Below are 55,658 nucleotides of genomic sequence, written 5' to 3' on the forward strand. Positions count from 1 at the left end.
CGCGCGATCGTGCCGCCGTGAAAGCCTGTGAGATCCGTCAGCGCGCGGACCGCTTGGCCGCCCGGCTTGTCGTTGAGCATCGCGGGGCGGACGATGACCCAGTCGAGGCCGCTGTCGCGGATGATCGCCTCCTGCCGGTTCTTGTCAGCGTAGACGTTGCGTAACAGCAGCGGCAGGATCAGCTGGTCGTAGACCAGGCCGCCGTGTCCCTTGCTATCGCCAGCGCCGATTCCGGTGATCGCCACCAGGCGCGCTACGTTCTCGGCCTTCATCGCATTGACCAGCGCCCGCGTCGATGTCGAGAGCGTCCTGACCTCGCGGAACGGGCTGAGCGGCGTGCCCAGCGAACTGATGACGGCGTCCTGTCCCTTGAGCGCCTTGCGCAGCGTGGCTTCGTCGCGGGCGTCGCCGACGATCAGTTGCGCGCCGTGCAGATCCCCGGCCTTGTCGGGCGAGCGCACCAGCGCAGTGACGTGATGGCCGCGCGCCAGCGCGTCGCGCACGATCAGCCGTCCGGTGCCGCCGGTCGCGCCGAGCACGAGGATATTCTGGTTGGTGGTGATGGCGTCCTTATTAGTCTGACTGGTCATGATGACCTCCATGTTGTGGGCGGGGCGCATTCGCGGAAGCGCCCCGCGTATCGGTTCAGGGTGATGATGCGAGCGGCTCGGGTCAGGCCATGGCGATCTCGGCGACGAAGTCGCGATAGGACCGCAGAGGCCGGCCCAGCAGCGCAGTAAGGCGGGCGACGTCGCCTTTGTCGGGCACCATGCCGTCGCCCAGGAAGCGCTCGGCCATCAGCCGCATGTCAAACGCCATCCAGCTCGGCATCACCTGCCGCAGATTGGTCTCGAAGCCCACGGTGTCGTCGCCGCCATAGGCGATCGGGCGTCGGAGCACGTCCGACCAGACAGCGGCGGCATCCGTGCCGGTCAGCGTGTCCGGACCGACGAGGTTGAGACGCGTCAGCGGCAGCGGCTCGGGCGATTGCTCGCGGCGGATCAGCTCGATCGCTGCGATCTCGCCGATGTCACGGGCATCGATCATCGCGAGACCCTTCGCGCCAATCGGCATGGGGTACACGCCGTAGTTCAGCACGACGTCCTTGATCGTGAGCTCGTTGTTCATGAAGTACGCCGGCCGCAGGATGGTGGCGTGTAGCTCCATCTGCTCGATCATGCGTTCGACCGCGAACTTGCCAGCGAAGTGCGGCACGTTCACGTAGACGTCGCTGTGGATCACCGAGAGGTAGACGATGCGCTCGATGCCGGCCTCGCGAGCCACGTTGAGCGCGACCAGCGCCTGGGTGAATTCGTCCGGCGTGACGGCGTTGAGCAGGAAAAGCGTCGACACGCCTGACATGGCGGCGCGCAGCGAGTCGACATCGAGCAGGTCGCCCTTGGCGAGGGCGACGCCGGCCGGAAGGTTGGCCTTGGCAGGATCGCGGACGAGGGCGCGCACATCGGCTCCGCGCTTGGTGAGCTGGTCGACGACGTGACGGCCGACGGTGCCCGTGGCGCCGGTGACGAGGATGGTCATGGTGGGTTCTCCGGGTTGGATGAAGCGATGCCCGGAAGATAACGGTCCACATGTGAGCCAATAGATGGTATATTTGGACAGACCGTCTCACTGGTGGAACAGATGGATCTGCTGGCGCTCGCCGATTTCACGCTCGTCGCCCGTCACGGCGGCTTCGGCCGCGCGGCGCGGGCGAGCGGACGTCCAAAGGCGACACTGTCGCGCCGCGTCGCAGAGCTCGAGGCTGCCCTCGCCATCCGGCTGATCGAGCGTGGCGGGCGCGCGCTGAAGCTGACCGAGGAGGGACGGGCGCTGTTCGAGCGCACCGGCGCGCTGCTCACCGAGCTCGACGAGACCGTCGGCGCGATCTCGTCGGGCGGCCAGACGCCGCGCGGTCGCCTGCGCATCAGTGCGCCGCTGCTGTTCTCGCAGACCGCGATGGGCAAGCTCGCGGCGACCTTCGCGCTGAAATATCCGGACGTGCGGCTGGACGTGACGACCGACGACCGCACGGTCGACATGGTCGAGGAGGGCTATGACCTGGTGATCCGGGTCAATCCCGATCCCGATGACAGCCTGGTCGGGCGCATCTTCCTTCGTGACCAGATGGTGGTGGTCGCCCACCCGGCGCTTGCGCGGCCCGCGACGGAGGTCGCCATTCCCGCGATCGTCCGCAGCACTGACCAGATTACAGCGTGGAACGTTGCGTCTGCCGCGGGGCCATCGCGCATCGCGATCGAGCCGATCCTGCGCCTGTCGTCGGTGATCATGGTGCGCGATGCAGTCCGTGCCGGTGTCGGCGCGGCCTGCCTGCCGCTGTCGCTCGCTAGCCACGACCTCGCGGCCGGCCGGCTGCTGCAGTGGGCCGAACTCGATGCGCCGCCAGTTGAGCTCTGGACGTTGTATCCCTCTCGCCGCCTGCTCAGCGCGCGCGTGTCGGCGTTTCTCGATCACCTCAAGGAGGCATTTCCGACAGGAACGTCGGCGGAGCTCGCCACCTATGTCGAGGGGTAGGTCATTCCTGGCCGAGGCCGCAGCCCTCGAACCCGGATCTCAAAGTGAGCCACGCCGCGCGAGATTCGGCTCTGGTCCTTCGGACCATCCCGGAATGACCGCCTCAACAGACTAGATCATGATGCGTTTCGGCGGAAACGCATCATGATCTTATCTATTTGTTTGAGCATGATCTTTTCGGAAAACCGGTTTCCATTTTTCCGGATCATGCTCTAGCCTAGCTTTCGAGAAGCTCGCTGAACGTCGCCCGGAACGGGTGCGCCGGATAGACGCCGACGATGCGCAGCTCGCGCGAGAAGAACTTCAGCTCCTCCAGCGCGAACGCCAGTCCCTTGTCCTCAGGATGGCCATCGACGTCGGCATAGAACTGCGTGGCGAAAAAATTGCCGTCGACCATGTAGCTTTCGAGCTTGGTCATGTTGACGCCGTTGGTCGCGAAGCCGCCGAGCGCCTTGTACAGCGCCGCGGGGAGGTTGCGGACGCGGAACACGAAGCTCGTCACCAGCGGTCCCGAGTTCTGTTCGGCCCACTGCTCCTCGCGCGCCAGCACCACGAAGCGGGTGGTGTTGTGGGCCTCGTCCTCGATGTCCTCGGCAAGGATGTCGAGGCCGTAGATCTTCGCGGCCAGACGCGAGGCGATCGCCGCGACGGTCCTGTCGCCGCGCTCGGACACGTCGCGGGCGCTGCCCGCGGTGTCGCCGGCGACGATCGGGCGGATGCCGAGCTGGCGAATGTAGCGGCGGCACTGGCCGAGCGCCTGGACGTGGCTCTCGACCGTCTTGATATCGGCGAGCTTGGTGCCCTTCAGCGCCATCAACTGGTGGCGGATCGGCAAAAACCATTCGCCGATGATGTACAGGCCCGAGCCCGGCAGCAGATGGTGGATGTCGGCGACGCGGCCCGCCACCGAGTTCTCGATCGGGATCATGCCGAGATCGGCCTCGCCGGACGAGATCGCGCTGAGCGCGTCCTCGAAGGTCGGGCAGGGCATGGCCTCGGCGGTCGGATAGGCCTCGGAGATGGCGATATGGGAATTGGCTCCCGGCTCGCCCTGGAATGCGATTTTCAAGATCTTGCTCATGTCGGGCCTTCTATCAGCTCACGCTTTGGACAGCAGCCGGCGGGCGGTTTCGAGGTCGGCCGGCGTGTCGACGCCGCGGGGAACGGCATCGACGACCATCACGTCGATGCGCATGCCGGCCTCCAGCGCGCGGAGCTGCTCCAGCTTCTCCTGCTGTTCCAGCGGCGATGGCGGCAGGCGGACGAAGCGCTCCAGCGCCGCGCGGCGATAGGCGTAGAGGCCGATGTGGTGGTAGCGCGGTCCGTCGCCATGCGGCGCCGTGGCCCGGGTGAAATACAGCGCACGCATGCGCCGCCCTGACAGGGGCGAGCCAACCGCCTTGACGACGTTCGGGTTGAGGCTCTCCTCCTCGGTGTGGATCTGCGCCGCCAGCGTGGCAATGTCCACCGCAGGGTCTTCGAGCGGCGGCAGCACGTCGCTGATGCTCTGGGGATCGATGGTCGGAAAGTCGCCCTGCAGATTGACCACGATCTCCGCCTCGCCGGCCGGATCGAGCTTGCACATCGCCTCAAAGATGCGGTCGGAGCCCGAGGGATGGTCCGGCTTGGTCATCACCACCTCGCCGCCCGCCGCCGTGACCGCCGCCGCGATCTCGGGCGTGTCGGTGGCCACCGCGACACGGCCGATCGCCGCCGCCTCGGCGCGGCGCAGCACCTGTACGATCATCGGCACGCCCGCGATGTCGAGCAGCGGCTTGCCGGGCAGGCGCGTCGAGGCCATGCGGGCGGGAATCAGCACGAGGATGTTGGGTCGGGTCATCCGGGGAACGGCAGGTCGGAGCCGGTCGCAACAGCGCGCCCGGACGAGGTGGGGACAGCAAAAACCGCCCGCTTATACGGGTTGCCAGAGCACGGGCAAACCGATATCTCACTTCTGCCGCAGGGGGAGGCGCGACGGCTCGATTCCGCTCGATGCCTTCATGAAATCCTGGGGCGATTCACGGCCGCGGCCCCGCGGCCTCAAAGCAATGAAATCCGCCCTCGGAGCCTGATTCCAAAATGGACTCCTTCGAACTGAACAAAATCCTCGGCGCCGTGCTGGCCGCCTGTCTGGTCGTGCTGGTCACGAGCTTCTCCGCCAACGCGATCTTCGCGCCGAAGATGCCGGAAAAGCCGGGTTTCGAGATCGCCGTGAAGGAGGCCGAGGGCGCCGCCAAGTCGGGCGCCGCGCCGGCCGCCGCCGAGCCGATCGAGAAGCTGCTGCAGACCGCCTCGGTCGAGAAGGGCGCCGCCGCCGCCAAGAAGTGCGCCGCCTGTCACACCTTCGACAAGGGCGGCAAGAATGCCGTCGGGCCGAATCTCTACGGGATCGTCGGCGACCACATCGGCGAAGGCCGCGGCTTCAATTTCTCCGCGGCGATCAAGGCCAAGGGCGGCACCTGGACCATCGATGCGCTCAACCAGTTCATCGCCAACCCGAAGGGCTACATCCCCGGCACCGCGATGGGCTTCGCCGGCATCCAGAAGGACTCCGAGCGCGCCGACGTGCTCGCCTATCTGAACTCGCTGTCGGACAATCCGGCGCCGCTGCCGACCGCTGCCAAGTAGCGCGCACCTTATCTCGCATTGCAAACGGCCGGGCCTCGCCCGGCCGTTTTGCGTTCGGGAGCGAATTTCGCCGCATTTGGGACCTTTGGTCGCAGCCGACCCGTTCACAACCCGGTATCATGAGGAAAAAGCAAGGTTATTCGTCGAAACCTTGCCGTATATTGGTCCCCTGAATGGAACGGGTTCGCAGATCGAGCCATCAGGCTCCGGCCGGCGCAACCTGCCCTCGCGAAATGGGTTACGATCACACGTTGGATCCGGAAGCAGGACCGGCCGAGGCCGACCATCTGCTCCCGAGCGGTCTTATTCAGAGGAAGTCTCATTTGACGATTACCCGACGACAGCTCCTGCAGAGCAGCGTCCTCGCTGCGATGACCCCGGCGCTCGGCACCGCCGCCAGCTTCGCCCCGCTCGATGCCGCACAGGCGCAGGCCGGCGAGCAGCTGCTCTGGCGCCATGGCCTGTCGCTGTTCGGTGAGCTCAAGTACCCCGCGGACTTCAAGCGCTTCGACTACGTCAATCCCGATGCGCCGAAGGGCGGCACGGCGCGGATGATCTCGCTCGGCACCTTCGACAATTTCAACATCGTCGTGATGTATGTGAAGGGCAACATCGCCGCGGCCGCCATGACCGTCTACGAGACGCTGATGTCGCGGGCGCAGGACGAGGTCTCGACCGAATACGGCCTGCTTGCCGAGGCCGCCGCCTATCCGGACGATTACTCCTGGGTGATCTATCGCCTGCGCAAGGAAGCGCGCTGGCACGACGGCAAGCCGGTGACGCCCGACGACGTCATCTTCTCGCTCGACGTGCTGAAGAAGAACAGCCCGTTCTACGGCTCCTATTATCGGCACGTCGTCAAGGCCGAGAAGATCAGCGACCAGGAGGTCAAGTTCACCTTCGACGGCCCCGGCAATCGCGAGCTGCCGCACATCGTCGGCGAGTTGCTGGTGCTGCCCAAGCATTGGTGGGAAGGCACCGACGCGCAGGGCCGCAAGCGTGACGTCACCGCGACCTCGCTGGAGCCGCCGCTCGGATCGAGCCCGTACCGCATCAAGGAGTTCGTTCCCGGACGCTCGATCAAGGTCGAGCGCGTCAAGGATTATTGGGGTGCGAACCTGCCGGTCCGGATCGGCCAGAACAATTTCGACGAGCTGCAGTTCGAGTATTTCCGCGACAACCTCGTCGCGCTCGAAGCCTTCAAGGCCGACCAGGCCGACTGGATCAACGAGAACTCGGCCAAGCAGTGGGCGACCGCCTACGACTTCCCGGCGATCGCCGACAAGCGCGCGGTCAAGGAGGAGTTTCCGGTCCGCGATTCCGGCCGCATGCAGGGCTTCGTGTTCAACCTGCGCCGCCCGCAATTCCAGGACGCGAGGCTGCGTCGCGCCTTCAACTACGCGTTCGACTTCGAGGAGATGAACAAGCAGCTGTTCTTCGGCCAGTACAAGCGGATCAACAGCTATTTCGAAGGCACCGAGCTCGCCTCCTCCGGCCTGCCGCAGGGCCAGGAATTGCAGATCCTCGAGGGCCTACGCGACAAGGTGCCGCCGGAGGTGTTCACCACCGCCTATCAGAACCCGGTCGGCGGCAATCCGGAGAATGTCCGCGCCAATCTGCGCGAGGCTAACAGGCTGTTGAAGGAGGCCGGCTACGAGATCAAGGACCGCAAGCTGGTCGATCCTGCCGGCAAGCCGGTCGCAATCGAGCTGATGGTTCAGGACCCGTCGTCCGAGCGCATCGTGCTGTTCTACAAGCCGTCGCTGGAACGTCTCGGCGTCACCGTGACGGTGCGCCAGGTTGACAACGTCCAGTATGAGCAGCGGGTGCGCACCTTCGACTACGACATGATCACCGACGTCTGGGGCCAGTCGCTGTCGCCGGGCAATGAGCAGCGCGATTTCTGGGGCTCCAGGGCCGCCGACGAGCAGGGCTCGAAGAACACGGCGGGCATCAAGAACCCCGCCATCGACGAACTGATCGAGAAGATCATCTTCGCCAAGGACCGCGCCACCTTGGAGGCGGCGACGCATGCGCTCGACCGCGTGCTGCTGTGGAATTTCTACGTCGTCCCGCAGTTCACCTATCCCTTCCTGCGCAGCGCGCGCTGGGACCGCTTCAGCCATGCGACGTTCCCGAAATATGCCAGCACCGGCTGGCCGTCGCTGTGGTGGTTCGACGCCGACAAGGCTGGCAAGGTGAAGCGCTCTTGAGCACGCTGTCGCATCTGTCGCGCCGCGGCGTGCTCGGCCTCGGGCTCGGCGCGCTCACGGCTCCGTTGATCAAGCCGGCCGTCGCCGCGGAGTTCGGCCCGGACTCGCACGGCGCCTCGGCGTTCGGCGACCTGAAATATCCGGCCGACTTCCGCCAGTTCGACTACGTCAATCCGGACGCGCCGAAGGGCGGGATGTTTTCGCTGATCCCCTCGGTGCGCGCCTACAACCAGTCCTATCAGACGTTCAACTCGTTCAATGCCTATGTCCTCAAGGGCGAGGGCGCGCAGGGCATGGACATGACGTTCGCAACCCTGATGGTGCGCGCGGCCGACGAGCCGGACGCGGTCTATGGGCTGGTCGCGAAGTCGGTTGCGATCTCGCCGGACAAGCTGACCTATCGCTTCGCCCTGCGGCCCGAAGCGCGCTTCCATGACGGTTCGAAGATCACGGCGCACGACGTCGCCTGGTCGCTGAACACCTTGAAGGAGAAGGGCCACCCGCTGATCGTTGTGCAGCTGCGCGACTTCGTGAAGGCCGAGGCGCTCGATGATGCCACAGTCGTGGTGAGCTTCGTCGAGAAGCGCGCCCGCGACGTGCCGCTCTATGTCGTGACGCTGCCGATCTTCTCCAAAGCTTATTACGCCAACCGCGCCTTCGACGAGAATCCGCTCGACGTCCCGCTCGGCTCCGGGCCGTACAAGGTCGGCAAATACGAGATCAACCGCTACGTCGAGTTCGAGCGCGTCAAGGACTGGTGGGCGGCCGATTTGCCGGTCAGCCGCGGCCTATATAATTTCGACATCGTCCGCTACGAGTTCTATCGCGACCGCGACGTCGCCTTCGAAGGCTTCACCGCCAAGAGCTATCTGTTTCGCGAGGAGTTCACCTCGCGCATCTGGGCCACGCGCTACGATTTTCCGGCGATCAAGGACGGCCGCGTCAAGCGCGAGCTGCTGCCGGATGAGACGCCGTCGGGCGGGCAGGGCTGGTTCATCAACACCCGCCGCAACAAGTTCTCAGATCCGCGCGTCCGTCAGGCGCTGACCTACGCCTTCGACTTCGAGTGGACCAACAAGACCATCATGTACGGCGCCTATGCGCGCACCGTGTCGCCGTTCCAGAACTCCGACATGGTTGCGGTCGGCCCGCCGTCGCCGGAGGAGCTGAAGCTGCTGGAGCCGTTCCGCGGCCAGGTCCCTGACGACGTGTTCGGCGAGCCATTCGTGCCGCCGGCCTCCGACGGCTCGGGCCAGGACCGCGCGCTGCTGCGCAAGGCGACGCAATTGCTGCAGCAGGCCGGCCTGCCGGTGAAGGACGGCAAGCGGCTGCTGCCGTCCGGCGAGGTGTTCTCGATCGAGTTCCTGATCGACGAGGTCTCGTTCAAGCCGCACCACGGCACGCTGATCAAGAATTTGCAGACGCTCGGCATCGATGCGGATCTGCGCATCGTCGACGCCGTGCAGTACCGCGCCCGCGTTGAGGATTTCGATTTCGACATCACGGTGCAGCGGCTGTCGATGTCGCCGACCCCCGGCGACGGCCTGCGCTCTTATTTCACCTCGGACACGGCCAAGACCAAGGGCTCCTACAATCTGGCCGGGATCAGCAACCCCGCTGTCGATGCGCTGGTCGCCAAGGCGATCGCCGCGGAGACCCGTGGCGAGCTGACCTTTGCCTGCCGGGCGCTCGATCGCGTGTTCCGCGCCGGGCACTACTGGATCCCGCAATGGTATCGGCAGACCCATCCGATTGCCTATTGGGATCAGTTCAGCCACCCGCCGAAGCCACCGAAATATGCCTCCGGCGTGGGCGCCCCCGACATCTGGTGGTACGATGCCGCCAAGGCCGCAAAGCTGGAGCCCGCGAAGTAGTTCATGGCCGCCTATATCTTCCGCCGCACGCTTCTGATGCTCCCGACTTTGCTCGGGATCCTCTTCATCTCCTTCGTCGTGGTGCAATTCGCGCCGGGCGGGCCGGTCGAGCGCGTGATCGCGCAACTGACCGGCGCCGACACCGGCGGCACCTCGCGCATCTCCGGCGGCAGCGGCTCGGATTTCGGCGCGCGGCCGCCGGGCCAGGTCGGTTCGGGCGGTGATACCAACTCGAAATATCGCGGCGCGCAGGGGCTCGATCCCGCCTTCATCAAGCAGTTGGAGAAGCAGTTCGGCTTCGACAAGCCGGCACCGGAGCGCTTCGCGCTGATGGTCTGGAACTTCGCCCGCTTCGATTTCGGCAAGAGCTACTTCCGCGACACCTCCGTGCTGCAGCTGATCAAGGAGAAGCTGCCGGTCTCGATGTCGCTCGGCATCTGGATGACCCTGCTGACCTACCTTATTTCGATTCCGCTCGGCATTCGCAAGGCGGTGCAGGACGGCTCGCGCTTCGACGTCTGGACCTCAGCCGTCATCATCATCGGCTACGCGATTCCCGGCTTCCTGTTCGCGATCCTCCTGATCATCCTGTTCGCCGGCGGCTCGTTCCTCAACATCTTCCCGCTGCGGGGGCTGACGTCGGACGGCTGGGCTGACTTCCCCTGGTACTGGAAGATCATCGACTATTTCTGGCATCTCACGTTGCCGCTGGTGTCGATGGCGCTCGGTGCGTTCGCGACCATGACGCTTCTGACCAAGAACTCGTTCCTGGACGAGATCCGCAAGCAATACGTCATGACGGCGCGCGCCAAGGGCTGCAGCGAGACCCAGGTGCTGTACGGCCACGTCTTCCGCAATGCCATGCTGATCGTGATCGCTGGCTTCCCCGGCACCTTCATCCATGCCTTCTTCTCCGGCTCGCTGCTGATCGAGACCATCTTCTCGCTCGACGGCCTCGGCCTGCTCTCGTTCGAGAGCATCCTCAACCGCGACTACCCGGTCGTGTTCGGCAACCTCTACATTTTCTCGCTCTTGGGCCTCGTGATCAATCTGATCTCCGACCTCACTTATATGTGGATCGATCCGCGGATCGATTTCGAGGCGCGGGAGGTCTGACGATGCTGAAAACCGCACCGATCGAGACCACCACCCAGGCGCCGCTCGGCGAGGCCGTGCCGCCGACGCGGCATCGCTTCAAGCCGTCGCCGCTCAACCAGCGCCGCTGGCAGAACTTCAAAGCCAACCGCCGTGGCTACTGGTCGCTGTGGCTGTTCCTGGTCCTGTTCATCGTCTCGATGTTCGCCGAGCTGATCGCCAACGACCGGCCGTTCCTGATCAAGTTCGACGGCCATCTGTATTGGCCGGCCTTCGTCTCCTATCCGGAGACCGCATTCGGCGGCGACTTCGAAACCGCGGCCGACTATCGCGACCCTTATCTGCAGAAGCTGATCGCGGACAAGGGCGGCACCGTGATCTGGCCGCTGATCCGCTACTCCTACGCCACCCACAATCTCGACCTGCCGACGCCGGCGCCATCGCCGCCGACCTGGATGCTGAAGGAATCGCAGTGCAAGGCGGTGGTCGAGAAAAAGGGGCTGAAGAGCTGCAGGGATCTCGAATACAACTGGCTCGGCACTGACGACCAGGGTCGCGACGTCGTCGCGCGCCTGATCTACGGCTTCCGCATCTCCGTGCTATTCGGCCTGTCGCTCACGTTCTTCTCGTCGATCATCGGCATCGCCGCCGGCGGGGTGCAGGGCTATTTCGGCGGCTGGGTCGATCTCCTGTTCCAGCGTTTCATCGAGATCTGGAACGCGATTCCCTATCTCTATCTGCTGCTGATCCTCTCGGCCGTGCTGGTGCCCGGCTTCTTCACCTTGCTCGGCATCATGCTGCTGTTCTCCTGGGTGTCGCTGGTGGGACTCGTGCGCGCCGAATTCCTGCGCGGCCGCAATTTCGAATACATCCAGGCGGCGCGTGCGCTCGGCGTCTCCAACGTCGTCATCATGTGGCGGCATCTGCTGCCGAACGCGATGGTCGCCACCATGACCTTTCTGCCCTTCATCGTGTCGAGCTCCGTGATGACCTTGACCGCCCTCGACTTCCTCGGCTTCGGCCTGCCGCCGGGATCGCCGTCCCTCGGCGAGATGCTGTCGCAGGCGAAGGCCAACGTGCAGGCGCCGTGGCTCGGCCTCACCGGCTTCTTCTCGGTCGCGATCATGCTGTCGCTCCTCATCTTCATCGGCGAGGCCGTGCGCGACGCCTTCGATCCGCGCAAGACGTTCAGGTGAGCGCCAGGAATTCGATGACATGGATACGATGACATGGATGCGATGACCCAGCCGCTTCTTTCGGTCAGCGATCTCTCGGTGGCCTTCCATCAGGGTGGCCGCGCGTCGACCGCGGTCGACCACGTCTCCTTCGACATCAAGCGCGGCGAATGTGTTGCCCTCGTCGGCGAGTCCGGCTCCGGCAAATCCGTCAGCGCGCTCTCGGTGCTGAAGCTGTTGCCCTATCCGGTGGCCTCGCATCCCTCGGGCAGCATCCGCTTCAAGGGCCGCGATCTCCTGCCCCTGTCCGAAGGCGAGATGCGCGAGATCCGCGGCAGCGACATCTCGATCATCTTCCAGGAGCCGATGACCTCGCTCAATCCGCTGCACACGATAGAGCGGCAGATCAGCGAAATCCTGCAACTGCACCAGCCGATCTCGAACAGCGCTGCGCGCAAGCGCGTGCTCGAGCTGCTGACGCAGGTCGGCATTCCCGAGCCGGAGACGCGGCTCGGCAGCTATCCGCATCAGCTCTCGGGCGGCCAGCGCCAGCGCGTGATGATCGCGATGGCGCTCGCCAACGAGCCGGATTTGCTGATCGCCGACGAGCCGACCACCGCGCTCGACGTCACCGTGCAGGCGCAGATCCTGGCGCTGCTCGCCGACATCCGCGCGCGGCTCGGCATGAGCCTGCTGTTCATCACCCATGATCTCGGCATCGTCCGCCGCATCGCCGATCGCGTCTGCGTCATGAACGGCGGCAAGATCGTCGAGCAAGGGCCGGTGGAGCAGGTCTTCACCGCACCGTCGCATCCCTACACCAAGGCGTTGCTCGCCGCCGAGCCGAAGCCGGACCCGGCGCCGCCGCGGCCCGATCAGCCTGTGGTGATGCAGGCGAAGGACCTGAAGGTCTGGTTTCCGATCAAGCGCGGCCTGTTCCGCTCCACCGTCGGCCACATCAAGGCCGTCGACGGCGTCAGCGTCGCCGTGCGCAAGGGCGAGACGCTCGGCGTGGTCGGCGAATCCGGCTCCGGCAAGACGACGCTCGGCCTAGCGCTGCTGCGCCTGATCTCCTCGGACGGACCGATCGTGTTTCTCGGCAAGGAGATCCAGGGGCTGAGCTTCAAGGACGTCCGCCCGTTCCGCCGGGACATGCAGATCGTCTTCCAGGACCCATTCGGCGCGCTCAGCCCGCGCATGTCGGTCGGCGACATCATCGCCGAGGGCCTGATGGTGCATCAGCCGGATTTGTCCGAGGACGGGCGCGAGGCCAAGGTCGTGAAGGCTCTGAAAGACGTCGGCCTCGATCCCGCGACCCGCTTCCGCTACCCGCACGAATTCTCCGGCGGCCAGCGCCAGCGCATCTCGGTCGCCCGCGCCGTCGTGCTGGAGCCGTCCTTCGTCGTGCTGGACGAGCCGACCTCGGCGCTCGACATGCTGTTCCAGTCGCAGATGGTCGAGCTGCTGCGCGAGCTACAGCGCAAGCGCGAGCTGACCTACATGTTCATCTCCCACGACCTCCGCGTCGTGGCGGCGCTGGCGAGCCATCTGATCGTGATGCGTCACGGCAAGGTGGTCGAGGAGGGGCCGGCGGCGCAATTGTTCAAGGCGCCGAAGACGGACTACACGCGGGCGCTGTTCGCCGCGGCGTTCCGGAACGAGACGGCTGGGAATGGAACAGCCGCGACCTGACCGTTGGATGGCCTGAGGGAAGCTGTGGCAGTCGAACTCGACCTTTTCCTTCGTTGAAGGGCAGGGTGGTTCGGCGCGGCGGCGCGGCACGGAAGACAGCGAGTATCCGCTCTGCAGCAACCGCTCGCTCGAATTCGCCACATCGCGGTGCCCGCGGCGCGACGCCCAGGTCCGTGAGCCCGCCATCCGGACGACTATCCATTTCGTCCAAAGATAGATTGATTTATAAATTTCTAGTAACGGTTGTGTGGCATGGACTCGATCTGATCACCAGCGACGCTTGGGCGCGCGCCTAGAACGCTTCCATTACATGGAGCGTCCAGCGAGGCGGGGCATGAGCTCACGAGGCGCTAGAATAAAGCTGGCTCTGGAGGCGCGGGCGGTCCGTAAGCAACATGCGTTAGCAAGCGCGCTGGGGGTTCACGAGAGCGCCATTACACGATGGAAAGAGGATGGCGCCATGTCTCTGGACAATGCAGTCGCCCTATGCCGGGAGCTGGATCTGTCGGCCGATTGGTTGTTGCTTGGAATTGGTCATATGGATCAGCACAGAGAGCGCGACGAAATAGAACCTGTCTATACAGAGCTGTTCGATATCCTCTCTCCGGGCGCCGCCGCAGCCCTCATGAAATTCATCAAGCTAATCGCGTGATGGCAGAGCTGGCCTCCGGGCGCCTGCGTCGCTTCGCCGCTGGAATGCCGCCGAGCGGCTTCTTGCGCGGGGCACAAGGGCTTGCGGTCGGCAAAAGTGGAATCAGGTGCCTTCCGAGAAAATGCACGCTTAGATTGTGGTTGCCTGGCCGATGCCGGGAGCAGAGCGGCAATATTGCCGGATGCGATCGATGGAGATCAACATGCCCCTCTATAAGTTGTGGTTGCGGTCCGCGGTGAAGCCTTATGATTGGGAGGACAGAACGACATGCACTGGCGGAGACGACCTTCCAACCAAGGTCGGTGAACAGGCGGCGGTGCTCACATTTTCCAAGGGAGAAGCGCTGAGCAATTCGACCTATCGGATTACGAATAACGGCGGGAGCAAGGTCTTCGGGCTGTATTCCTGCGTTACCGGCGCGCAAGGCACGGGCAGTTTCAACTACGTCGGTCCATCGGACACGGCGGAGGTCGCGGAGGCCTCAACGGCCGCAACTCTCGTGACGAATACATCATATTTCATCGACTTGCAGAACAGCACGCCCGACACCTGGACCATGAGCGTCTATCAGACGCTGCCGTCGTCGCCGGGCCTGAAGAGCCTTTCTTGGAAGCAGACGACCGTCCCGAAGAACGGCGAATCCGGCGTCCAGTGGAATATCAATTATCTGGTCGGAGTCGCCAACTACAAGCAGAGCGGTGGAAAAGGCGTTTACAAGGCCTCTCAAAAGCTCGGTACCAGCCTGGGGCAGAAATGGGCCTGTCGCTTCGAGGACGGCGCCCAGCAATTGTTCGAGGATGGCGGCACCAGTGCCGGACAAGTCCTGATCCAAAATCAATCGGGTGACTTCGCGAACCTCGGGATCGGCATGGATGGGGATCTGGCGCTGGTGCAGTCCGACGTCTACTCCGGGAACAACGCGCAATTCGAGGTGACTCCGACATATTGGGTTGCGCTGTACAAGGACGTCGTACAAGGCGAGGTGATCTCCGGCAACCAGGTGCATGGCCCGATCAAGGTCGTCTTTCCGAGCGGTGTCACGCAGCTGACCTTCGAAGCCTACATCGATGGGAAGCAATTCGTGTTCAAGGAGCAGGGTGGGACGGCTCTGGTTGCTCCGGTCGAGCAGGTGGAGCGGCGGCTGCGCATGCTCAGCGCAGCCTGAACCGTCAATACGGCGGCGCAGACAAGCCCCGCTGGCTCAGCCAGCGGGGTGAAGCGCGTCGTCTGTGTGTTGCTTCTCTATTGATGCCTCAGTGCGACGGCTGACCGCCGGCCGTCGGTCACGCTGATAGCCGCCGGATCGTATGCACCTCGTGACAAGCCACAGTCAGGGCGGGACCGACAAGATTTTTGTCGAGTCCCAGAACGAACAAGCGACTGAAGTTTGCTGTCGGCCAAAGCTGTCATCAGCGGCCCTGACTGTACACGCCTAGCGATTGGTCAGTCTGAGAAATCACGGGTGCGCCTTGCCTGACCGAATCTCGGCGGCGACGCTGTCAAATATGTTCTCCAGGAGTTCGACGATGGGCCGAGGTGGCGTTCTGATGAGCGTGCGCCTGGACCGGGGTCGACTGTTGGGGTGATCTCCGGGTCGAAGGCAACTGTTTCGACAAACGTGGCAAGCCTCGTTCGGTCGTGCGCGGCGAGGTGATTTGCCCGACGGGCCGGATCTCCGGAAACCTGTCCAGCCCTCGCGCGAAAAATTTCCCTGTTTCTTATTTTCGGAATTCGTGCATACTGCGCCCGTCCTGCCTGCGAGAGGGGCGTACGCGTCGTCACGGACGTCGGTGCGGGATGCGGTGGCCGCGATGATGCTGCGTGTGCAGATGCGCACGGACGAACGGCATCAGGCGGGCGGCGAAGTCGTGTGGTCCTGGCGCCCCGATGCTGGCGTCAAGGTTGCGGGTCGATGAGTCCGCGGCCGACAGGGGCAAAACAGCCGGTCCCTGGGGAGAGCACGTATAAGACGCAGCCCATCGCGCAGGGAAGGCCGGATGTTCGGCCCGTACCTGTGGTGACTACCGCGTGCTTTCTTGCACGCAACCACGGGTGCGCTCGGCACCCGGCCTTCCCTGCGCCCTCTCATGTTAGAGGGCGGATGAATGTCGCAGAGCTCGGGCCGGTGAGGCCGCGAGAGTGCGGACGCTCGTGTTCATGCTGTTTGAGAGGTATATCGGACCTTTGCGCTGCTCTCTCTCTCCGCGTCATTGCGAGCGCAGCGAAGCAATCCAGGGTGGTGTGCGGGACTCTGGATTGCTTCGCTGCGCTCGCAATGACGAGAAATGAGCTGTGTCTCGTCCCGTTCAGAGGCGTAGGGTGGGCAAAGGCGCTCGCTCGGTGGTGGCTCCGGCCTCGCCTGTCGCGCGCCGTGCCCACCGCTGCAACAGCGCGCGCATCTGCGACGGTGGGCACGTCACGATCGCGTCGCGATCGCGCCTTTGCCCACCCTACGACCTCATGCTGTTTGATAGGTGTATCGGACTCTGCCCCGCTCTCTCCGCGTCATTGCGAGCGCAGCGAAGCAATCCAGGGTGGTGTGCGGGACTCTGGATTGCTTCGCTACGCTCGCAATGACGGAGGAGGGAGCTTGCGCCTCCCAATCTCATCGAGAGGACGCGTCAGCGCGATGAGGCGAGTCAGCTCAGCCGCTTGATCGCGAGCACCTCGCTGCCGCTCGCCTTGATACGTGCGATTGCCGCCTTGATCGGCTCGATCTGCGTGGCCATGTGAAACGCGTTGGCGTGCACGATCGTGGCGGCATCGCTGATGATGGCGACGTGGCCCTTCCAGAAGATGAGGTCGCCGCGACGCGGCTGCTCAGCCTCAGCAAGCACCCGTCCAAGCGACGCCAGCTGCATGTCGCTGTCGCGCGGGCATTCCACGCCCGTGGCATTCATCGATACCTGCACCAGCCCGGAGCAGTCGATGCCGAGGCTGCTCTTGCCGCCCCACAGATAGGGCGTGCCGACGAAGCGCTCGGCAACCGCGACGTAGTCCGGCTCGACATGGTCGAGGCCTGCGACGTGCTGCTTCGGCACGAACCAGCCTTCGGCCGTCACGACGAAGCTCGGCTCCTCGCGGATCACCGCGATGGTCGATCCCATCAGCACTGTCTCAATCGGTGGCAGCTTGATCGACGGCCCGTGGAACGCGAAGCTGCGTAGCGCGCTGATCCTGTGCGTCGGCGCCGCAACAGGCGCGGCGAGCGCGGCGTCCGGCAGCCAGCCGACATAGCCGTCCCGTTCGAGCTGGCCCCAGGCCCAGCCCTCGCCGTTGCGATCATAGATCGTGACGCGTTCGCCCTTCAGCGCCTGTGTCGCCAGCTCCCCGCCGGACTGCGGCTGCTGGCGCAGTGGTGCAATCGGATCGACAACCACACGCGCCTCACCGTCGACGAAGCGCGCGGCCGTCACCTGCCCCTGGAGATGCTTCGCCGCGATATCGCCGCGGGCCGGCGTGAGCCGCGGATCAGCCATAGCGCTCGCTCAGGAGCTTGTAGAGCGCACGCGCCGCCTGGCACTCGCCGCCTTCGGGGCGGCCGGGCTTGGCCGACGGCGTCCAGGCGAAGATGTCGAGATGCAGCCATGTCGTCGTCGGCTCGACGAAGCGCTGCAGGAACAGCGCGCAGGTGATGGAGCCGGCGAAGCCGCCTGACGGAGCGTTGTTGATGGTCGCGACCTTGGAGTCGAGCCAGGCGTCATACGGCGCCCACAGCGGCATCCGCCACAGCGGATCGTTCTCGGCCGCGGCGCAGCGCGCGACATCGGCGGCGAGCGCCTCGTCATTGGTGTAGAACGGCGGCAGCTCGGGCCCGAGCGCGACGCGCGCCGCGCCGGTCAGCGTGCCCATGTCGATCAAGAGATCCGGCTTGTCCTCGCAGGCCAGCGCCAGCGCATCGGCCAGGATCAGACGGCCCTCGGCATCGGTGTTGCCGATCTCGACCGTGAGGCCCTTGCGTGAGGGAAACACGTCCATCGGCCGGAAGGCGTTGCCGGCGACGGCGTTCTCGACCGCGGGGATCAGCACGCGCAGCTGCAGCTTGAGCTTCGCATCCATGATCATCTGCGCCAGCGCCAGCACATTGGCGGCGCCGCCCATGTCCTTTTTCATCAGTAGCATGCTGCTGGACGGCTTGAGGTCGAGCCCGCCGGTGTCGAAGCAGACGCCCTTGCCGACCAGCGTGACCTTGGGATGCGAGGCATCGCCCCAATTGAGCTCGATCAGGCGCGGCGCCCGCGTCGAGGCGCGGCCGACGGCGTGGACGAGCGGGTAGTTGTGTTGAAGAAGGTCGTCGCCGACGATGCTGCTGAAACGCGCGCCGAAACGCTCGGCGACCTGCTTCGCGGCGGCCTCGAGCTCCTCCGGCCCCATGTCGTTGGACGGCGTGTTGACGAGATCGCGCGCCAAGGTCACGGCCTCGGCGAGGCGGTCGAGCTCGGCAGCATCGACGCCCTCGGGCGGCACGAGGCGAACGTCAGGCGTCTCGGGCTTGCGGTAGCGGCCGAAGCGATAGCTGCCGAGCGCGAACGCAAGCGCGGCAAGGCGGGCGTCATGAGGGGAGTTGGCGAAGCGGTAAGTCCCGGCGGGCAGCAGGCCGGGCAGGGTGCCGGGGCGGAAGAGATCGCGGTGCTTGGCGTCGGCCTCCTCGATTCCGAACAGCACCTGCGCGATCCGCCCGTCCGCTCCGGGAAGGATCAGGCAACTGCCGGGCTTGGCCGCGTAGGCATTGGCCTCGGCGAAGGTGCGGGCCTCCGGAGACAGGCTCTCCTTGATGCCCGGCCAGCTCGACTTCGTCACGAAGCTGATGGGAACCGCGGAAGGTGCGGACGAGGTCTCGAAGATCGACGGCATGCCTAATCGTTCCCTAAAGAGGACGCGCTTGGCGAACAGACTTCGCAGAGTTCGGCGGCGGCTGCAATCTCGCCGGCCGCATCGCCCGCAAACCGACGCAGACCAGCCATCTCTGCCCGCATTCCCGCCATTAACCGGCTGTTAGCGTTAACAGTTTATTGCTGGCGCGTTCATTTCGCACGTCCTCGAGTCCAGTGACAATGCGTCAGCAGCCTGCCATCAGCCGCATCCTCGCGTCGGTCGCCTTCGCCGCGCTTCTCGCCGCCGGCCTCGGCGGTTGTCAGACCGTGTCAGACGTCACGGGCTCGCTGGGCAGCCGTGCCGAGCCGCCGCCCGCGACGCCGCAGCGCGCGGTCGAGGTCTATGGCGAGCGCTATCGCGCCAATCCGAAGGATGCGGCGATGGCGGTGGCTTACGGCCAGGCGCTGCGCAATAACGGCCAGCGCGAGCAGGCGGTGGCGGTGCTGGAGCAGGCCACGCTCGCCAGTCCCGGCAACAAGACCGTGCTCGCGGCCTATGGCCGGGCGCTCGCCGACAACGGCAATTTCAAGCTGGCCTTCGACGTGCTGTCGCGCGCGCACTCGCCCGACAATCCCGACTGGAAGCTGCTGTCGGTGCAGGGCACCGCGCTGGACCAGATGGGCCGCCACGACGAGGCGCGGCGCTATTACGAGAGCGCTCTGAAGATCGTCCCCGGCGAGCCGTCGGTGCTGTCCAATCTCGGCCTGTCCTACATGCTGACGCGCGATCTGCCAAACGCCGAGCAGGCGCTGCGTCAGGCCTACGGCTCGCAGCGGGCGGATGCTCGCGTGCGGCAGAACCTCGCGCTGGTGGTCGGCCTGCAGGGCCGCTTCGCCGAGGCCGAGCAGATCGCGCGCGCGGACCTGCCGCCGGATGAGGCCGCCGCGAACGTGGCCTATCTGAAGCAGATGATCCAGGGCCAGCGCGAAGGCCAGGGCAAGGGCAAGACGCGGAACGCCGCGCCGATGGCTTCGCTCAGCCAGCCGGACTGACGCTCCTCACGCGCCCGCGAGCAGTCGCCGGCAGGTCTCGACGAACACGTCGGCGCCGGTGACGATATCAGCGTCGGAGGTGTTCTCGGTCCAGTGATGGCTGACGCCGCCGATCGACGGCACGAACAGCATCCCCGCGGGCATGATCGTCGCGAGCACCTGTGCATCATGCCCGGCGCCGCTCGGCATCCGCAGCGATTTGCCGCCGGCCAGCGCGCTGCTCGCCGCCTCGATCGCATCCTGGAAGCGGCTGTCCATCATCGCCGGCGCACCGGTGCGGATGCGCTCGACCGCGACCTGACACGGACCGGCCGCGGTGGCCTGCGCGGCCATCTCGCGCAGCAGCGCTTCGAGACGGTCGATGACTGCGGCATTGTCATCGCGAATCTGGAACAGCATCTCGGCCTGACCGGGGATGATGCTGGGCGCGCCCGGATCGAGCGTGATGCGGCCGGTGGTCCACACTGTGCGCGGGCCGCATGCGGATGGGAAGCGCGCATCGATGTCGACGCAGAACCGGGCGAGCGCGAGACCGGCGTCCTTGCGCACAGCCATCCGCGTCGTGCCGGCGTGATTCTGCTCACCGGTGAAGATGATGCGGTACTGCCAGATGCCGACGATCGAGGTGACCACGCCGACCTTGAGCTCGCCCTTCTCCAGCGTGTCGCCCTGCTCGATATGGGCTTCGAGATAGCCGATGTGGCGGCCGCGCTCGGCGTGCAGGCGAGGGCGTCCCGCCAGGCCCATCTCGGCCAGCGCCTCGCGCATCGTGCGCGGGCTGCTGCGGTCACGGGCGGCATCGATGTCGGCCTCGCTGACGTCGCCGACATAGGAGCGGCTGCCGAGGAAGGCGCCGAAATGGCCCTCCTCATCGCACCAGGAGGCGACTTCGACCGCGCCCGCAATGGAGGGATCGGGGTTGAGCACGCGCGCTGCCTCGAGCGCGTAGATCACGCCGAGCGGGCCATCGAGCCAGCCGGCGTAGTTTTGACTCTCGAGATGCGATCCCGCCAGCAGCTTCGGCCCCGGTTTGGCGCTGATGCCGAGCACGTTGCCGATGCCGTCGATCTCAGGCGTGAGCTGCGCGTCGGGCAGGCGCGCGGCGAGCCAATCCAGCGACTGGCGGTGCGCTTCGGAAAAGGTCGGGCGGTGGACGCCGGTCTTGTAGGTGCCGAAGGCGCGCAGCGCGTTCAGATCGGCGAGGACGCGGGCGCCATCGGCGCGGCGGAGAGTGTCGGACATCAGGCGGAGACCTCGATCATGCTCCGCCTAGCTTTCAAAGTGGCGCCGCGACCGCAAGCGATATTTCGCTGGGCGGGGCATCAGTTACTGCATGGCCGCGACCTTGATGCCGGTCGGTCCCAGAATGACCACGAACAGCACAGGCAGGAAGAACAGGATCATCGGCACGGTCAGCTTCGGCGGCAGCGCCGCGGCCTTTTTCTCGGCCTCGTTCATGCGCATGTCGCGGTTTTCCTGTGCCATCACGCGCAGAGATTGCCCGAGCGGGGTGCCGTAGCGCTCCGATTGCTGGAGCGCGAGAGAGACCGACTTCACGCCTTCCAGGCCGGTGCGGCGGGCGAGGTTCTCATAGGCGATCTTGCGGTCCTGCAGATAGGAGAGTTCGGCGGTGGTCAGCGTGAACTCCTCCGACAGTGCGATGGACTGGCTGGCGATCTCGATCGACACCCTGCGGAAGGCGGCTTCGATCGACATGCCGGACTCGATGCAGATCAGCAGCAGGTCGAGGGCGTCCGGGAAGGCGCGCTTGATCGACAGCTGGCGCTTGGAGATGGCATTGCTGAGGAACAGCATCGGCGCCTGCAGGCCGAGATAGGCCATGCCGACGCAGATGCCGATCTTGACCGGCATCGATTTCTGCAGATTGGCGATGACGAAGACGTACAGCACGGTTCCGACGAACAGCACCACAGGCGTCACGAGGCGTGCGAACAGGAAGGTGATGTAGGGCGCCTGGCCGCGATAGCCTGCCATGATCAGCTTGTCGCGGGCGGCCTCCTGGGCCAGCCACTTGGTGAGGTTGAAATCTTCCACCACCCTCGAGACCAGCTGTTTCGGCGTCTGCCGCAGCGAGACCTTCTCGCCGGCATTCAGTCGCTCACGCTCGCGCTGCTTGATGCGCTCGCGCTCGCTGGCGACCGCCTTCATGCGCTTGTTCAGGTTCTCGCCTGCGAACAGAGGCATGATCAGCGTATAGACGGTGGCGCTCGCCGCGATCGCGGCGAACAACATCGTCATGAAGTGAGGATCGTGCAGCTTGGTGACCAGAAACTCGACCATGGTCCACCCCTCAGAAATCGAAGTTGATCATCTTCTTCATGACCAGGATGCCCATCGACATCCAGATCACGCAGCCGACCAGCATCAGCTGGCCGGTCGGATGGGTCCAGAGCAGCGAGATGTAGTCGGGCGTGCTCAGGTAGACCAGCAGCATCACGATCGGCGGCAGCGATCCGATGATGCCGGCCGAGGCCTTGGCTTCCATCGACATCGCCTGGATCTTCTCGGCCATCTTCTTGCGGTCGCGCAGAACCTTCGAAAGATTGCCCAGCGCCTCGGAGAGGTTGCCGCCGGACTTCTGCTGAATCGCGATGACGATGCCGAAGAAGTTGGCCTCGGGCAGCGGCATGCGCTCATACAGCCGCGCGCACGCTTCGCCGAGCGGCATGCCGATCGCCTGGGTCTCGATGATCGCGAGGAACTCGCTACGTAACGGATCCGGCGCATCGGCGGCGACGACCTTGATCGACTCGAACAGCGGCAGGCCCGCCTTGATGCCGCGGACGATGACGTCGACGGCGTCCGGCAGCGCTGCCAGGAATTTCTTCTCGCGCCGCTTTTTGAGGTAGCCGAGGACCCAGCGCGGCAGGCCCAGACCGGCCGCAAAGCCGAGGCCGAGCGCGCCGAGCGGGCCGCCGCCGGCTAAGAAGGTGATGGCGCAGACAGCGAAGCCGAGAACGCCGGAGATGATCCAGAACTTCTGCACGGTCCAGTCGAGGCCAGCCTGCGAGATGCGCACGTTCAGCGGCACCTTGCTCTGCTTCTGCGCCTTGGCCTCGAGATCCTTCAGAGAGGTTTCGACCTGCTCGCGGCGCGAGCGCTGAGTGCGTTCGGTTTGACGCACCACCGGCTCGGCCTTGGCAACGCTGCTACGCCGCTGCTCGGCCTTCCGCTCTCCGGACAGCAGAGGATACAGAAACACCCAGGCCACGCCGCCGATGGCGGTCGCAGCGAGGAAGGCGAGAGCGAGAGCCTGAAACTTCATGGGGTCTCCCTTTATTCCTTGCTCGCGACCTCGGCGGCGTCGAGCGCAGCCGCCAACCGTTTCTCTTCGCCGTAATAGCGCGCACGCTCCCAGAAGCGGGGCCGGCCGATGCCGGTCGAGCGATGCCGGCCGATGATCTTGCCGTTCGCGTCCTCGCCGATCATGTCGTAAAGGAAGACGTCCTGGGTGATGATGGTGTCGCCTTCCATGCCCATCACCTCGGTGATGTGCGTGATGCGGCGCGAGCCGTCGCGCAGGCGGGCGGCCTGGACGATGACGTCGATCGAGGCGCAGATCATCTCGCGGATGGTGCGCGAGGGCAGCGAGAAGCCGCCCATGGTGATCATGGATTCGCAGCGCGACAGTGCTTCGCGCGGGTTATTGGCGTGCAAGGTGCCCATAGAGCCGTCGTGACCGGTGTTCATGGCCTGGAGGAGGTCGAACGCCTCCGGGCCGCGGACCTCGCCGACGATGATGCGTTCTGGGCGCATACGCAGGCAGTTCCTGACCAGCTCGCGCATGGTCACCTGGCCTTCGCCCTCGATGTTGGGCGGCCGGGTTTCCAGGCGCACCACGTGCGGCTGCTGCAGCTGAAGTTCGGCCGCGTCCTCGCAGGTGATGACGCGCTCGTCATGATCGATGTAGTTGGTCAGGCAGTTCAACAGCGTGGTCTTGCCCGAGCCGGTACCGCCGGAGATCAGCACGTTGCAGCGGACCCGCCCGATGATCTGCAGGATTTCGGCGCCTTCCGGCGAGATGGCGCCGAACTTCACCAACTGATCGAGGGTGAGCTTGTCCTTCTTGAACTTTCGAATCGTGAGCGCAGGACCATCGATCGCCAGCGGCGGCACGATGGCGTTGACGCGGGAGCCGTCGGCGAGACGGGCGTCGCAGATCGGCGAGGATTCGTCGACGCGGCGGCCGACCTGGCTGACGATGCGCTGGCAGATGTTCAGCAATTGCTGATTGTCGCGGAAACGGATGCCGGTGCGTTGAATCTTGCCGTTGACTTCGATGAAGACCGTGCCGGCGCCGTTGACCATGATGTCGGCGATGTCGTCGCGCGACAGCAGCGGCTCAAGTGGGCCGTAGCCGAGCACGTCGTTGCAGATATCGTCGAGCAGCTCCTCCTGCTCGGCAATCGACATCACGATGTTCTTGATCGCGATGATCTCGTTGACGATGTCGCGGATTTCCTCGCGCGCGGATTCGCCGTCGAGCTTGGCGAGCTGGGCGAGGTCGATGGCCTCGATCAGCGCGCCGAAGATCGTCGCCTTGACCTGGTAGTAATTGTCCGAGCGTCGGGCTTCGACCACCGGCGGGGGCGGGGGAGGAGCCTGCCGGGTCGGGGCCAGAGGAGGCGACGACACGGCTGGAGACGCCGCACGGGGGGCCGCCGGCGCCAGCTCCGGCGCTGGCGCGGCCGGCCTGAGGGTCCTTGTATCGTTATCCGTTCCGCTACGCTTACCAAACACGACCTACAACTCCACGCGTGCTTACTTCGCCTTCAACTTGTCCAGCAGAGGCGACAGGAAGGAGCCCTTCGGCTTCTTGGTCTCGCCGCGGCCGGTGAGCCGCTGAGCGATCTGGAGAAACATCTCGGTCGTCCGATGATTGGGCGACATCTCCGCAATCATCTGGCCGTTGTTGGCGGCCGCACCGAAGATCTGCGGCTCGAACGGAATCGTAACGATCGGTGGGCTTTCGATCGCCTTGGCGAACTCGCTGGCATTGATCTCCGGCCGCTTGGGGACGCCGACCTGGTTCAGGCAGTAGAGCGGCATGCGGTCGTTGGGGCGAGCGGCCTTGAGGAGATCGAACATGTTCTTGGTGTTGCGCAGCGAAGCGAGATCGGGCGCTGCGACGATCAGGATGTCGTCGGCGCTGATCAGCGCCCGCTTGGTCCAGCCCGACCATTGGTGCGGCACGTCGAGCACGATGCACGGCATCGAGGCGCGCAGCGTGTCGAAGATCGCGTCGAAGGCCTCGGCGCCGAAATCATAGACGCGGTCGAGCGTCGCCGGCGCGGCCAGCAGGCTCAGATGATCGGTGCATTTCGACAGCAGCCGGTCCATGAAGGCGATGTCGATGCGATCGGGCGAGAACACGGCGTCCGCGATGCCCTGGGCCGGATCCTGGTTGTAGTCCAGGCCGGCAGTGCCGAAAGCGAGATCGAGATCGGCGACCACCGAATCCATCGACAGATCGCGGGCGATTGCCCAGGCGATATTGTGCGCGATGGTCGATGCGCCGGCGCCGCCCTTGGCTCCGACCACGGCAATGATGCGCCCGACGGCCTTGGCCTCCGGAGCCGAGAACAGGTTGCAGATCGAACGCACAACGTCGATCGGGGTCACCGGCGACAGCACATAGTCGCTGACGCCGCGGCGCACGAGCTCACGATACAGCGTGACATCGTTGACGCGGCCGATGACGACCACGCGCGTGCCGGGATCGCAGACGGTCGCGAGCTGATCGAGACCGGCCAGGATGTCGGAGCGCGCATCGGTCTCCAGAATGATGACGTTCGGCGTCGGCGCCGAGCGATAGGCTTCGATCGCCGCCGCCATGCCGCCCATCTGAACCTTCAGATGCGCCTTGCCGAGCCGCCGGTCTTCACCGGCCGCCTGTACGGTCGCGGCGGTTTCCACCGTTTCGCAGAACGCCTGCACCGAGACACGCGGCGCCGGCGCGATGTGATCGTCGGCCGGCGGCGGCACGACGTCAGGCTGCTCCTCTTGGGTCTGTCGGGCGTAGCTGATCATTTGCCTGTGTCACTGAGTTTGGCCTTGTCGGCCTCGGGATACGTGATCGCGGTTGACGCTCCCTTGCGGTATTTCTCGAACAACGCGGTGCGCCGGGTGGTGTAGGACGGGGTCTCGGCTCGGGGCTGGACCAGATCGGCCGGGTTGTCGACCATCGCCGCCATGTTGCGCTGATAGGCGCAGCCGAAGTTCCAGTCCGGCTTGTTGTCGAACCAGTTCTTGTTCTTGATCGAGGGCCCGAGATCGTCCGGCCAGACACCGCAGGGACCGGCGGTGGCCGAGAGCTTCGGATAGCTCAGCCGGATCGCAGCCATCTGGCGCGGGTCCTTGGGCTGGTAGTTGCGCACCGTGAGGCCGTGCGGCGGAACGCCGGCAGCCGCGAACAGGGATTGGATCTCCCGCATCGAATCGGCGGCCGCGCGTGCGTTCGGCGTGCCGGTCGGCACGTCGGCCACGATGGCGCCCGTGCCCTGGCGCATCCAGCTTTGCGCTAACCCCATGACCTCGGCGCGCTGCTCGGCCATCAGGCCGCCGCGGCCCTGGCCGACGAACACGATGAGGGAGTCCGGAGCTTCCTGGACCGCGATTGGGTGGCGCAGCCGGTAGTCGTCGGGGATGCTGGCCGTGATGGCCGGATCCCTGCGGAAGTTGCAGGCGCCGAGCAGGACTGCGGTCCCGGCAAGAGCGACGGCAAGCTGCAGTCGGCGGCGTCGAGCAAGGCTGGGTGTCGTGGTCATGGGTGCAAGTCCTTGGTCCCTGCTCAGTCCGTGATGAAGCCGTAGGTGCCGCGGTAGTTGCGGGCCGGTTCGGTCCGTCCCGGCACCCCATAGATGCGGTTGATGCTGCCCAGGAGCTCGGCCTGCGGATCTGAAGCCGCCGCAAAGCCGTCATCCGGACGGGAGAGATCCTTCTGCGCAACGGCGCGCACGACGAACGGCGTCACCAGCACCATCAGTTCGGTCTGGTTGTTGACGTAGTCGCGGCTGCGGAACAGCGCACCGAGCACCGGAAGCTGCATCAGGCCCGGCATGCCGCTGATCGCCAGCTTGGTCTGCTGCTGGATCAGGCCGGCCATCGCCATCGCGCCACCCGAAGGAATCTCGAGCGTCGTCTCGGCGCGCCGGGTCTTGATCGAGGGCACGGTCAGCGAGTTCGTGGTGGTGGCGCTCACCGCCTGCGACAGGGTGATCGCATTCTCGTTGGAGAGCTCAGAAACCTCGGTCATCACCCGCATCGAGATGCGGCCTTCGCTCAGCACGACCGGCGTGAAGTTCAGCGAGATGCCGAACTTCTTGAAGCTGATTTGCGTCGTACAGACGTGGGTCGTCGGATCGCACGAATAGCCGGCCGGAACCGGAAATTCGCCGCCGGCGATGAAGGTTGCCGACTCGCCGGAGATCGCGGTCAGGTTCGGTTCGGCCAGAGTCCGGATGACGCCCGCGTTCTCCATGGCCCGCAGCGTGGCTGACACGGATGGTGTCGCTCCTCCGAGCGCCGCGGTTACGGCATTGTTGGAGACGAGGTTGCTGCCATAGGCCGTGAACGGATTGGAGTTGGCGAATTTGACCACGGCCGTGCCGTAGTTGAGCTGGCCGGAGAGATCGATGCCGAGCTGCTTGACGACCGAGCGCTGCACCTCGGCGACTGTCACCTTCAGCATGACCTGGTCGCGGCCGCGGACGGTGATCGAGTTGACGACCTTCTCCGTGCCGCCGGCGAGGCGGGCGGCGAGCTCGCCGGCCTGCTGGGCCTCGATCTGGCTCGAGGCCGAGCCGGTCAGCACGACGCTTTCGCCGAGGCCTTCGATCTGGATGTCGGCGTTCGGCAACAGCTGCTTCAGCGCTGCGCGCGCGCCGTTCAGATCGCGCTTCACGGCGATGTCATAGGCCGCGATCTGCTGGCCCTGCGCGTCGAAGAAGACGATGTTGGTCTGGCCGATCGCCGCGCCGATGATGTAGGCGCGCTGCGACGAGCGCACCACGGCGTTCGCGATCTTCGGATCGGCGACGAGGACGTCCTTGATGTCGCGCGGCAGGTCGATGACCACGGACTTGCCGATCCCAAGCGCGAGGAAGCGCGCGTTGATCTGGCCGTCGGCGGCGGCGGCCGTTGCGGCCGCCGGGCGGTAATCCGCCGCGATCACCGGTGCAAGCGCAGGATTCAAGGTCAGCGCAGCAGCGGCCGAAAACGACAGCGCGCGGACCATCAAGGTCCGCAGTTTCCGCTGATTTTCGCTGCAAGTCATCTTGGTAGTCCTCTCGGTCACTTCTGCGTCGTCATGGTGCTGGGAATGCCGAAGCGAACGACGGCAACGCTGTCGCCACGCCTGCGGCTGTTCTCATCCGGCAGCTTCTCGGCCATGTTGACGTCGGCAATGCTGCGGAGCGCCAGCGACAGGGTCCCGGTCTGCCGGGCCCGCGCGAGCGACTCGGCCTGCTCGGGCTTCAGCTCCAGCGTCACTGTCTTGCCGACGACCGTGGTCTGGCCGTCCTTTTCCTTGGGCGCCTGATCGATCGCCAGGACGCGGATGTTCGACAGAATGATCTCCGAGCTGACGATGTCGCCCGCATTGGGCTGATCCGGCATCCGCTCGCGCTTGGACAGGATCACGTCGACCCGGTCATTGGGCAGAATGAAGCCGCCGGCACCTGTCTCGGGCGAAATCTCGGTAGAGACCGCGCGCATGCCCGACGGCAGGATCGCCGCCATGAAGCCCGAGCCATCGGCCTTGACCAGCTTCTGCTCGCGGATCGGCTCACCCGCAATGAACGGCGCCCGGGCGATCATGCCGGTCACCTCGGTATCGCCCTTTGCGCGGTCCTTGCGCTGAATGAAGCTGGAACTCGTGGTCGCGGCGGGCCAGCTCTGCCATTGCAGATGCTCCGGCTTGATCGACTGGCCGAGAGGGATGTCCGACTTGGCGATGAGAACATCGACCGTCTCGACCGCCGGCGCGACTGCGGCAACGGGAGCCGGCCGATCGTCGGATCCGCTCGCCAGATATGCGGCTATGCCGCCAGCGCCCACAGCGATGGTCAGAACCACAATGCGTGCGGTATTCATACGCTTCACTTTCCACATTACGCCGCGACGCTTGCGCCGCCGTGATGGGAGTTGAGCAGTTATTCGTCAAAGCATGGTTAATGAGGCGTATCTAAATCGCCTTAACACCGCGTTCACACGGTGTTTTCAGAGCAATGCAAGACGCGCAGCGTCGATCGCCTTCACCCAGTCGGTCTCCGGGTAGACCATCAGGGCGCCCAGGGCGAGCGCGATGCCGTAGGGAACGCCGCTGTCCTTGGCGTGGAGGCGCGCAAGCCAGGGTTGCCCTGCGAGCATGTAGGGCAGGGGCAATTGCCGGAACTGCATGAGAGCGAGCGTGAGCACGCCGCCGAAGATCGAGGCGTACAACAGATAGTTCATCAAATGGGCGAAGCCGAACCACAGCGCGGCCGCCGAAGCGACCTTGGCGTCGCCGCCGCCGATCCAGCCAAGCGCGAAGCACGTAAAGGCGATCACCAGCAGCAGCGCGCCGGCGGCGACATGCATCAGCATGTCGTTCATGCCCATTCCGCTCAGCGGCGCCAGCACCAGGAATCCCGCGATGAGTGCCACCGAGACCCGGTTCGAAATGGTCATCGTGAACAGGTCGCTCGCCGCGGCGAAGGCCATCAGAGCCGGAAACAGCAGCAGGCGCGCGAGATCGAGGGTCATGGGCTCTCAACGGCATCGAACCGGCGCGGAATGCGCTGGCTCGGTCAACCTAGCGGCAACAGATAAATGATCGGGAAACGATCGGGCGTCCTGCCGTCCGGTCTCACCAGACGCTGACAATCCGGGCTGCGAGAGCGAGGATGGACAGGGCGAGCGCGCTGCAGATCAGGGGCAGGACCGCATCAACCTGCTGTGACGGGCGCCGGGCTGCGGCTGCGGAGACAACGTGGTTACGCATCACTGAACGCCGCGAAGCTGAAGGGCCAAATGATAAAGGCCCCGGAGAGTCCGGGGCCTTCTTTGCTCGGTCGTGGCGACCGCTTACTTCAGCGACGAGTTGATCGAGCCGAACTTGGAGCTCAGGCTGGAGCCGAGACCGTTCACCGCAGCAATGATCGCGAGGGAGATGCCGGCGGCGATCAGGCCGTACTCGATGGCGGTCGCGCCGGATTCATCCTTCACGAAGCGAGCAAGAAGATTCTTCATAGGGTAACTCCATGTACACGTGGCTGGTCGAACAAAATCTGGTCGTTGCGGCGTTCTCAGCACCGTGACCATGTAGGCACCCTAGGGGGCAGGAATTTCGGCGTAGTTAATTCAATCGATGAAACATCGCCGCGGACGAGCGTTCTTGCGCAGAGTAAATTTGGGCTAAACCGCGCGATGAAAATTGGAAACAAACAGCCTAGGCATCAACTCCTGTCCGCCATGGTCATGAACGACAGAGTGCTACTGCCGGTTCGATCGCCCAAGACGAAAGGCGATCAAGACGATCAAGACGATCCCGGGATCTTGCTTCATCTGACGCTTGCCCGACGCTGCAGTCCTTGCCGGGGAAGGGGCGAGGTTCACGGCTCCTTAAGCGCCAGGGAGTACCCCTCGGGAAAGTTCATGTGATGAGGGATGTTATGTCCGGTCTGCCGTGGGAAGTCGTGCTGATGCTCGGCCAGACCATCGAGAAGGTGCTGCCGATCACGCTGGTCGTGGCGGTCGTCTTCTCGGTGCTGAGCCACTTCTGGGCCTGCAATCCGGGCAAGCCGTGGTGGCAGAAGCGCGAGCTCGTCACCGACATGGTCTATTGGTTCTTCGTGCCGGTGTTCGCCCGCGTGCTCCGCATCGGATTCCTGGTGCTCGGCGCCGGCGTGATCTTCAAGATCCACGATGCGGACGAACTGATCGCCTTTTATGAGAACGGCCATGGCCCGCTGGCGCAATTGCCGGAATGGTTGCAGGGGCTGCTGTTCATCGTGCTCGCCGATTTCATGTTGTACTGGGCGCACCGGTTGTTCCACGGCGGCGAGTTCTGGAAGTACCATGCCGTTCACCACTCCTCGGAGGACTTGGATTGGATCTCGGCGGCCCGCTTTCACCCGATCAACCTGATCCTCGGCACCATTGCCGTCGATGTGATCCTGCTGATGGCCGGCATCTCGCCCAATGTGATGATCTGGGTGGGCCCGTTCACGACGTTCCATTCCGCCTTCGTGCACGCCAATCTCAACTGGACGCTCGGGCCGTTCAAATATGTCCTTGCAACGCCGGTGTTCCATCGCTGGCACCACACCGCGATGGAAGAGGGCGGCAACACCAATTTTGCCGGCACGTTCCCGCTCTGGGACATCATGTTCGGGACGTTCCGGATGCCGGAGGGCCAGCTGCCCGCGGAGTACGGCAAGGATGAAGCGACCATGCCCGGTGAGTTCGCCGGCCAGCTTGCATTTCCGTTCCGCCGGTGAGCGGCCGCGTGTTCGAGAGATTTCGGCTGCGTTGGTAGATCGTTCACCAATTAAGCGCAGATTTGCCGCGTGGGGCGCCGTCACCGCTGCGTATCGCTTGAGACGGCTCGTCAATGTCCCGGGGTTGAGTATGTCGTTCCGTATGTCGCGTCCTTGTGTATCCCTCGCATTGCGGGCGGCCGTCGCCGCAATGCTGCTGTGGCCGGCTGTGGCGTCGGCGGATCCCGATCCCGCCATTGCCGTCAACGTCGACCAGGCGAAGCTGGTCAAGCTCCCGGACCGCGTCGCGACCCTCGTCGTCGGCAACCCCATGATTGCCGACGTGACCCTGCAGAGCGGCGGCATCATCGTCGTCACCGGCAAGAGCTACGGCGCCACCAACTTCATCGCCATGGATCGCGGCGGCCAGGTGCTGATCGACCGGCAGATCCAGGTGGCCGGGCCGACCGACCGGCTCGTGACGGTGTATCGCGGCGTCGATCGTGAGACGTATAGCTGCATGCCGGTCTGCCAGAAGCGGGTCACCCTCGGCGACGGCGACAGCTACTTCAAGTCGGTGCTCGACCAGGCCGGAACGATGTCGAGCACGGCGGCGGGCAGCGCCGCGTCGGCCAAGGCCAACTGAGGCGCGGACGTCAGCTCCGTGCGGGCGAGGGCAGAGGCCTAGAGTGGACGGGTAATCCCGGCCAGTCTGTTCGCGCGTGTGTTTCATCAGCCTTTTTCGGCTGACGCCGTCTCGATCTCCCATTTCCGATCTCGCACTAGACCAAGGTCCGCACCTGCCGCGGACGCTCGCAGGGTTAGCGGCGGGTTACGGCCGCCGGCCATCTTGCTCGCATCGTAGGAAACTCTTTCCCAAGGAGTTTCCGCTATTTCTTTCACCCAGGTTGATGTGCCTTTCCAAATCCGGGTCAAACAATGCAAGCCACCGCCACCGCGAATGGATCGTTCCGCAGACTGCTGCGACGCTTTCGGCGTAACCGGCGGGCCTCGGCGGCGCTCGAATTCGCGCTGGTTGCCCCGGTCTTCTTTGCGCTGCTGTTCGCGATCCTCGAGACGGCGCTGATGTTCTTTGCCGGCCAGGTGCTGGAGACGATCACGCAGGACTCCGCGCGCATGATCCTGACCGGGCAGGCGCAGCAGGGCTCCTACTCCCAATCGCAATTCGCGAGCTATGTCTGCACCCAGATTCCGGCGGCGTTGTTCGACTGCAACAAGATCTATATCGACGTGAAGAGCTACTCGTCGTTCGGTAGCGTCTCGATCAGCAATCAGATCGACAACAGCGGCAACTTCATCAACAACATGACCTATAGCCCGGGTGCCGCCGGCGACATCGTGGTGGTCAGGGTGTTCTATCAGTGGCCGATCTTCGTGACCGGGCTCGGCTACAACATCGCCAACCTGTCGGGCAGCAAGCGGCTGCTGGTGGGAACGGCTGCATTCAAGAACGAGCCTTATTCATAAAGGCGCCGGGACACCATTGAACTCCATCATGCGTTGTGAAGATAGATCGAGGTCGAAGATGGAACGCCGCCTGCTACGTCGCTTTCGCGCCTTCCGCGCCGATCGAAGCGGCGTCGCCGCCACCGAGTTCGCCTTCATCGTTCCGCTGATGCTGGTGATGTTCTTCGGCACCGTCGAATTCTGTTCGGCGATTGCCGTCGACCGCAAGGTCACGCTGATGGCGCGGACGCTGTCCGACCTGACATCGCAGTCGACCTCGGTCGGCGACAGCGACATGTCGAACTTCTTCGCCGCCTCGACCGGCATCATGTATCCGTATTCGACGACCCCGGTGAACGCGACGATCACCGAGCTGTATGTCGATCCGACCACCAAGCAGGCGACGGTGAAGTGGAGCAAGGGATCCGCACCGCGCACGAAGGACACGACGGTCGGCATCCCGGCCGACCTGCTGGTCAGCGGCACCTATCTCATCTTCAGCGAGGTGAGCTACCAATACGTCCCGACCATCGGCTATGTGATGGCCAAGACCGGCATCAATCTGAGCGACGTCGCCTACACCCGTCCGCGGCAGTCGACCTGCGTCTACTACAGCCCGTCGACGAGCTGCTGAACAGTAGCCTGCCTCCGGGCGGAGCCCGCGTGGCGAGGACGGCGGCCGGCGTGACAAGCAGATCCAAAATCAGGACATGAAAAAAGGCCGCGCGAGGCGGCCTTTCGTTTGTTCGGAGACGATCTGGCGATCGCCCTCCAGCTGCTCAGTTGGCAGCGCGCAGATTGTCGGCCGAGGACTTGCCCGAACGGCGGTCAGCGACGATCTCGTAGGAGATCTTCTGGCCTTCGCGCAGCGTGCCGAGACCGGCGCGCTCGACGGCGCTGATGTGCACGAACACGTCATTGCCGCCGTCATCCGGCTGAATGAAGCCATAGCCCTTGGTTGCGTTAAACCACTTCACGGTTCCCATGCTCACGGGGGTAGTTCCCTTCTCAGATATCAAATGTCGTAACCCAGGACTCTGGGTTGGTTAGATCGAATTTTTGGAAGGGTCGTCAGCGTCTGAACCGGCTGTACCGGTAATAGCTAATCTCGTCCGGCCGAAAATCGATTGCGGGATATATTATTGGAAATGGCCGCGCAAAACAATCCTGAGGTGCGGGAGGGCGCACGTTTTTTTGACGCGCCGGCTGGTCGCCGACGCGTTGGATTGTCGCTGATTGCGCAAGACTTCATCAAGCCGAAGAGGGGCGGCCCATCGTGCCGCCCCGGACGTCAGCGCCGGCGGAACTGGCCGCCGCGCTGGGCGCCGCGCGGAGGACCACCGGGGGTGCTGGGGCGCTCGTCCTTGTGGCGGAAGATGAGACGGCCCTTTTCCAGGTCGTAGGGCGACATCTCGACGGTCACGCGGTCGCCCGCGAGCGTCTTGATGCGATTCTTTTTCATCTTGCCCGCCGTGTAGGCGACGATCTCGTGCCCAGCGTCGAGTTGCACGCGATAGCGCGCGTCGGGAAGGATCTCGGTGACCAGCCCTTCGAACTGGATCAGCTCTTCCTTAGCCATGTCTTTCTCCAGATCGACAGACGTCTAGTTTGGCCGTTGGTTGCGGTTGTGAGCGTGGTTTTTGGGTCTGCCCTCGCGATGCAGGAATGCAACGCCTTGAATCGACCCGGCCTTGCCGCCGCCTTGCGACGGCCGGTTGGGCTCCTGACGATTGCCTGGCAGAGCCGGCATCTTAGCATTGGAACGTCGGCGGCGGCGAGGGCCTTTTGCGGCGTTGCCGCCCTCGTTGGTCCGCGCATTCTGCATGCCAGGACGGCCGCCGCGGTGAGGCGGCTTGGCCGGGGGGGCAGCCTCGCGCAGGCCTGGCGTCCGGCGATCCTCGCGCGGCAGCGTGACCTTGGTCAGCCGCTCGATGTCACGCAGATAGGACAGTTCGTCCGCTCCGGCCACGAGCGAGATGGCGACACCCTCGGCCCCCGCGCGGGCGGTGCGGCCGATGCGGTGGACGTAGGTCTCGGGCACGTTCGGCAGGTCGAAGTTCACGACATGGCTGACGCCGTCGACGTCGATGCCGCGCGCGGCGATGTCGGTCGCCACCAGCGTGCGGATCTCGCCGGTGCGGAACGCCGCCAGGGTGCGCTCGCGGTGGTTCTGCGACTTGTTGCCGTGGATCGCCTGGGCCGGAATGCCGGCCTTCTCCAGGCTCTTCACGACCTTGTCGGCGCCGTGCTTGGTGCGGGTGAACACCAGCGCGCGGTTGACCGGCTCCTCCTTGAGCAGTTGAGCCAGCAGGTTCGGCTTGGCCGAGTGATCGACCTGGATCACGCGCTGGGCGATGCGTTCGACGGTGGACGAGACCGGGGTCACTGCGACACGCGCCGGATCGCGCAGCATGGAGTCGGCAAGCTCAGCGATATCCTTCGGCATGGTGGCCGAGAAGAACAGCGTCTGGCGCTTGATCGGCAGCTTGGCGACGATCTTCCGGATGTCGTTGATGAAGCCCATGTCGAGCATGCGGTCGGCTTCGTCCAGCACCAGGAACTCGACGTGGGACAGCTTCAGCGCATTGCCCTGGACGAGGTCGAGCAGGCGGCCTGGCGTGGCGACCAGCACGTCGACGCCCGGCATGACCGCGCGCACCTGGCGCCCCATCGGGACGCCGCCGATGGCGAGCGTCGAGCTCAGGCGGATGTGGCGGCCATAGGTGTTGAAGCTGTCGAGGATCTGGCCGGACAGCTCGCGGGTCGGGCTCAGCACCAGCACGCGCGCCGTCTTCGGCTGCGGCTTGATGCGGTTCTCCAGCAGGCGATGCAGGATCGGCAGCGCGAACGAGGCGGTCTTGCCGGTTCCGGTCTGCGCGATGCCGATCACGTCGCGGCCTTGCAGCGCGATCGGGATGGTCTGGGCCTGGATCGGGGTGGGGGTGGTGTAGTTCTCTTCCTTCAGCGCGCGCGTCAGCGCGTCGGCGAGGTTGAAGTCCTGAAAGGAGGTCAAAAGATGGGCTTTCCATAAGAGGATAAGGCCCGTGTCGGCAGGCAGCCGGACGCGGGTGGGTGGTTGAAGAGACACCCGCGTGTTTGGAGCGTCGAGATTGGATAGGGGAGGATGCAAAGCCAGAAGCTCGGGTCGAGCTAAAGAACACGCGGCTTGCAGAGATCCGGCCGATTCGCCTCGATCTATCAGCTATATGGAACAGGTGGACGGCACTTTCAAGACCGCTGCGTAACGGATCGGCGATCCAGGCGGTACCCTGCTGCTTTAAATTTAGCCATTCGAAACAAAGTGCATAAATCGTGCGCTCAGTGCCAGCTGATTAATCATCGTGCTTGCCTAAAGGCGCGGCAGGTGGTTGCGACCTTCCGCCGCGATTTCGCCGAGTTCCATATTCGGGTCAAGGGCTTACCGGATGTGAACGGCATGGCACGCTTCTTGCGATTCTTCCGCCGCAGACCGCCGGCCGCCTTGGCTGCGAAGCACGTCTGCGTCAGGGAGATATTACCTCATGCTTACTCGACTCACTCAGGAATTAACGGCGCCGTTCAGCCGCCGTCGCTGGCTGGCTGCTGCTGCCGGCCTGGCACTGGGCGCAGCCGGCTTCGGCCCGGCCATGGCCGCTGACGACACCATCAAGATCGGTGTTCTGCATTCTCTGTCCGGCACCATGGCCATCAGCGAGACCACGCTGAAGGATACGATCCTGTTCCTGATCGACGAACAGAACAAGAAGGGCGGCGTGCTCGGCAAGAAGCTCGAGGCCGTCGTCGTCGACCCCGCCTCGAACTGGCCGCTGTTCGCCGAGAAGGCGCGCGAGCTGATCACCAAGAACAAGGTCGCGGTCGTGTTCGGCTGCTGGACCTCGGTGTCGCGCAAGTCGGTGCTGCCGGTGTTCAAGGAGCTCAACAGCATCCTGTTCTACCCGGTCCAGTACGAGGGCGAGGAGAGCGAGCGCAACGTGTTCTACACCGGTGCTGCGCCGAACCAGCAAGCGATCCCGGCGGTCGACTATCTGATGAAGGAAGAGAAGGTGAAGCGCTGGGTGCTGGCCGGCACCGACTACGTCTATCCGCGCACCACCAACAAGATCCTGGAAGCCTACCTGAAGTCGAAGGGCGTGGCTCAGGACGATATCATGATCAACTACACGCCGTTCGGTCACTCCGACTGGCAGACGATCGTCGCCGACATCAAGAAGTTCGGCTCGGCCGGCAAGAAGACCGCCGTGGTCTCGACCATCAACGGCGACGCCAACGTTCCGTTCTACAAGGAGCTCGGAAACCAGGGCATCAAGGCCAAGGACATCCCGGTCGTCGCGTTCTCGGTGGGTGAGGAAGAACTCGCCGGCATCGACACCAAGCCGCTGGTCGGCCACCTCGCTGCCTGGAACTACTTCGAGTCGATCAAGACCCCGGCCAACGAGAAGTTCATCAAGGATTGGCAGGCCTATACCAAGAACCCGAAGCGCGTGACCAACGACCCGATGGAAGCCCACGTGATCGGCTTCAACATGTGGGTGAAGGCGGTCGAGAAGGTGAAGTCGACCGATCCGGACAAGGTCATCGACGCTCTTCCGGGCACCGAGGCGCCGAACCTGACCGGCGGCGTGTCGAAGATGCTGCCGAACCACCACATCACCAAGCCGGTGTTCATCGGAGAGATCAAAGGCGATGGCCAGTTCAGCGTCGTCTACAAGACCAAGGATCTCGTCCCGGGCGACGCCTGGTCGAAGGAGCTCGAGGGCTCCAAGGACCTGATCGGCGATTGGGTCGGCAAGAAGTGCGGCAACTACAACGTCAAGACCAACAAGTGCCTGGGCTCGGGCACCTGATCTCGACCTGACGTTATCATGACGACCGGAGAAGGCGGCGATCTGCCGCCTTCTCCTCTGCCTCCTGAACTCCTGCCGGGGTTATCCAGTGCCTGCCATTGTTCTCGCGCTCGTGCGCGGCCTTCTTCTCGCCATTTCCTTGATCGTCGCGTCCGCTCCGGCTTTCGCCGCCAGCTTCGAAGAGTCGGTCGCCAAGTTCGCCAATGACGATTTCTCCGATACCGACGATGCGGTGGGCGAGATCGCCGTGTCCGGAAACCCGCTGGCTTTCCCGATCATCAGCGCGCTGCAGGACGAGCGCCTGATGTTCGATGCCGAGACCAAGAAGGTCTTTATCAAGCAGGCCGACGGCAAGATCATCGATGCCGCGACGGGCGCTGCCGTCGACAAGCTGCCCGACAACGCCGCGGCCGTCAGCCTCAATAACCGGCTGCGCCGCAGCGTCGACGCCGCGCTCGGCGGCCTGACCCTGCTGTCGCCCGACACCAACACAAGGCTGACCGCGGCGAAATCCGTGTTCAAGTCGCATGAAGAGGCGACGCTGCCGACCGTGGAATCGGCGCTCGCCAAGGAAACCAATCGTTCCGTCAAGCAGGCGCTCGCCGAAGCGCGCGCCGCGATCCTGCTGTTCAAGTCCGACGCCAGCGAGGTCGACAAGCTCGAAGCCGTCGCGACCATCAAGGCGCGCGGTGATCAGGAGGCGCTGGCGCTGCTGACCGAGATCAGCGGCGGCGATCAGCCGGCCAATGTCGCCAAGGCGGCGGCAAGCGCGATCTCCTCGATCCAGGGCTCGCTCGCGATCTGGTCCGCTGTGCAGAATGCCTGGTACGGCCTGTCGCTCGGTTCGGTGCTGCTGCTTGCCGCGATTGGCCTCGCCATCACCTTCGGCGTGATGGGCGTCATCAACATGGCCCATGGCGAGATGGTGATGCTTGGTGCCTACACCACCTTCGTGGTCCAGGAGGTCATCCGCACGCGCTATCCGGCGCTGTTCGACTATTCGCTGCTGATCGCGGCCCCGCTCGCCTTTCTGGTGGCCGGCGCGATCGGCGTGCTGATCGAGCGCACGATCATCCGCTTCCTGTACGGCCGCCCACTCGAGACGCTGCTCGCCACCTGGGGCCTGTCGCTGATCCTGCAGCAGGCGGTGCGCTCCGCGTTCGGCCCGACGAACCGTGAGGTCGGCAATCCCTCCTGGATGAGCGGCGCGTTCGAATTGGGGCAGATCACCATCACCTATAACCGGCTCTGGATCCTCTGCTTCACCATGGCCGTGTTCGCGATCCTGCTCGCGATGCTGCGCTACACCGCGCTCGGCCTTGAGATGCGCGCGGTGACGCAGAACCGGCGCATGGCGGCGTCGATGGGCATCGCGACGTCTAGGGTCGATGCGCTCACCTTCGGGCTCGGCTCGGGCATCGCGGGGATCGCTGGCGTGGCGCTGTCGCAGATCGACAATGTCAGTCCGAACCTCGGCCAGAGCTACATCATCGACTCCTTCATGGTCGTGGTGTTCGGCGGCGTCGGCAATCTCTGGGGCACCCTGGTCGGCGCCTTCACGCTCGGCATCGCCAACAAGTTCCTGGAGCCGGTGGCCGGCGCAGTGCTCGGCAAGATCGCGATCCTCGTCTTGATCATCCTGTTCATTCAGAAGCGCCCGCGCGGCCTGTTCGCGCTCAAGGGCCGGGCGGTGGAAGCATGATGCCGCATATGCTGACCAGGTCGCTGGACCGCGGCGCGTCGATCTTTCTGCTGGTCGTTGCCGCCTGCGGCATTCTGATCCCGCTGTCGAACCTGCTGCTGCCGGCCGGCTCGGCGTTGCAGGTGCCGACCTATCTGGTCGCGCTGTGGGGCAAATATGTCTGCTACGCGATCCTCGCCCTCTCGATCGACCTGATCTGGGGCTATTGCGGCATCCTTTCGCTCGGCCACGGCGCGTTCTTCGCGCTCGGCGGCTACGCGATGGGCATGTATCTGATGCGCCAGATCGGCACCCGCGGCGTCTATGGCAATCCGGTCCTGCCGGACTTCATGGTGTTCCTGAACTATTCCAAGCTGCCCTGGTACTGGCACGGCTTCGACATGTTCTGGTTCGCCGCGGTGATGGTGCTGCTGGTGCCTGGCCTGCTCGCGTTCTGCTTCGGCTGGCTCGCCTTCCGCTCGCGCGTCACCGGCGTGTATCTGTCGATCATCACGCAGGCGATGACTTATGCGCTGCTACTCGCCTTCTTCCGCAACGATTTCGGCTTCGGCGGCAACAACGGTCTGACCGATTTCAAGGACATTCTGGGCTTCAACGTCCAGGCTGAGGGCACGCGCGCGGCGCTGTTCGCCTTGAGCTGCCTGGCGCTGATCCTCGCGTTCCTGATCTGCCGCGCCGTGGTGTCGTCGAAGCTTGGCAAGGTGCTGATCGCGGTCCGCGACGCGGAATCGCGCACGCGCTTCCTCGGCTATCGCGTCGAGTCCTACAAGCTGTTCGTGTTCACGCTGTCGGCCTGCATGGCCGGTGTCGCCGGCGCGCTCTACGTACCTCAGGTCGGCATCATCAATCCGAGCGAGTTCGCGCCCGGCAACTCGATCGAGTCAGTGATCTGGGTCGCAGTCGGCGGCCGCGGCACGCTGATCGGCGCCGCGCTCGGCGCCGTCGTCGTCAACTACGCCAAGACCTTCTTCACATCAGGCATGCTGGCCCCGTACTGGCTGTTCATGCTCGGCGCACTCTTCGTCCTGGTGACCCTGCTGCTGCCCAAGGGCATCATCGGCACCTTCAATGCGTGGTGGGAACAGGCCAGCACCAAGCGGCCGAACGCCGACAGCGCCGCCCGCGAGGACGGCGTCACCGAACCCAAGATGGCGGAGTGAGCGCATGAATGTGATGGATACCCGCTCAACGTCGTCGCTGCTCTATCTCGACGGCGTGCACGTTTCCTTCGACGGCTTCCACGCCATCAACAACCTGTCGCTGACGCTCGAGCCCGGCGAGATGCGCGCCATCATCGGCCCGAACGGCGCCGGCAAGACCACGATGATGGACATCATCACCGGCAAGACCAAGCCCGATGAAGGCACGGTGCTGTTCGACGGCAAGACCGATCTCACGCGCCTCGACGAGACGCGCATCGCCGAACTCGGCATCGGTCGCAAATTCCAGAAGCCGACGGTGTTCGAGAGCCAGTCGGTCGAGGACAATCTGCTGCTGGCGCTCAACGTCGATCACAGCGTCAAGGGCACGCTGTTCTGGCGTGGCTCCAAGGGCGAGGCCGAGCAGATCGACAAGGTGCTCGAAACCGTGCGGCTCAAGGATCTCAGGCGCAAGCTCGCCGGCAGCCTGTCGCACGGCCAGAAGCAGTGGCTGGAGATCGGCATGCTGCTGGCGCAGGACCCGAAGCTGCTGCTGGTCGACGAGCCCGTGGCGGGCATGACCGACGTCGAGACGCATCAGACGGCTGAGCTGCTCAAGGAAATCAATCGGGATCACACCGTCATGGTCGTCGAACACGACATGACCTTCGTCCGCGAGCTCGGCGTCAAGGTCACCTGCCTGCACGAAGGCACGGTGCTGGCCGAGGGCACCATCGACCAGGTGTCGTCGAATGATCGCGTGATCGAAGTCTATCTGGGGCGCTAAGGCGATGTTGGACGTCAAGGACATCAACCTCTATTACGGCGCCGCCCAGGCGCTGCGCGGCGTCTCGATCGCGGCGGAGCCCGGCAAGGTCACCTGCGTGCTGGGCCGCAACGGCGTCGGCAAGACCTCGCTGCTGCGTGCGCTGGTCGGGCAATATCCGCTGGCCTCGGGCAGCATCACCTTCGATGGCGCCGACATTACCCATCTCAAGCCTTATGAGCGTGCGCGCAAAGGCATCGGCTTCGTGCCGCAGGGCCGCGAGATCTTTCCGCTGCTCACGGTCGAGGAGAACCTCAAGACCGGCTTCGGTCCCCTCAAGCGCGCCGACCGCAGCATTCCGGACGACGTGTTCTCGCTGTTTCCGGTGCTGGAGTCGATGCTCGGCCGCCGCGGCGGCGATCTCTCCGGCGGCCAGCAGCAGCAGCTCGCGATCGGCCGGGCCATGGTGATGCGGCCGAAGGTCCTGCTGCTGGACGAGCCGACCGAGGGCATCCAGCCCTCGATCATCAAGGACATCGGCCGCGCGATCTCGTACCTGCGCAATCTCGGCAATATCGCCATCGTCCTGGTCGAGCAGTATCTCGACTTTGCTTGCGAACTCGGCGACAACTTCGCCGTGATGGATCGCGGCGCGGTGAAGTTCACCTGCACCCGCGCCAATCTCGACCAGGCCGAGATCAGCCGCCAGATGGCGCTGTGATCGTCATCTAGCTTCTTGGACGCGGCCTCACCGCGTCCGGTCCCAGGGGAGGGGATCGATGCGGGCCGATCCCGCCAGCGCCGCCGCCGACATCTTCGAGGCCAACCGCGCCCGCGGCGCGGTGCGCTTCGACGTGCGGCTGCAGGACGGAGCGACGCGGCGTCACCACCTGCATGAATCCGGCTCGCTGCGCGTGCGCTTTCCCTCGCCCGAGGACGATGGCCTGTCGGCGATGTTCGTCAACACGGCCGGTGGTATCGCCGGCGGCGACCGCTTTGCCATCGAGGTCGCGGCGGGCGAAGGCAGCCGCGTCACGCTGTCCAGCGCAGCGGCCGAGAAGGTCTATCGCGCCCCTGGCCGGCCTGCCGAACTCGATATCGCGCTGAAGGCAGAGGCCGGCGGGCACATTTCGTGGCTGCCGCAGGAGACCATCCTGTTCGACCGCGCCCGCATCCACCGCCGCATCGACATCGATCTCGCTGACACCGCTTCGCTGCTCCTGTGCGAGATCGTGGTGTTCGGCCGCACCGCGATGGGCGAGCGCATGCGTGAGGGCGAGTTCGTCGATCGCTGGCGGCTGCGACGCGGCGGCAAGCTCGTCTTCGCCGAGACGGTTCGGCTCGACGGCGACATCGGCGACAAGCTGGTGCAGCCGGCCATCGCCAAGGGCGCCGCCGCTATCGGCACCGCGCTGATCGTGCCGGGCGATGCCGCGCTGGTCGAGCACATCCGCGAGAGCCTGCCGGCTTTTCGTGGCGAGGCTGGCCTGTCAGCCTGGAATGGATTTGCAATGGCGCGCTTCTGTGCCCAAGATGCCGCGAGCCTGCGCGCCGACATGATGGCCGTGCTCGGCTGCGCCTCCGCCGTGCCGCTGCCGCGGCTGTGGCTCAATTAGACGTTTACCAACCCGCGATTATCCAGAAGACGATCACCAGAGAAGCCGCATGAACCTGTCTCCCCGCGAAAAGGACAAGCTCCTGATCTCGATGGCCGCCATCGTCGCCCGCCGCAGGCTCGAGCGCGGTGTCAAGCTGAACCATCCCGAGGCAGTCGCGATCATCTCCGACTTCATCCTGGAAGGCGCGCGCGACGGCCGCACCGTCGCCGAGCTGATGCAGTCAGGCGCCCAGGTGCTGACCCGCGACCAGGTGATGCCCGGCATCCCCGAGATGATCCACGACATCCAGGTCGAGGCGACGTTCCCGGACGGCACCAAGCTCGTCACCGTGCACGAGCCGATCCGGTGAGGCGAACCCAACTCTTTCGGTCGTCATGCCCGGGCTTGACCCGCCTGCGCGGCCGTAGCCGCTTCGACGCGGCGAAGGCCCGGGCATCCACGCTCTTCGATCGCAATGGAAGGGCGTGGATGGCCGGGTCAGGCCCGGCCATGACGCAGTGGAAACCTGCGAGGTAACAGATGATCCCCGGCGAACTCTTCATTCAGGACGGTGAGATCGAGCTCAATGCCGGCCGCAAGACGGTGACGCTCTCGGTGGCCAACACCGGCGACCGGCCGATCCAGGTCGGCTCACACTACCATTTCTTCGAGACCAATCCGGCGCTGAAGTTCGACCGCAAGAAAGCCAGGGGCATGCGGCTCGACATCGCCGCCGGCACCGCGGTGCGCTTCGAGCCCGGCCAGACCCGCGACGTGCAGCTCGTGGCGCTCGCCGGCAAGCGCATGGTCTATGGCTTCCGCGGCGACGTCATGGGCAAGCTGTAGACCGATGCTGACCGGACTGCGCCTCGTCTCCGAAGCGGCCGAGCTGGCGGCGCGCCGCCATGCCGGCCAGCAGCGCAAGGGGCGCGACGAGGAGCCGTACATCAATCATCTCGCCGAGGTCGCGAATATCCTCGCTGCGACCACTGATGGCGCGGATGCCGAATTGGTCGCGGCCGGCTGGCTGCATGACACGATCGAGGACACCGACACCACGCGCGACGAGCTGGCGCAGCGCTTTGGCGCGCGCGTGGCCGGCCTGGTCGAGGAAGTCACCGATGACATGACCTTGCCGAAGAGCGAGCGTCGCGCCGTTCAGGTCATCGCGGCGCCCGGCAAATCCGCCGGCGCCAAGCAGATCAAGATCGCCGACAAGATCAGCAACATTCGCGCCCGCATCTTCTTCGAGCCCGACTTGGAGCAGCAGCTCGAGGTGATGGAGTATGTCGGCTGGGCCGAGCAGGTCGTCGCCGGCTGCCGCGGCGTGAACGCGCGGCTGGATGCGTTGTTCGACGAGACAGTCACGAATGCACGAGGGACGCTGTGAGCGCATCGCCGGTGTCTCGATATTACGACAAACAGAACTGATTGGGGGCCAACGATGTCCGTCAAGATCAAGCGTTCCGTCTATGCCGACATGTTCGGCCCGACCACCGGCGACAAGGTGCGGCTGGCCGACACCGATCTCATCATCGAGGTGGAGAAGGACTTCACCACCTATGGCGAGGAGGTGAAGTTCGGCGGCGGCAAGGTGATCCGCGACGGCATGGGCCAGTCGCAGGCGACCAACAAGCAGGGCGCGGCGGACACGGTCATCACCAATGCCCTGATCGTCGATCACTGGGGTGTCGTGAAGGCCGACGTCGCGATCAAGGACGGCATGATCTCGGCGATCGGCAAGGCCGGCAATCCGGACATCCAGCCCGGCGTGACCATCGTGATCGGCCCCGGCACCGACGTGATCGCGGGCGAAGGCAAGATCCTCACCGCCGGCGGCTTCGACAGCCACATCCACTTCATCTGCCCGCAGCAGATCGAGCATGCGCTGATGAGTGGCGTCACCTCGCTGCTCGGCGGCGGCACCGGTCCGTCGCACGGCACCTTCGCCACCACCTGCACGCCGGGTCCGTGGCACATCGGCCGCATGATGCAATCGTTTGACGCCTTCCCGGTCAATCTCGGCATCTCCGGCAAGGGCAATGCGTCGCGCCCCGCGGCGCTGGTCGAGATGGTCAAGGCGGGGGCCTGCGCGCTGAAGCTGCACGAGGACTGGGGCACGACGCCGGCCGCGATCGACAACTGTCTCTCGGTCGCCGACGATCACGACATCCAGGTCATGCTGCACTCGGACACGCTGAACGAGTCCGGCTTCGTCGAGGACACCATCAAGGCCTTCAAGGGACGCACCATCCACGCCTTCCACACCGAGGGCGCCGGCGGCGGCCACGCGCCTGATATCATCAAGGTCGCAGGCCTGAAGAACGTGCTGCCGTCCTCGACCAATCCGACCCGGCCGTTCACGCGCAACACCATCGACGAGCATCTGGACATGCTGATGGTCTGCCACCATCTCGATCCGTCGATCGCCGAGGATCTCGCCTTTGCCGAGAGCCGCATCCGCAAGGAGACGATCGCGGCCGAGGACATCCTGCATGATCTCGGCGCGCTCTCGATGATGTCGTCGGACTCGCAGGCGATGGGCCGGCTCGGCGAGGTCATCATCCGGACCTGGCAGACCGCCGACAAGATGAAGAAGCAGCGTGGCGCCTTGCCGCAAGACAAGGGCAAGGACAACGACAATTTCCGCGTCAAGCGCTACATCGCCAAGTACACGATCAACCCGGCGATCGCGCATGGCGTGTCGAAGCTGATCGGCTCGGTCGAGAAGGGCAAGCTCGCCGATCTCGTGCTGTGGTCGCCGGCCTTCTTCGGCGTCAAGCCGGATTGCGTGATCAAGGGCGGCACCATCGTGGCGGCGCCGATGGGCGATCCGAACGCGTCGATCCCGACGCCGCAGCCGGTGCATTACCAGCCGATGTTCGGCGCCTTCGGCAAGTCGCTGACGGCCTCCTCGGTGATCTTCACCTCGAAGGCGGCGGTCGCTGGCGGCCTTGCGCGCAAACTCGGCCTGTCCAAGAAGCTCTATGCGGTGCAGAACACCCGCGGCAAGATCTCGAAGAAGAGCATGATCCACAACGATGCGACGCCGAACATCGAGGTCGATCCCGAGACCTACGAGGTGCGCGCGGATGGCGAATTGCTGACCTGCGAGCCTGCCGAGGTGCTGCCCATGGCGCAGCGCTATTTCATGTTCTAAACTTGCTCCCGGTACCCAGAAACAGAAACGTACCGGGAGGACTGCTTCGTGATCTATGTCGTTGCCACTTTGACCATCAAGCCCGAAACGCGTGCCGAATTCATCGCTGCCGCCACCGCCTGCATCGAGGGGACCCGCAAGGAACCCGGCAATATCGCCTATGATCTGCACGAGAGCGTGACGGATCCGAGCCGGATGGTGTTCGTCGAGCAGTGGGACAACGCCGAGGCGCTGGTGCCGCATCGTGCGACGGAGCACATGAAGACCTTTGGGCGCGTGGCCGTGAAGTGCATGGCGGCGCCGCCGAAGATCGAGATCATCACGCCCGAGAAGGTCGATGTCCGCTGAGCGGAATTGACCGGGCGAAGAGAGAATGAGGATATCAGCATGATCCGCGCGACGCGCGTGCTCGGGCAGCATCGTTGGAAAGAGGCGGCTGCCGATTCCGTCCTGCTCGATTTCGACGATCGTCATCGCCGTCGCATGGCGATGACGGGTACGCGCGGGCTGGAATTCCTGCTCGACCTCGAACACGCCACCGCGTTGCGCGGTGGCGATGCTCTCGTATTGGAGGACGGCCGGCTCGTCGAAGTCGTCGCTGCCGCCGAGCCGCTGCTGGAAATCCGCGCCGCCGATCCGCAGCATCTGGTGCGGCTCGCCTGGCATCTCGGCAACCGGCATTTGCCGACGCAGCTCATGGCCAAGAGCCTGCGCATCCGCCGCGATCACGTCATCGAGGCGATGGTGAAGGGCCTCGGCGCGCGCGTCATCGAGATCGAGGCGCCGTTCGATCCCGAGGGCGGCGCCTATGCCGAGCCCAGCCATGCCCACGATGATCACGATCACCATGGCCATGGCCATCACGACCACGGTCATCATGCTCATGGCGGACACGATCACGCCCACCACGGTCATGCGCATCACGGCCACGACCATGGCCATGCGGATGATGAGCACGTGCATGACGAGCACTGCGGCCACGACCACCATCACGGTCATTCCCATGCTCATGACCACAAGTGAGCGCAAGGGCTCCTTGGAGGCTGAGACCGGATTGGACAACGCCGCGCTCTACCGGCTGCTGACCTGGCTGTCGCCGGCGTTTCCGGTCGGCGGCTTCTCCTACTCCAGCGGAATCGAATGGGCCGTCGAAGCGGGCGACATCAACGACGCTGTCTCGCTTCGGAGCTGGCTCGCGACGATGCTCACTGACGGCGCCGGCTTCAGCGACGCCGTGTTCCTCGCCCATACGCATCGCGCTGCGGATGCAGGACGCGAGCTCAGCGAGATCGCCGAGCTGGCGGCTGCCTTCGTGCCATCGCGCGAGCGCCAGCTGGAAACGACGGCGCAGGGGCGGGCCTTCATCGAGATCGCCCGCTCGGCCTGGACCTGCGCGGGTCTCGACGAGGCGGTGGCGCAATGCGAGGCCATCGTCTACCCGGTGGCCGTCGGGCTCGTCGGCGCTCTGCACGGGGTGGCGCTGGGACCGTTGCTGCACGCGTTCTTGCATGCCGTGACGTCGAACTGGATTTCCGCCGGCAGCCGGCTCATTCCCCTCGGGCAGACCGACAGCCAGCGCGTGCTGGCTGCGCTGGAGCCGGTGGTGGTCGCAACGGCCGAGCGTGCGCGGCTTGCCTCGCTTGATGACATCGGCAGCGCATGCTTCCGGGCCGATCTCGCCAGTCTCCGTCATGAGACGCAGTATACGAGGTTGTTCCGCTCGTGAGGCGAAGGCGCCCGTGCTGATGCGCGGCGATCAGTTCTGGTGATGATCAGTCTCCGCCGTCGCGGGGACGGCAGAAGGGCATATGATATGGCTTCGTCTCATGGTCCGCTCCGCGTCGGAGTCGGTGGTCCGGTCGGCTCCGGCAAGACCGCACTGATGGATCTCCTGTGCAAGTCGATGCGCGAGCGCTACGACATCGCGGCGATCACCAACGACATCTACACCAAATGGGATGCGGAATTCCTCGTCCGCTCCGGCTCGCTCACCCCCGACCGCATTGCCGGCGTGGAGACCGGCGGCTGTCCGCATACTGCAATCCGCGAGGACGCCTCGATGAATCTCGCGGCCGTGGCCGACATGCGCGCCAAGTTTCCCGGCCTCGATCTGGTGCTGATCGAATCCGGCGGCGACAATCTGGCCGCGACCTTCTCGCCCGAGCTTGCCGACATCACGATCTACGTCATCGACGTCGCGGCCGGCGACAAGATTCCCTCCAAGGGCGGTCCAGGAATCACTCGCTCCGACCTGCTGGTGATCAACAAGATCGACCTGGCGCCTCATGTGGGCGCCTCGCTCGAGAAGATGGAAACCGACGCCAAGCGGATGCGCGGCGAGCGTCCCTTCGTCATGACCAATCTGAAGAAGAGCCAGGGCCTCGACCGCATCATCGGTTTCATCGAAGCCAAGGGCGGCCTGACGCCGTCGGCCTAGCGTTTGATTGCACGGCCGATCGCATCGTTGCTGGATGTGTCGGGGCGCAGGCCAGACGCAAAAAAGCCTTAGCGGGCCGGAACAAGTTGAGCCTCCGCGTGTTGCCTCACGCCGGGGTGCGCGCCTTGCCGGAGGGAGATGGCCGGGCAATGACCGGCCGGTATCCTGGGAAAGTTTTTGTCGATTTGCCCCGATCACTTCCTGCAGGTGCGCGTTACTTGAGTAGCAGAGCCGGTTATTGGATGCCTCGTTTCCTCCGCCAACCCTTGACCTTAGAGTAAACGAGTGTTCCGGCTGGGTGTCATCATTGGTCTGATCGCGCTGGTTGGGACGGCGCTGTCCGGCTTGGCGGCCTACCGGGTTCATGACCAGGAGCTTGCTCTCGACCGCATTGCGCTGGCGCGCGCCATCGACGTCCATGCCAGCCTGGTGCAGGACCGGCTGACCGAACGCGAGCTGCTGGCGCGGGTAGCCTCCGGACTGTTTCGGGCGCCGACCGTGATCAAGGCCAACATGCTGGAGCCGCTGCGCTCGTCGATCTACGCCTTCAAAACCGACTTCGTGGTGGCGTCCTGGATTGCGCGGCTGCGCCCTGACGAACTCGCGGTGGCGCAGGCCGAATTGCGTCAGGCCGGCTTTCCCAACCCCACCATTCGCAATTACGACGACACCCCACTCGGGCCGAACGTCGACCGTCCCCTCGACGTCCTCATGGATCTCGAACCGCGCAATGCCGAAACATCGCGGCTGCCGGGAATGGCGCTCGATAGCCAGCCCATCGTCGGACCGATGCTGGCCCGGGCGATGGCGGAAGGCAAGCCGGTGGCGTCCGATCCGACGCCGTTGTTGCGGGTCGACGGTCCCGTAGGGATCGTCCTGGCAGCTCCCGTCGTTCCGCAGGGTGCGACGGCACCCGCCGGCTTCGTCACCTTCTCCTATGAGATCGGGCCGCTGCTGCTGACCAATGACGATCTCTCGCTGTTTTCAGTCGCCCTGAAGGACCCGCGGAACGCCTCAGACGAGCTGGTGGCGAACGACCAGGGCGTGGTGACCAGCCGGACGCGAGGTCCGGACGATCCGTCGCCGTCCTCGACCCGCACCGTCGGGTTCGGCAACCACGACTGGTCGCTGGTGTACTACGCCAAGAGCAACGCCGTCCGGCGCGCGCAACAGACGGCGGCGATCGTTGGCGTCATCGGGCTGGCGCTCACCGGCATCATCTGCGGCCTGTTCGGCTATGTCGCGTACAACAATCTGCGGCTCAGCCGCGAGATTCAGGTGCGCATCGGCTTCGAGCGCCGCCTGACCGCGGTCATCGATGAGTTGAACCACAGGGTCAAGAACATCCTGGCGGTGATCCAGTCGATCGTGACCCGTACGCTCCGGCATGGCAGCGACATCGATGTCGCGCGCGAACTGCTGATCGGACGCATTCATGCGATGTCCAACGTCGTCACGCTGTTGAGCGAGAGCCAGTGGCAGGGCGTCCAGCTGCGCGGCCTGTTCGAAGCCCGCGCCATTCCGCATGCCGAGCGGATCGCGGTCAGCGGACCCGATATCACGGTGAGTGCGCGCGCGGCGCAGAGCCTGTCGCTTCTGTTCTTTGAGCTTGCGTCGCATTCCGACGAGGGTCTCTCGCTGGTCGGCAAGCACCCGCACATCACGGCGAAGTGGGAGGTCACGGGTGAGGAGCCCAACGCGGTGTTCAACTTCCGCTGGGAGGAGCGCAACACCAGCGAGGCCACGCGGCGCCCGGACAGCGATTTCGGACTGATCCTGCTCGACCGCGTCGCGCCGGAGGCGCTGGGCGGCACGTCGAAGCGCTTTTTCACCGAAGGGAGCTACGTGTATGAACTGACGGCTCCGATGGAGACCGTCATCGACATGACCGAGCGCGACCGCACCGAGCAGTTCTCCGCGCCGGTCCGCCCGCCCAAGTAGTTGTCCAAGTAGTTGTGCAGGTCGTCGGCCGGACCGCCGGTGGCTCATTGATGGTCCAATGCAAAGAGGCGGCTCCGGTGACGGAGCCGCCTCTTCGATTTGCCCGATACCGCGTGTCGGGCGTCAGCCGCCGCTGCCGCCGATCACGGCCCGAACCGTCTCATCGGGACCGAAATCCTCGGCCCCTTCGACATAGAGCAGAGCTGCCAGCTTCGAACGCGCGCGGTTGACGCGGCTCTTGATGGTGCCAACTGCGCAGCCGCAGATGGCAGCCGCATCTTCGTATGAGAAGCCGGATGCGCCGACGAGGATCAGCGCTTCGCGTTGATCCTGAGGCAGCTTCTCGAGCGCGGCGCGGAACTCCTCAAACTCCAGATGCGCCCCTTGCGAGGGGTGCGTCTTGAGCGTCTTGGCGTAGTTGCCTTCGGCATCTTCAACTTCGCGCCGACGTTTGCGGTAGTCGGAGCGGAACAGGTTTCTCAGAATCGTAAACAACCACGCGGGCAGATTGGAGCCCGGTTGAAACGAGTCGATGTTTGCCAATGCCCGGAGCAGCGTCTCCTGCACCAGGTCGTCGGCGCGATCGCTGTTACCACTCAAGGAAATCGCAAATGCGCGGAGGCTTGGGACGGCCGCGAGGATATCGTCCCGCAAGGAATCAGTGAGAGGCATTCACTCCCTCCCGTCGTTCTGGTCGGTGGATCCCCCGCCGTTCTCCACGTGGGACTGAGCAGCCGGTGCATCAAGCTTGCGGATCAAATCAGTAAACCGATCGGGAACCCCCTGACGGACGACATCGTCGTACATCGCGCGGAGTTGATGACCAATTCTCGATTGGATTTCCGCGTTAAGTCCGCCGGGCTTGCGCGGTGCCGCATTCTTGCTGGCTTGAGACTTTACATCTTTCATGACCTTTTCCACGTTTCCCCGAGAGTTAAGTCCCTGAAGCTTCAAGAATTATCCTCGCCATCGAGGGGGCCTGATCGGGAACTAATGCAACCGCGCGATAAAAGTTCCACGCGTTTGGGGAACTTTTCGTCGTTTCAGGCGTAATCAGCCCATCATGGAACCCGGGCGGAAAGCCCAGATGACCGAATGGAGTGGGGATGAGCCGATCACAGCTAGTTGCTGAACATTTGCCGCTGTTGCGCCGGTATGCGCGTGCTCTCACCGGTAGCCAGGGTTCCGGAGACGCCTATGTCGGCGCGATGCTGGAGGCTCTGATCCAGGATCAGGCTCTGCTGGACGAGCGGTATGGTCCGCGGGCGGGGCTGTTCCGCCTGTTTACCCAGATCTGGAACTCGGTTGCTCTCAATGATGACGCCGAGGTGGCGACGCTGCCGATGCCGCCCGAGCGGCGCTTGTCCAACATCACTCCGCTACCGCGCCAAGCCTTCCTGCTGCTGTCCCTGGAAGGCTTCCCGGAAGAGGAAGTGGCGTTCATCCTCGATATCGACGTGGCGGAGACCCGCCGCCTGGCAGATGCTGCAGGCCGCGAGCTCGCCGCCGAGATCGCAACCGATGTGCTGATCATCGAAGACGAGACGTTCATCGCGATGGATCTCGAAAGCCTGGTCAAGAACCTCGGCCACAACGTCATCGGCGTCGCCCGCACCCATGCCGACGCGGTCGCTCTTGCCAAGAACAAGAAGCCCGGCCTGATCCTTGCAGACATTCAGCTCGCGGACGGCTCGTCGGGCCTGGACGCGGTCAACGAGCTGCTCCGCACGTTCGAGGTTCCGGTGGTGTTCATCACGGCCTATCCGGAGCGCTTCCTGACCGGCGAGCGGCCGGAGCCGGCGTTCCTGATCTCCAAGCCGTTCCAGCCTGCAATGGTTTCTGCCGTGGCCAGCCAGGCCTTGTTCTTCCAGCGCAACTCGCGCAACCGCATGCCGAAGCCAGCGGCCTGAGACGTTTTTGATCAGGTGCCGATCGATCGGCGCGCTCTCGATGGGCGCGCCGATTTCTTTGCGCCTATGCCACCTTCAGCCGGGCCTTAGCGCGGCTTCGTTCAGTGTCATCTCGTCGAACTGGATGCCCGATGTGTGCCGAGGAGCAAATACGATCGGCACCATGAACGTCAGATCACCATCCGACAGCTCTGGAGGCGGCGGCGCGAAGGGTTGAGCACGCTCGATCAGGGCCAGCGCCTCCTGGTCGAGCGCGGGATCGCCGGTGCTCTCGCTGAGGGCCGCAGAGAGCAAGCGCCCCGTGCGGTCGATCCGGAACACGACCTTCGCAGTTCCGCCTTCATCGGTCGCCTGGGGCGGATAACGGCGGTTCAGCTTCAGCCGGATGACGAGGCTCTTGATCCAATCGTCCTTGGCGCTGCCGGCAAGGGCAATGGACGGAATCAGCGTCGCGAGGATCAATGACAGTCCGATACCCCTCAACGCGCCCATCAGGCTCGCCATCCGCATTCCCATCCTCGCCGCGCTGCCATCGTTGGGGCCGCACAGGCGGAGATATACCGCTGGATCGATCGAGGGGGAACAGCCGCCCGCAAAGACGGGCCAGAAAAGGATGCGGGGCACCGCCGGCATCACCACGGCGGTGCCCCGCGTCGCCGGTCAATGGGGCAGGGGGAATAACCGGCTGCCGAGATGACGCGCGAGCCAAAAAGTCGTTCCCAGGGAGCTGCGATATTTTTCGCGAGGTGCCGCCGCCTTAAGACACGGTTAAGTGATTTGTCCGTCCCAGAACCCAGTTCCTGCGACTTACGTTGAGATGCCGATCGCCTGCGGGCGAGGGGAGCAGAGACATGTCGCAGACTGGAAAACTGGTGGTTTCGGGTGCGCTCGCAGCGTCGGTGATGCTGGTCGGGGCGATGCAGCTTGCCTCGGGACATGATCTCGCGTCGAGCCTGCCGACTCAGGCGTCTGCGTCGGAGCTCCTCGCTTCGACAGCGGGCAATGTGAACCGGGAGGGCAAATCAGACCGGGCTGCTGTGGTATCCGGCGCCACGGCGACGCGGACTGTCTCGATCAAGCTCGGTGCCTTTGCCGATACCACATTCCTGATGAGGCTCCCGGTTCAGCCCTCCGGCGCGACTGCGGGCCCGGGGAGCACGCCGCAAGGATCCCAAATCATCAGTACGGAGAACGAGCGTCCGGTCGCCAAGCCGATCGCCTGTGAGCCGTCAGTATCCGTCCTGACCGAGATCGCGAAGCGCCTGCAGCCCGGCCGTTGCGTGACCTGAGGGTGCAGCGTGGTGGTCGGCGAGGGCATGCCCCGCCTGATGGCCACGACGTCTTGCGTCGCCGCTGCGTTGATTACTCGGCAGCTTCGGCACTGTCGGACATCTGACCGCGGGCGAGAAGGCCCAGCGCGAGTCCTCCAACGGCGAGCAGAGGAACTAGGCGCTTGACGCCAATCATCCTGACGACCTGGAGGCCGCTCGCCAGCAGCATCGGATCAGCAAACAGGGACTGTGCAGCTGACCGCGTGGCTTCCGCCGCACGGGCCGCCTGCTTCGCGAGCGCGCGCTTGCGGGCCATGTAGCTCGCCGCCGCAATCAAAGTCGCGACGAAGAAAATCGCCGCCCCGGTGAGACACGCTGCGACCAGGCCGTAACGCTGGAGAACAGCGACGAAGGCCGCCGCACAGAGGAAGCAAGTGGTGAAGAACAATCCGACGGCAGCGGCAAGCGCCAAAGTCGTCAGCCGGACAGTGTGGCCGGTGGACTCCTTGACGTCGGCAATCAATCGCTGAAGCATCTGTCTTCTCCCCATCAATCTCGTCAACAGCATCCAAGAAACTCAATCGGCGCCGAGTTGGCGCCGATCAGTCATGGTCCCCGACATCTGCGTGCTGATCCTAGCGCTTCCAGGTGACGCCGAGCAGGAAGCCAAGGCCCAGCGCAAGGCCGACGGTCGCCAGCGGACGCTGCGAGATCACGTCTTCCAGGCGCTCTTCCAGAGAATTGGCTGCGTCCTGTGCTGCACCCAGCATTGCGCCGCCGCGCTCCGACATGTCGTCGAAGGTCTGATCCATGTTGTCGCGGGCCTGGCGATAACCGCTGCGCGCCTGCTTGCTGGCCTGACCGGCGAAGGCGTTGAGCGCGTCGGTGATCTGGTCGGTGAGAGCTGCGATATCGTTCTTCACGGCGTGGACATCCTTCTGCAGGCGTTCATAGTTGGCCTTGTCGGCGAGATCTCTCATCGTGGCCTCACCATCGGTCGGCGGCATCGGCAGGGCTCCCGGAGCAAGGTGATGTACGTCTGCTCGACAAACGCGAGGCGCTGAGGGAAGTTCCTTGGATGAAACCGAATTAGTCCGCCGGCAGTTGCGGCGAAGTGTCCGGCAGCAGATGCTCTTTCACGATCAGTCCGACGATCAGCAGCGGTGAGGCAAGGAAAGCGCCCATCGGTCCCCACAGCCATGTCCAGAACGCCAGCGCGATGAACACGGCCAGGGCATTTAGCGCGAGCCGTCTGCCGATGATCAGCGGCGTGACGAAGTGGCCTTCCATGAAGGTGATCACGGCGAAGATGAGCGGTGCGGCCATGCCGCCGCTCAATGTCGGAAACGCGATCGCGCCGACCAGGAGCAGCACGACGAACATGGCGATCGGTCCGATGATCGGGATGAAGTTGAGCGTCGCCGCAAGCGCCCCGAGGCCTGCGGGGTTGGGCATGCCCGTGAGCGCGCAAGTGAGGCCGGTTGCGATCCCGACGCCGGTGTTGATCAGCGTCACGGTCAGCAGGTAGTTGCCGAGATGCAGCTCGAGTTCGTTCAGGATGCGCAGCGTCCGCAGCCGCGCTTCATGATCGCCGAAGGTCATGATCAACGCGCGTCGCAGGTCGCGCCAGCTGGCGATGAACAGGACCAGGGTTGCGAAGAACAGCAGGAATTCGGTGAAGGTCGGCGTGAGAAATTCGATCGTCGGCTGCACCCATTCGAACTTCGGAAGCTCGATGGGGACCGAACTCGGCACGCTGCCGCCGCCGATCGCGGTCTGCATTTCGTGCCACAGCGCGAGCGGCCGGTCGAACACGTGCAGCTTGGCCTTGAGCTGTGTGGCGAGTTCCGGGAGCCGGTTGGTCCAGTCGAGCACGGGGGCCGAGATCAGCCCGATGATGAAGGCGAGCCCTGCGGCCACTGCAAGCACGATCAGAACGGCACCGACACCGCGAGGGACGCGGTAGCGCTCCAGGAAGTTGGCTGCCGGCGACAGCATGGTGCCTACGACGAAAGCCATCACGATGGGGAGGAAGAAGCCTCTCGCGACATAGAGGACACCCGTCACGCAGATTGCGGCGAGAATGACCAGCGTGATCGCGACAACTTCGGCGCGCTTGATGACGGGAGGTAGCTCGTGGTGGCTCTCTGGAAGGGCAGAGCCGCCTTGGCCGCTCTCGAGCAGCCGCTCCGTGGGAAGTACATGCACCATGATT

Annotated in this window: 56 protein-coding genes (1 of these 56 cut by a window edge); 31 read left to right on the forward strand and 25 right to left on the reverse strand. The window is 64.6% G+C overall.

Annotated features, from left to right (window positions below; genetic code table 11):
* A protein-coding gene (locus BRAD285_RS02290) for an NAD(P)-dependent oxidoreductase (RefSeq protein WP_006612185.1) crosses the window boundary here: on the reverse strand, nucleotides 1–590 show its 5' portion. The gene continues 79 nt to the left of window position 1, outside the view; 590 of the gene's 669 nt are visible here — the first part of the coding sequence; it begins with the start codon at nucleotides 588–590; its stop codon lies beyond the left edge, outside the window.
* An 82-nt stretch (nucleotides 591–672) separates the two neighbouring features.
* Complete coding sequence (locus tag BRAD285_RS02295) at nucleotides 673–1,539, reverse strand: SDR family oxidoreductase (RefSeq protein WP_006612184.1); 867 nt, start codon at nucleotides 1,537–1,539, stop codon at nucleotides 673–675.
* 102 nt (nucleotides 1,540–1,641) lie between these two features.
* On the opposite strand from BRAD285_RS02295, the gene BRAD285_RS02300 reads away from it, so the two are divergent.
* Nucleotides 1,642–2,532, forward strand: a complete 891-nt coding sequence (locus BRAD285_RS02300; RefSeq protein WP_006612183.1) for a LysR family transcriptional regulator — start codon at nucleotides 1,642–1,644, stop codon at nucleotides 2,530–2,532.
* Nucleotides 2,533–2,749: 217 nt separating this feature from the next.
* Here the strand turns inward: BRAD285_RS02300 and BRAD285_RS02305 are convergent, their stop codons facing one another.
* Nucleotides 2,750–3,613 carry a prephenate dehydratase gene (locus BRAD285_RS02305; protein WP_006612182.1) on the reverse strand — a complete coding sequence of 288 codons (864 nt, stop codon included), beginning with the start codon at nucleotides 3,611–3,613 and terminating at the stop codon, nucleotides 2,750–2,752.
* Between the two features lie 18 nt (nucleotides 3,614–3,631).
* The gene (locus BRAD285_RS02310; RefSeq protein WP_006612181.1) at nucleotides 3,632–4,372 is read right to left on the reverse strand and encodes a 3-deoxy-manno-octulosonate cytidylyltransferase; all 741 of its coding nucleotides are present in this window, start codon (nucleotides 4,370–4,372) and stop codon (nucleotides 3,632–3,634) included.
* Between the two features lie 239 nt (nucleotides 4,373–4,611).
* On the opposite strand from BRAD285_RS02310, the gene BRAD285_RS02315 reads away from it, so the two are divergent.
* From BRAD285_RS02315 to BRAD285_RS35980, 8 genes are all read left to right on the forward strand, one after another.
* Nucleotides 4,612–5,160 carry a cytochrome c family protein gene (locus tag BRAD285_RS02315; protein ID WP_006612180.1) on the forward strand — a complete coding sequence of 183 codons (549 nt, stop codon included), beginning with the start codon at nucleotides 4,612–4,614 and terminating at the stop codon, nucleotides 5,158–5,160.
* A gap of 371 nt (nucleotides 5,161–5,531) precedes the next feature.
* Nucleotides 5,532–7,373, forward strand: coding sequence for an extracellular solute-binding protein (locus BRAD285_RS02320; protein WP_006612179.1), 1,842 nt, complete (start codon nucleotides 5,532–5,534; stop codon nucleotides 7,371–7,373).
* Nucleotides 7,374–7,378: 5 nt separating this feature from the next.
* Entirely contained in the window at nucleotides 7,379–9,247 is a 1,869-nt protein-coding gene (locus BRAD285_RS02325; RefSeq protein ID WP_035646537.1) for an extracellular solute-binding protein, read from the forward strand.
* Between the two features lie 3 nt (nucleotides 9,248–9,250).
* Nucleotides 9,251–10,363 (forward strand): microcin C ABC transporter permease YejB, encoded by a 1,113-nt coding sequence (locus tag BRAD285_RS02330; RefSeq protein WP_006612177.1) that lies wholly within the window; start codon nucleotides 9,251–9,253, stop codon nucleotides 10,361–10,363.
* A gap of 2 nt (nucleotides 10,364–10,365) precedes the next feature.
* A complete protein-coding gene (locus BRAD285_RS02335; RefSeq protein ID WP_006612176.1) occupies nucleotides 10,366–11,538 on the forward strand; it encodes an ABC transporter permease in 1,173 nt (390 codons plus the stop codon).
* 33 nt (nucleotides 11,539–11,571) lie between these two features.
* A complete protein-coding gene (locus BRAD285_RS02340; protein ID WP_006612175.1) occupies nucleotides 11,572–13,209 on the forward strand; it encodes an ABC transporter ATP-binding protein in 1,638 nt (545 codons plus the stop codon).
* Nucleotides 13,210–13,543: 334 nt separating this feature from the next.
* Nucleotides 13,544–13,861, forward strand: coding sequence for a helix-turn-helix transcriptional regulator (locus BRAD285_RS02345; RefSeq protein ID WP_006612174.1), 318 nt, complete (start codon nucleotides 13,544–13,546; stop codon nucleotides 13,859–13,861).
* Between the two features lie 190 nt (nucleotides 13,862–14,051).
* Nucleotides 14,052–15,026 carry a hypothetical protein gene (locus BRAD285_RS35980; protein WP_197696970.1) on the forward strand — a complete coding sequence of 325 codons (975 nt, stop codon included), beginning with the start codon at nucleotides 14,052–14,054 and terminating at the stop codon, nucleotides 15,024–15,026.
* A 1,474-nt stretch (nucleotides 15,027–16,500) separates the two neighbouring features.
* Here BRAD285_RS35980 and BRAD285_RS02355 read toward each other — a convergent pair.
* Complete coding sequence (locus BRAD285_RS02355; protein ID WP_006612172.1) at nucleotides 16,501–17,340, reverse strand: C40 family peptidase; 840 nt, start codon at nucleotides 17,338–17,340, stop codon at nucleotides 16,501–16,503.
* Nucleotides 17,333–18,715 (reverse strand): M17 family metallopeptidase, encoded by a 1,383-nt coding sequence (locus BRAD285_RS02360; protein WP_006612171.1) that lies wholly within the window; start codon nucleotides 18,713–18,715, stop codon nucleotides 17,333–17,335. The genes BRAD285_RS02355 and BRAD285_RS02360 overlap by 8 nt, the downstream gene beginning before the upstream one ends.
* 200 nt (nucleotides 18,716–18,915) lie before the next feature.
* Between BRAD285_RS02360 and BRAD285_RS02365 the strand changes: the two genes are divergently transcribed.
* Nucleotides 18,916–19,728: a tetratricopeptide repeat protein gene (locus tag BRAD285_RS02365; protein ID WP_006612170.1), complete on the forward strand. Its 813-nt coding sequence runs from the start codon at nucleotides 18,916–18,918 to the stop codon at nucleotides 19,726–19,728.
* A 6-nt stretch (nucleotides 19,729–19,734) separates the two neighbouring features.
* On the opposite strand, the gene BRAD285_RS02370 is transcribed toward BRAD285_RS02365, so the two are convergent.
* From BRAD285_RS02370 to BRAD285_RS02415, 10 genes are all read right to left on the reverse strand, one after another.
* Nucleotides 19,735–20,970: a Zn-dependent hydrolase gene (locus BRAD285_RS02370; protein ID WP_006612169.1), complete on the reverse strand. Its 1,236-nt coding sequence runs from the start codon at nucleotides 20,968–20,970 to the stop codon at nucleotides 19,735–19,737.
* 84 nt (nucleotides 20,971–21,054) lie between these two features.
* The gene (locus BRAD285_RS02375) at nucleotides 21,055–22,029 is read right to left on the reverse strand and encodes a type II secretion system F family protein (protein WP_006612168.1); all 975 of its coding nucleotides are present in this window, start codon (nucleotides 22,027–22,029) and stop codon (nucleotides 21,055–21,057) included.
* A gap of 10 nt (nucleotides 22,030–22,039) precedes the next feature.
* Complete coding sequence (locus BRAD285_RS02380) at nucleotides 22,040–23,014, reverse strand: type II secretion system F family protein (RefSeq protein WP_006612167.1); 975 nt, start codon at nucleotides 23,012–23,014, stop codon at nucleotides 22,040–22,042.
* A gap of 11 nt (nucleotides 23,015–23,025) precedes the next feature.
* A complete protein-coding gene (locus tag BRAD285_RS02385; protein ID WP_083846389.1) occupies nucleotides 23,026–24,489 on the reverse strand; it encodes a CpaF family protein in 1,464 nt (487 codons plus the stop codon).
* Nucleotides 24,490–24,510: 21 nt separating this feature from the next.
* Nucleotides 24,511–25,779 carry an AAA family ATPase gene (locus BRAD285_RS02390; RefSeq protein WP_006612165.1) on the reverse strand — a complete coding sequence of 423 codons (1,269 nt, stop codon included), beginning with the start codon at nucleotides 25,777–25,779 and terminating at the stop codon, nucleotides 24,511–24,513.
* Nucleotides 25,776–26,516 carry a CpaD family pilus assembly protein gene (locus BRAD285_RS02395; protein ID WP_006612164.1) on the reverse strand — a complete coding sequence of 247 codons (741 nt, stop codon included), beginning with the start codon at nucleotides 26,514–26,516 and terminating at the stop codon, nucleotides 25,776–25,778. Before BRAD285_RS02395 ends, BRAD285_RS02390 begins: the two co-directional genes overlap by 4 nt.
* A 23-nt stretch (nucleotides 26,517–26,539) precedes the next feature.
* Nucleotides 26,540–28,024 carry a type II and III secretion system protein family protein gene (locus tag BRAD285_RS02400; RefSeq protein ID WP_035646529.1) on the reverse strand — a complete coding sequence of 495 codons (1,485 nt, stop codon included), beginning with the start codon at nucleotides 28,022–28,024 and terminating at the stop codon, nucleotides 26,540–26,542.
* 17 nt (nucleotides 28,025–28,041) lie between these two features.
* Nucleotides 28,042–28,842, reverse strand: coding sequence for a Flp pilus assembly protein CpaB (cpaB, locus tag BRAD285_RS02405; RefSeq protein WP_083846388.1), 801 nt, complete (start codon nucleotides 28,840–28,842; stop codon nucleotides 28,042–28,044).
* Between the two features lie 126 nt (nucleotides 28,843–28,968).
* Nucleotides 28,969–29,493 carry a prepilin peptidase gene (locus tag BRAD285_RS02410; protein ID WP_006612161.1) on the reverse strand — a complete coding sequence of 175 codons (525 nt, stop codon included), beginning with the start codon at nucleotides 29,491–29,493 and terminating at the stop codon, nucleotides 28,969–28,971.
* Between the two features lie 321 nt (nucleotides 29,494–29,814).
* On the reverse strand, nucleotides 29,815–29,979 hold the full coding sequence (locus tag BRAD285_RS02415; protein ID WP_008964729.1) for a Flp family type IVb pilin: 165 nt from the start codon (nucleotides 29,977–29,979) through the stop codon (nucleotides 29,815–29,817).
* 422 nt (nucleotides 29,980–30,401) lie between these two features.
* Between BRAD285_RS02415 and BRAD285_RS02420 the strand changes: the two genes are divergently transcribed.
* From BRAD285_RS02420 to BRAD285_RS02435, 4 genes are all read left to right on the forward strand, one after another.
* Nucleotides 30,402–31,229 carry a sterol desaturase family protein gene (locus tag BRAD285_RS02420; protein WP_006612159.1) on the forward strand — a complete coding sequence of 276 codons (828 nt, stop codon included), beginning with the start codon at nucleotides 30,402–30,404 and terminating at the stop codon, nucleotides 31,227–31,229.
* 190 nt (nucleotides 31,230–31,419) lie between these two features.
* A complete protein-coding gene (locus BRAD285_RS02425) occupies nucleotides 31,420–31,854 on the forward strand; it encodes a pilus assembly protein N-terminal domain-containing protein (protein WP_006612158.1) in 435 nt (144 codons plus the stop codon).
* 293 nt (nucleotides 31,855–32,147) lie between these two features.
* Nucleotides 32,148–32,696, forward strand: coding sequence for a TadE family protein (locus BRAD285_RS02430; protein ID WP_006612157.1), 549 nt, complete (start codon nucleotides 32,148–32,150; stop codon nucleotides 32,694–32,696).
* A gap of 58 nt (nucleotides 32,697–32,754) precedes the next feature.
* On the forward strand, nucleotides 32,755–33,309 hold the full coding sequence (locus BRAD285_RS02435; RefSeq protein WP_006612156.1) for a TadE/TadG family type IV pilus assembly protein: 555 nt from the start codon (nucleotides 32,755–32,757) through the stop codon (nucleotides 33,307–33,309).
* Between the two features lie 145 nt (nucleotides 33,310–33,454).
* Here BRAD285_RS02435 and BRAD285_RS02440 read toward each other — a convergent pair whose 3' ends face one another.
* The 3 genes from BRAD285_RS02440 to BRAD285_RS02450 form a co-directional block, all read right to left on the reverse strand.
* A complete protein-coding gene (locus BRAD285_RS02440) occupies nucleotides 33,455–33,667 on the reverse strand; it encodes a cold-shock protein (RefSeq protein WP_006612155.1) in 213 nt (70 codons plus the stop codon).
* Between the two features lie 299 nt (nucleotides 33,668–33,966).
* The gene (gene infA / locus BRAD285_RS02445) at nucleotides 33,967–34,254 is read right to left on the reverse strand and encodes a translation initiation factor IF-1 (protein WP_006612154.1); all 288 of its coding nucleotides are present in this window, start codon (nucleotides 34,252–34,254) and stop codon (nucleotides 33,967–33,969) included.
* Nucleotides 34,255–34,278: 24 nt separating this feature from the next.
* The gene (locus tag BRAD285_RS02450; protein WP_006612153.1) at nucleotides 34,279–35,688 is read right to left on the reverse strand and encodes a DEAD/DEAH box helicase; all 1,410 of its coding nucleotides are present in this window, start codon (nucleotides 35,686–35,688) and stop codon (nucleotides 34,279–34,281) included.
* A 508-nt stretch (nucleotides 35,689–36,196) separates the two neighbouring features.
* On the opposite strand from BRAD285_RS02450, the gene urtA reads away from it, so the two are divergent.
* From urtA to BRAD285_RS02525, 15 genes are all read left to right on the forward strand, one after another.
* Nucleotides 36,197–37,519, forward strand: a complete 1,323-nt coding sequence (gene urtA, locus BRAD285_RS02455) for an urea ABC transporter substrate-binding protein (RefSeq protein WP_006612152.1) — start codon at nucleotides 36,197–36,199, stop codon at nucleotides 37,517–37,519.
* Between the two features lie 139 nt (nucleotides 37,520–37,658).
* Nucleotides 37,659–39,221, forward strand: a complete 1,563-nt coding sequence (gene urtB / locus BRAD285_RS02460; RefSeq protein ID WP_371507676.1) for an urea ABC transporter permease subunit UrtB — start codon at nucleotides 37,659–37,661, stop codon at nucleotides 39,219–39,221.
* Nucleotides 39,218–40,381, forward strand: a complete 1,164-nt coding sequence (gene urtC / locus BRAD285_RS02465; RefSeq protein WP_006612150.1) for an urea ABC transporter permease subunit UrtC — start codon at nucleotides 39,218–39,220, stop codon at nucleotides 40,379–40,381. Before urtB ends, urtC begins: the two co-directional genes overlap by 4 nt.
* Nucleotides 40,382–40,385: 4 nt before the next feature.
* Nucleotides 40,386–41,147, forward strand: coding sequence for an urea ABC transporter ATP-binding protein UrtD (urtD, locus tag BRAD285_RS02470; protein WP_006612149.1), 762 nt, complete (start codon nucleotides 40,386–40,388; stop codon nucleotides 41,145–41,147).
* Between the two features lie 4 nt (nucleotides 41,148–41,151).
* Entirely contained in the window at nucleotides 41,152–41,847 is a 696-nt protein-coding gene (urtE, locus tag BRAD285_RS02475; protein WP_006612148.1) for an urea ABC transporter ATP-binding subunit UrtE, read from the forward strand.
* Between the two features lie 58 nt (nucleotides 41,848–41,905).
* Nucleotides 41,906–42,742 (forward strand): urease accessory protein UreD, encoded by an 837-nt coding sequence (locus tag BRAD285_RS02480; protein ID WP_006612147.1) that lies wholly within the window; start codon nucleotides 41,906–41,908, stop codon nucleotides 42,740–42,742.
* 49 nt (nucleotides 42,743–42,791) lie between these two features.
* Complete coding sequence (locus BRAD285_RS02485) at nucleotides 42,792–43,094, forward strand: urease subunit gamma (protein ID WP_006612146.1); 303 nt, start codon at nucleotides 42,792–42,794, stop codon at nucleotides 43,092–43,094.
* Between the two features lie 170 nt (nucleotides 43,095–43,264).
* A complete protein-coding gene (locus BRAD285_RS02490) occupies nucleotides 43,265–43,570 on the forward strand; it encodes an urease subunit beta (protein WP_006612145.1) in 306 nt (101 codons plus the stop codon).
* Nucleotides 43,571–43,574: 4 nt separating this feature from the next.
* Entirely contained in the window at nucleotides 43,575–44,114 is a 540-nt protein-coding gene (locus tag BRAD285_RS02495) for an HD domain-containing protein (protein WP_006612144.1), read from the forward strand.
* Between the two features lie 54 nt (nucleotides 44,115–44,168).
* Nucleotides 44,169–45,884 (forward strand): urease subunit alpha, encoded by a 1,716-nt coding sequence (gene ureC, locus BRAD285_RS02500; protein ID WP_006612143.1) that lies wholly within the window; start codon nucleotides 44,169–44,171, stop codon nucleotides 45,882–45,884.
* Between the two features lie 48 nt (nucleotides 45,885–45,932).
* Entirely contained in the window at nucleotides 45,933–46,232 is a 300-nt protein-coding gene (locus tag BRAD285_RS02505; protein ID WP_006612142.1) for a putative quinol monooxygenase, read from the forward strand.
* Nucleotides 46,233–46,271: 39 nt separating this feature from the next.
* Complete coding sequence (locus tag BRAD285_RS02510) at nucleotides 46,272–46,907, forward strand: urease accessory protein UreE (protein ID WP_006612141.1); 636 nt, start codon at nucleotides 46,272–46,274, stop codon at nucleotides 46,905–46,907.
* Nucleotides 46,894–47,610 carry an urease accessory protein UreF gene (locus BRAD285_RS02515; RefSeq protein WP_006612140.1) on the forward strand — a complete coding sequence of 239 codons (717 nt, stop codon included), beginning with the start codon at nucleotides 46,894–46,896 and terminating at the stop codon, nucleotides 47,608–47,610. The genes BRAD285_RS02510 and BRAD285_RS02515 overlap by 14 nt, the downstream gene beginning before the upstream one ends.
* Nucleotides 47,611–47,697: 87 nt before the next feature.
* Nucleotides 47,698–48,321, forward strand: a complete 624-nt coding sequence (gene ureG / locus BRAD285_RS02520) for an urease accessory protein UreG (RefSeq protein ID WP_006612139.1) — start codon at nucleotides 47,698–47,700, stop codon at nucleotides 48,319–48,321.
* A 285-nt stretch (nucleotides 48,322–48,606) separates the two neighbouring features.
* The gene (locus tag BRAD285_RS02525; RefSeq protein WP_006612138.1) at nucleotides 48,607–50,262 is read left to right on the forward strand and encodes an HWE histidine kinase domain-containing protein; all 1,656 of its coding nucleotides are present in this window, start codon (nucleotides 48,607–48,609) and stop codon (nucleotides 50,260–50,262) included.
* A gap of 123 nt (nucleotides 50,263–50,385) precedes the next feature.
* Here the strand turns inward: BRAD285_RS02525 and BRAD285_RS02530 are convergent, their stop codons facing one another.
* Both BRAD285_RS02530 and BRAD285_RS02535 read right to left on the reverse strand, forming a co-directional pair.
* Nucleotides 50,386–50,934: a sigma-70 family RNA polymerase sigma factor gene (locus BRAD285_RS02530; RefSeq protein WP_006612137.1), complete on the reverse strand. Its 549-nt coding sequence runs from the start codon at nucleotides 50,932–50,934 to the stop codon at nucleotides 50,386–50,388.
* Nucleotides 50,935–51,171: a NepR family anti-sigma factor gene (locus tag BRAD285_RS02535; protein ID WP_006612136.1), complete on the reverse strand. Its 237-nt coding sequence runs from the start codon at nucleotides 51,169–51,171 to the stop codon at nucleotides 50,935–50,937. It abuts the gene before it with no gap.
* A 197-nt stretch (nucleotides 51,172–51,368) separates the two neighbouring features.
* On the opposite strand from BRAD285_RS02535, the gene BRAD285_RS02540 reads away from it, so the two are divergent.
* The gene (locus tag BRAD285_RS02540) at nucleotides 51,369–52,172 is read left to right on the forward strand and encodes a response regulator (protein ID WP_035646519.1); all 804 of its coding nucleotides are present in this window, start codon (nucleotides 51,369–51,371) and stop codon (nucleotides 52,170–52,172) included.
* A gap of 75 nt (nucleotides 52,173–52,247) precedes the next feature.
* Here the strand turns inward: BRAD285_RS02540 and BRAD285_RS02545 are convergent, their stop codons facing one another.
* Nucleotides 52,248–52,805, reverse strand: coding sequence for an energy transducer TonB (locus tag BRAD285_RS02545; protein WP_244422205.1), 558 nt, complete (start codon nucleotides 52,803–52,805; stop codon nucleotides 52,248–52,250).
* 218 nt (nucleotides 52,806–53,023) lie between these two features.
* On the opposite strand from BRAD285_RS02545, the gene BRAD285_RS02550 reads away from it, so the two are divergent.
* On the forward strand, nucleotides 53,024–53,461 hold the full coding sequence (locus BRAD285_RS02550) for a hypothetical protein (protein ID WP_006612133.1): 438 nt from the start codon (nucleotides 53,024–53,026) through the stop codon (nucleotides 53,459–53,461).
* 73 nt (nucleotides 53,462–53,534) lie between these two features.
* Here BRAD285_RS02550 and BRAD285_RS02555 read toward each other — a convergent pair whose 3' ends face one another.
* From BRAD285_RS02555 to BRAD285_RS02565, 3 genes are all read right to left on the reverse strand, one after another.
* Entirely contained in the window at nucleotides 53,535–53,978 is a 444-nt protein-coding gene (locus BRAD285_RS02555; protein WP_006612132.1) for a hypothetical protein, read from the reverse strand.
* A gap of 100 nt (nucleotides 53,979–54,078) precedes the next feature.
* Nucleotides 54,079–54,450 carry a DUF883 family protein gene (locus tag BRAD285_RS02560; RefSeq protein ID WP_006612131.1) on the reverse strand — a complete coding sequence of 124 codons (372 nt, stop codon included), beginning with the start codon at nucleotides 54,448–54,450 and terminating at the stop codon, nucleotides 54,079–54,081.
* A gap of 82 nt (nucleotides 54,451–54,532) precedes the next feature.
* The gene (locus tag BRAD285_RS02565) at nucleotides 54,533–55,651 is read right to left on the reverse strand and encodes an AI-2E family transporter (RefSeq protein ID WP_035646532.1); all 1,119 of its coding nucleotides are present in this window, start codon (nucleotides 55,649–55,651) and stop codon (nucleotides 54,533–54,535) included.
* Nucleotides 55,652–55,658 lie beyond the last annotated feature (7 nt).

This window comes from Bradyrhizobium sp. ORS 285, from assembly GCF_900176205.1.
Taxonomy (GTDB): domain Bacteria; phylum Pseudomonadota; class Alphaproteobacteria; order Rhizobiales; family Xanthobacteraceae; genus Bradyrhizobium.

Bases quoted from the DNA above. Each gene is read 5' to 3' on its own strand.
- BRAD285_RS02295 (WP_006612184.1), bottom strand. From the start codon at position 1,539: ATGACCATCCTCGTCACCGGCGCCACGGGCACCGTCGGCCGTCACGTC.
- BRAD285_RS02300 (WP_006612183.1), top strand. From the start codon at position 1,642: ATGGATCTGCTGGCGCTCGCCGATTTCACGCTCGTCGCCCGTCACGGC.
- BRAD285_RS02305 (WP_006612182.1), bottom strand. From the start codon at position 3,613: ATGAGCAAGATCTTGAAAATCGCATTCCAGGGCGAGCCGGGAGCCAAT.
- BRAD285_RS02310 (WP_006612181.1), bottom strand. From the start codon at position 4,372: ATGACCCGACCCAACATCCTCGTGCTGATTCCCGCCCGCATGGCCTCG.
- BRAD285_RS02315 (WP_006612180.1), top strand. From the start codon at position 4,612: ATGGACTCCTTCGAACTGAACAAAATCCTCGGCGCCGTGCTGGCCGCC.
- BRAD285_RS02320 (WP_006612179.1), top strand. From the start codon at position 5,532: ATGACCCCGGCGCTCGGCACCGCCGCCAGCTTCGCCCCGCTCGATGCC.
- BRAD285_RS02330 (WP_006612177.1), top strand. From the start codon at position 9,251: ATGGCCGCCTATATCTTCCGCCGCACGCTTCTGATGCTCCCGACTTTG.
- BRAD285_RS02335 (WP_006612176.1), top strand. From the start codon at position 10,366: ATGCTGAAAACCGCACCGATCGAGACCACCACCCAGGCGCCGCTCGGC.
- BRAD285_RS02340 (WP_006612175.1), top strand. From the start codon at position 11,572: ATGGATGCGATGACCCAGCCGCTTCTTTCGGTCAGCGATCTCTCGGTG.
- BRAD285_RS02345 (WP_006612174.1), top strand. From the start codon at position 13,544: ATGAGCTCACGAGGCGCTAGAATAAAGCTGGCTCTGGAGGCGCGGGCG.
- BRAD285_RS35980 (WP_197696970.1), top strand. From the start codon at position 14,052: ATGGAGATCAACATGCCCCTCTATAAGTTGTGGTTGCGGTCCGCGGTG.
- BRAD285_RS02355 (WP_006612172.1), bottom strand. From the start codon at position 17,340: ATGGCTGATCCGCGGCTCACGCCGGCCCGCGGCGATATCGCGGCGAAG.
- BRAD285_RS02360 (WP_006612171.1), bottom strand. From the start codon at position 18,715: ATGCCGTCGATCTTCGAGACCTCGTCCGCACCTTCCGCGGTTCCCATC.
- BRAD285_RS02365 (WP_006612170.1), top strand. From the start codon at position 18,916: ATGCGTCAGCAGCCTGCCATCAGCCGCATCCTCGCGTCGGTCGCCTTC.
- BRAD285_RS02370 (WP_006612169.1), bottom strand. From the start codon at position 20,970: ATGTCCGACACTCTCCGCCGCGCCGATGGCGCCCGCGTCCTCGCCGAT.
- BRAD285_RS02375 (WP_006612168.1), bottom strand. From the start codon at position 22,029: ATGGTCGAGTTTCTGGTCACCAAGCTGCACGATCCTCACTTCATGACG.
- BRAD285_RS02380 (WP_006612167.1), bottom strand. From the start codon at position 23,014: ATGAAGTTTCAGGCTCTCGCTCTCGCCTTCCTCGCTGCGACCGCCATC.
- BRAD285_RS02390 (WP_006612165.1), bottom strand. From the start codon at position 25,779: ATGATCAGCTACGCCCGACAGACCCAAGAGGAGCAGCCTGACGTCGTG.
- BRAD285_RS02395 (WP_006612164.1), bottom strand. From the start codon at position 26,516: ATGACCACGACACCCAGCCTTGCTCGACGCCGCCGACTGCAGCTTGCC.
- BRAD285_RS02400 (WP_035646529.1), bottom strand. From the start codon at position 28,024: ATGACTTGCAGCGAAAATCAGCGGAAACTGCGGACCTTGATGGTCCGC.
- cpaB (WP_083846388.1), bottom strand. From the start codon at position 28,842: ATGAATACCGCACGCATTGTGGTTCTGACCATCGCTGTGGGCGCTGGC.
- BRAD285_RS02410 (WP_006612161.1), bottom strand. From the start codon at position 29,493: ATGACCCTCGATCTCGCGCGCCTGCTGCTGTTTCCGGCTCTGATGGCC.
- BRAD285_RS02415 (WP_008964729.1), bottom strand. From the start codon at position 29,979: ATGAAGAATCTTCTTGCTCGCTTCGTGAAGGATGAATCCGGCGCGACC.
- BRAD285_RS02420 (WP_006612159.1), top strand. From the start codon at position 30,402: ATGTCCGGTCTGCCGTGGGAAGTCGTGCTGATGCTCGGCCAGACCATC.
- BRAD285_RS02425 (WP_006612158.1), top strand. From the start codon at position 31,420: ATGCTGCTGTGGCCGGCTGTGGCGTCGGCGGATCCCGATCCCGCCATT.
- BRAD285_RS02430 (WP_006612157.1), top strand. From the start codon at position 32,148: ATGCAAGCCACCGCCACCGCGAATGGATCGTTCCGCAGACTGCTGCGA.
- BRAD285_RS02435 (WP_006612156.1), top strand. From the start codon at position 32,755: ATGGAACGCCGCCTGCTACGTCGCTTTCGCGCCTTCCGCGCCGATCGA.
- infA (WP_006612154.1), bottom strand. From the start codon at position 34,254: ATGGCTAAGGAAGAGCTGATCCAGTTCGAAGGGCTGGTCACCGAGATC.
- urtA (WP_006612152.1), top strand. From the start codon at position 36,197: ATGCTTACTCGACTCACTCAGGAATTAACGGCGCCGTTCAGCCGCCGT.
- urtC (WP_006612150.1), top strand. From the start codon at position 39,218: ATGATGCCGCATATGCTGACCAGGTCGCTGGACCGCGGCGCGTCGATC.
- urtD (WP_006612149.1), top strand. From the start codon at position 40,386: ATGAATGTGATGGATACCCGCTCAACGTCGTCGCTGCTCTATCTCGAC.
- urtE (WP_006612148.1), top strand. From the start codon at position 41,152: ATGTTGGACGTCAAGGACATCAACCTCTATTACGGCGCCGCCCAGGCG.
- BRAD285_RS02480 (WP_006612147.1), top strand. From the start codon at position 41,906: ATGCGGGCCGATCCCGCCAGCGCCGCCGCCGACATCTTCGAGGCCAAC.
- BRAD285_RS02485 (WP_006612146.1), top strand. From the start codon at position 42,792: ATGAACCTGTCTCCCCGCGAAAAGGACAAGCTCCTGATCTCGATGGCC.
- BRAD285_RS02490 (WP_006612145.1), top strand. From the start codon at position 43,265: ATGATCCCCGGCGAACTCTTCATTCAGGACGGTGAGATCGAGCTCAAT.
- BRAD285_RS02495 (WP_006612144.1), top strand. From the start codon at position 43,575: ATGCTGACCGGACTGCGCCTCGTCTCCGAAGCGGCCGAGCTGGCGGCG.
- ureC (WP_006612143.1), top strand. From the start codon at position 44,169: ATGTCCGTCAAGATCAAGCGTTCCGTCTATGCCGACATGTTCGGCCCG.
- BRAD285_RS02510 (WP_006612141.1), top strand. From the start codon at position 46,272: ATGATCCGCGCGACGCGCGTGCTCGGGCAGCATCGTTGGAAAGAGGCG.
- BRAD285_RS02515 (WP_006612140.1), top strand. From the start codon at position 46,894: ATGACCACAAGTGAGCGCAAGGGCTCCTTGGAGGCTGAGACCGGATTG.
- ureG (WP_006612139.1), top strand. From the start codon at position 47,698: ATGGCTTCGTCTCATGGTCCGCTCCGCGTCGGAGTCGGTGGTCCGGTC.
- BRAD285_RS02530 (WP_006612137.1), bottom strand. From the start codon at position 50,934: ATGCCTCTCACTGATTCCTTGCGGGACGATATCCTCGCGGCCGTCCCA.
- BRAD285_RS02535 (WP_006612136.1), bottom strand. From the start codon at position 51,171: ATGAAAGATGTAAAGTCTCAAGCCAGCAAGAATGCGGCACCGCGCAAG.
- BRAD285_RS02540 (WP_035646519.1), top strand. From the start codon at position 51,369: ATGAGCCGATCACAGCTAGTTGCTGAACATTTGCCGCTGTTGCGCCGG.
- BRAD285_RS02545 (WP_244422205.1), bottom strand. From the start codon at position 52,805: ATGCCGGCGGTGCCCCGCATCCTTTTCTGGCCCGTCTTTGCGGGCGGC.
- BRAD285_RS02550 (WP_006612133.1), top strand. From the start codon at position 53,024: ATGTCGCAGACTGGAAAACTGGTGGTTTCGGGTGCGCTCGCAGCGTCG.
- BRAD285_RS02555 (WP_006612132.1), bottom strand. From the start codon at position 53,978: ATGCTTCAGCGATTGATTGCCGACGTCAAGGAGTCCACCGGCCACACT.
- BRAD285_RS02560 (WP_006612131.1), bottom strand. From the start codon at position 54,450: ATGCCGCCGACCGATGGTGAGGCCACGATGAGAGATCTCGCCGACAAG.